This window comes from Bacillus glycinifermentans (assembly GCF_001042475.2).
In the GTDB taxonomy this organism is placed as follows: Bacteria; Bacillota; Bacilli; order Bacillales; family Bacillaceae; genus Bacillus; species Bacillus glycinifermentans.
Genome location: NZ_LECW02000021.1, coordinates 172437 through 220266, shown reverse-complemented (window position 1 = coordinate 220266; position 47830 = coordinate 172437). Strand labels below are relative to the sequence as shown.

The window sequence follows — 47830 nt, the reverse complement described above, 5'->3', positions numbered from 1 at the left end:
ATATCTCCGACATGGAACTCCGTAAATCTCATAAACGGAGCTAAACAAGATTCGCTGTATCCGTTGAAATTTTCCGTTAGCAACAACGTTCTATGGTTGCGCGGATCTTTTGGAACATTGCCGGCTATCGGAACATCTGTCGCGAAATTTACAAATAAGCCGACGCAGACAGTCGATTTTGTCGTACCGACGATCGGGTCTTACGGAACTGCTCGGTTTTCGCTTACGACTGACGGTGATTTAAGGTATGACGGTATGCTGGCGAACGATGGCGCAAGTGTGTCGCGAGTCTCATTTAACATCGGAATTCCATTATGGTAACGGAGGCGATGAATATGCACGTTCTTTTCTACGATGAGAACTTCAAATATGACGGCGAGGCCGATATCGAAATAAATACTGAGGAAGGCGAGGAGCTGCCGCCAAATTGTACAACAGCTTTAATTCCTGCGGGACTTTACGATCCAAAGTATGATCCGAAAAAAGGCGTTTGGGTAGAGTCGGCGACACAAGACTATATCGACAGTGTGAAGCCGCCTGCACCGAAACCAAGCGAAATCGAAGTCCTGTCTCAGCAGGTCGCGGATCTATACTATCTAATTGCGATGGGAGGAGCGTAATATGATAGATTGGTTCACGTATATCAAAGGGTTTTATGAAAAGGGTCGATGGACGAAAAAACAAGTTTATGATGTCGTTGCTGTCGGCCGCATCACGCCGGAACAATACGAAGAAATTACCGGGGAACCGTACGATCCCAATACGCCTCCCAGCGAAGACCCTTCTGGGGAAACTAGCGGATCTACTGGGACTAACGAAGAAGTGAGCGGACAGGAGGCGTAGTCATTGGGCGAACCATCGAACAACGAATTAAACGATAAAATAGCCGACATTCGCGAATGGCTCGTACGTATCGATACGAAGGTCGACTATTTCAACGAAGTAAAACATACGGCAGATCGAGCGCACGAAAAGGCTGATGAAGCGTTAGCGCTCGCGAAAGAAAGTCGGGCGGATATCTCCGACATGAAAGCAAATACGAAATGGTTATGGGGCGTAATTCTCACGGTCGTCGGGTTGGCGATCTCGGGGATTGCGCTATTTTTATGAGCCCGTTCGGTGAGAGTCCGGCGGGCTTTTTATATACGGAAAATAACGAAAGGGAGACGATTGCATGGCGATCACAGTAAAGAAAAATCTCGTTCCATCAAGTAAGTATTCGATTAAATGTCCGTATTCAATGGATGCGAAGTATATCACGTTCCACAATACGGCAAACGACGCATCAGCAGCGAATGAGATTGCGTACATGATTCGGAACAACAACGAAGTATCGTATCACTTCGCGGTAGACGATAAGGAAGTCGTTCAGGGACTTCCGACTAACCGTAACGCCTGGCATTGCGGAGACGGTAACGGTGTTAATTCCGGAAACCGTACGTCTATTGGCGTTGAAGTCTGCTATTCGAAATCAGGCGGCGCTAAGTATAAAGCGGCCGAGAAGTTAGCGATTAAATTCATTGCGCAGCTATTGAAAGAGCGCGGTTGGGGCGTTGATCGCGTTAAGAAACATCAGGATTGGTCCGGAAAATACTGCCCGCACCGTGTACTCGATGAGGGACGTTGGGACGAAGTAAAAGCGGCCATCGCTGCGGAACTTAAAGCGCTCGGAGGAAAGTCGTCTAGCCCTGCGAAACCAGCGTCTAAGCCATCCGGAAAGACTTATACGGTAAAGAAAGGCGACACGCTTTCGGAAATTGCGGTTAAAACAGGCGTCAGCGTGGCGAAACTCCAGTCCTATAACGGTATTAAAAATCCGAATAAAATCATGGTCGGTCAGGTTCTGAAGCTTACGGGAAGCGGCGGTTCCAAGTCGTCATCTAGCGGTAAGAAATACGTATATCTTCCGGCATCTGCCGATTCATGGCGCATCTATCCGACTAACAAAGCGCCGGTCAAAGGGAACGAGTGCGGATTCCTACGTCCAAAGAAATTCGGCGGTCTTAAATACGAAATCCTTGCGAATCCCCAAACGGACGTCTATACGATCAAAACGGATCAGTTCGGAAAAGTGAATATCTACGCGGCGAAATCAACCGGTGCAACTGTAAAGTAAACTAATCGAAAAGGGAGACGATATTATGAACGTAAAGACAATCGAAAAAATTAGCGCAGGCACAATCGCTCGATTCGTGCTTCTTGCGCTTGCACTCGTTAACCAGACGCTTACGATGACGGGTCACAGTCCGATTCCGGTCGATGAGGAAGGCGTGCAGCAATTTATTTCGCTCGCATTTACCGGAGTGGCTTCGCTGTGGGCGTACTGGAAAAATAACGACGTGACGAAGAAAGCGCGGACAAAAGGCGAATAAATAACGGAACTTTTGGCGAGCACCTGCGTATAGAGGCGTAGGTGCTCGTATACATAAATTGGTTTGCAGTTAGGTTTGGCGATAGAGTATAATTTTAGTAATGCTACTAACTAGAAGGACGTGATCTAGTTGTCAGATGTTCAAACGAATTTACCAACTATTGAAGTTATACAAAAAGAAAATCGCTTTAAATTTTTACGCATCTTAGGTTCTTTCGGGGTGGTAATGGGATTCATTTTGGGGCTTTCGTTGATTCTAGCCGGAATATTAATGTGCCTTACAATAATTTTAATTTTACCTGGATTAGGTTTCTGTTATTTAGGTGCCGGTGTTTTATACGTTACAATTGGAAATTCTAAAGTGGAGTGTCCTAACTGCGGGAAGAAAGCGACTGTATCGAATGGATCCGAAGATTTCAAGTGTAAACGTTGTAATCAGGCTGTAATTTTAAAATGGGTAACTAAGCCCCGAACTTGAGTGTTTGGGGCGTTTTAATTTTCCCTGCTATTTCTATTCACGAACCTCGAATAATTCATTCATATCAGTAATCCCCAAACCCCTCACAACCTTCGCAATATGCTCCCTGTTAAAAGTGCTTCGTTGATTTGCGCAGAGTTCTGATATTACATTATGCCTCACGCCAATTTCTTCGGCGAACTTCGTCTTCTTTATTCCTCGCTTGTCCAATATTTCCTCAAGTTTTATGTATAGGCGCATTTTATCCACCTCTAAACATTTGATGAGTATATTCTATCGCGTTATCGATAACTTGTAAATATATTATTGACATATCGATAATTAATCAATATTATTTAATTATCACCATATCGATAATACGATGGAAGGCGGAATCGTTATGCATTATTTAGCGGAACACCAAACGTTCGACTCGACGGCCGAACTCAACGCAGCTGTTTACGAACATATCAAACGCAATACATACGAATTGAACGACGCGGACCGGCTCACGCTGAAAACGATCGCTCGTTACGCGGTCAAGTTCGCCGGGGCTGCGCATCTCAAAGCGGAAACACTCGCGAACCTTATCGGAAAGTCCGTCAAGACTGCGCGTCGTGCCGTCAACAAACTCGCATCACTTTCGATCATCCAAAAGATCGCAACGACCCGGAAAATAAACGGAGGCAAAGGCGCAAATATCATCGTTATTTTGCCGGTCGGAAGAAGAGTCGAGGACACGCAATTGTCCGAAGATGACCAGTCGACAATGTCCAATCGCGGACAAGCCGAAAAGCCAACGGAGCCAACGGATGAATCGCCTAAAATTACGAATGAACCATCGCATTCTATTAATCTTTCAAAAAATCACGTAATAGATACGGTCCCGGCCTGCGGTCTTAAAAACGCGTTACCAAGCGAAATCTACTCCGCAATGGCGCGCTACTTCGAAGCAGACGAAATTTATAAATACTACGGCATCTTATTGCGGGCTAAAGCATGCGTAGATCCGACGCTAATACTCGAAGAACATCCGCAACCATTCGTTGAAGCGTGGCATGCAGCGATTCTCAAACGAAAACAGCAGAAAATTAGGCGCTTTGACGACTACCTATACGCTAGCTTCCGACAGGCCGCATGGACGGTAAAAGCCCGTGAAAATCGCGTTAAAAACGTTGGGCTACTGGCGGAGTTCGAAACGTTCCTCCAAGCGGAATAGATTTGATTATCACAAAATGTGATAAACGAAAAATCAATTGATAAGAACGTGTGTTCGTGTTATACTTTCGTCATGACAACCGAATAGTACCGAAGGAGGACGATCGTATGACATTACGCGATAGAGGAACGATGAAGTGGACGTCGATATTCTTGCCGGAGCATATCGCGAGTATCCGGAAACTTAAATCCGAAATCGATCACGCATATGAGCGGAAGCCGTCGATTGATCCGGAGCAGTGGTCGGACTTTGAATCGAAAATACAATACGCTTACAGGACCGGCCAGGATTGCGAGATCCGTTACTGGCGGAATTGGACGACGGAAATGGTGTGCGGAGTAATCGAAACCGTTGACATTCCGTTTAAGGAGATCGTTTGGGTTGCAGTGGAGGACGTGTGACTCCCTAAAAAGGGGTCATAGTGATATAATAGAGGACATCACAACTAGCATTAATCTTTCGCTCAATTGGAGTGAGGATAATGACAGTGATTAAGAAAGACGAGAAAACCGGAAAATATTATTTTGTATATTCTGGCGGGGTTCACCCGATAACTGGTGCTAGAATTCAAAAAAGAAGGCAAGGAATGTCGAGTCTACGAGAGGCGAAAGAGGTTTTAAAGCAGGTCATAATAGAGGTGGATAAGGAAAAAAATTCTCATAACCCTAATAAAAGCGTGTTTAGTACCTTCGCTGAAAAATGGTTTGAATCGAAAAAGGTTAGACTTCGATCAAGTACAATCGTCAATTACCGCGAGCAGCTTGATTACAACATACTTCCATATCTAGGAACGTTTAAAATTAAAGACATCACTGAGGAAGTCTTGCAGCATTATATTAATCGACTTCACAATGAACGGAAACTTGCTCCGGCAACCATCCGGACAGCTTTCGGTGTTGTCGCCGAAGTCTTAAAGAAAGCTTCCCGAAAAGGAGCGTTCGACCTCGCCATCCTTGACGATGTAAACCTTCCTCCCGAAAATCGCATTTCTAAAGTATGGAACGAGTCGAATGTACAAGCGTTTTTGGATGCTCGCAACCGTATCGTGTCACTAACTCGTTACTTTATCGGAATGGTATTATCCGTTATTACAGGCATGCGAATGGGGGAGGTTCTCGGATTGCGGTGGTCCGATATAGACTTCGAAAAGGGTTATTTAACAATTCGACAAACTCTCGCTAAGATAGACGACGAAGGTAATTACGGATTAGTTCCCGAGGTCAAAACTGCGGCGGGCTTCAGGACCGTCCATTTACCGAAATTCTTTATCGAATACTTAATCGAACACAAGAAAATGGTCCAGCGCGAAAAAGAAATTCTCGGCGAGGACTACATCGACTATGATCTCGTAGTGTGTACGAAGCACGGTAAGTGGGTACATCCGAATAACTATCGACGGGCATTTACTCGGTTAATTGCGCAGCTTGAGCTCCCGAAAATCCCTCCGAAGAATTTGCGACATACTCACGCGACGTATTTAATCAGTATCGGAATCAGTCCGAAGATTGTTCAGGAGCGTTTAGGCCACGCACATATCAAAACGACGCTCGGAACGTACAGTCATGTTTTGCCTTCGATGCAGGCGGAATTAGTCGGAAAATTGGACGATTTAGTCGCGAAAGTGTGACCGCAGTGTGACCGTTTTGTGTGACCGGATGTGAGAGCGTTGATATGACGAGATTTTAACAACGGATTCCATCACGAAGACTGCATGAATATCATCATGAATGACTTGATTGAATTAATGGACCCGCGCTACATCGAAGTATGGGGCAAATTCACGCCAAGAGGCGGAATTTCCATTGACCCGTACACCAACTACGGCCGTCCGGGGACAAAATACGAGAAAATGGCGGAATACCGCTTGATGAATCATGATTTGTATCCGGAGACGGTGGATAATCGGTAAGGGGCGGGAGCAGAAAGTTTGTTGTAGTTAACTATGAAAGATTATATTCGAAAAATATGACCAAAGTGAGAGCACAAGAATAAAATTATTATTTGCATAGGGAAGAGGTGTCTTAGCGGGGCACCTCTTTTAATTATGCTAATTTTGAGAGAGAGGAAAAATTTTAAAAACAACTGTTTATTAAGGTTATTTGATGTGTTATTAAGTTTAAATATTGTATGCTTTGTTTGTGATGGCGACTGGAAATTCTAAAGTTTACCACGAAAAGCTTGGCTACAAAAATGAAATAGTAACAATTTAACAAACGATAGCTATGTTTTGTCACATATTCGGCCTAAGTGATTGTCATATTTTTCTTCCGATTAAAATTTTTAATCATATCCGCTAGTTCACTAAAAAAAGCTTGCGGCTAGCTTTGCAACTGTTTTAAATGTAATTGATAACTATACAGGAGCTATAGAGGATGCTTGTTACCAAGGTTCTCTTGTAGTGACGGGGAATCCAACAGCCGGTTGGTGGATATCCAAAACATTGATGCTTTTCCTTTAATTAAGACTATGGTTGGTGCCTTACAAAAAAATCTATGTTATGTTTTGTTAATGTAAGGTATCTAAAGCATAATTAGGGGGTAGCTATGGAACCCAAAGGAAACAATGAACCAAGTCCTAGAGTAGTAAAATGGTTAACTTGGATAATACCAATAGTGATTATAGGGTTAATATTTCTCCTTAAAAATATTAATAATCCTGTAACTGATATTTTATTCTATATTGTATGTGCGAGTGTCATCATTTTAGTGGTTTTCAGCATCATTAAAGAGAAGAAAGCAAAAAGTAAATGAGGGCAAGAGGTAAGAAGCAGTAGCCGAGAATGTGGGTAGTGTCTTTTTTAGGTATATAATTTACTTCCGTAACCCCCTGCTTTTTAGTTGGATGAATGTTTAACTGTGCATTTATGGATAGGGGAGGGGAAAATGAGCAAAATCTCTGAGAAACTTTTAAAATGCTGGTTGGCTATTCCAAGACAGGTGAGGGCTTTTGGATTGGCTCTCTTTACCATCTGTTTTTTCGGTTTTATGATGATTCTCGGAATAAAAAAGCTATTTCAATTTAACACATTGAATGCAACAGACATTATTTTTTGTTTAATTGCTTCGGCATTTATCTTATGGATATTGAATAGTTCAAATAAAGGGGAAAATAAATAAATTTATCCGACAGCCGTACCGCCAGGCTTTGGGCATACATGATATAGACGTACAAACATGTGCGTCTTTTTTTAAAATGTTTGACAAGTTTATAATATGTAAAGATTGAAACACAAAGGGAAAATACAGGGAGGAGAAAAAATGAAAGTCATGTCAACAAACGATTTGCCGAAATCGGCGGTTGCACAATTTTTCAGTACACATTGGGGAAGCCCTGTCATGGTGAATTCCAACGGCTCATTTCAATGCGATGAATTAGAAGGTTATGCCGCATTGGATGAAAAAGGGGACATCATAGGTTTAATTACATTCGTCATGGATGAAAACGAATGCGAAATTATCTCATTGGACAGCATCGTTGAAAATAAAGGGATCGGGTCTGCGCTTTTAAAAGAAGCAGAGCTGGCATCAGAGCAAGAACGGTGCGAAATCGTTAAGTTAATCACAACCAATGATAATATAAGGGCGATCGGATTTTATCAAAAGAGGGGCTATGTGTTTGCGGAATTGCATGTGAACGCAGTTGAAAAAGCCAGGAAAATAAAACCTGAGATTCCTCTGAAAGCCGATAACGGGATTCCAATCCGGGATGAATTACTTTTCGTAAAAAAGCTGAGAGCAGGAAATCAATAAATAAAGACGCCGCCTTGGCGTCTTTATCTCATTGTAAACCCATTACAAAGCTTTCTCCGTTCCCGCATTCTGCAGCACATCCCGCAATGTCTTCGCGCCCATCAGCCATTTTTATAGCAGGAAAATCAGTATTTTTTCTGCAACAACATGTGCTGAAAACACTTTTATAAACACCAATATCTTGCGCAATTTCCTTCATCGATTCATTACCTTGGTTATACCTTAAAACGATCTTCGCGAAATGTTTACCGACATGTTTGAAAGTGCATTCGGCGATCCGTTGTTTATCGGAATCTCACAAGCTGGCAATATCCTGAAATATTTGATCGACGGTTTAATTGCATTGTTGGATACCGCTGAAGAAAAGTGCCGTTCTTTAAATGTGTTATTGAACTCGCCTCCGTCTGAACTGCTTGAATATGTTTTTCAAACAAATATTAGTGTGGAAAGCATCACAGGTGAGATAAGGGGATATTTGAACGGGCTTAAACATGATATTGACATTCTGACAGGCGCGCTGACAAATATGATCCGACAGGAGATTTCCGATGTTTTCGTCAACCCTGCCATGGGATTTGCCGATGCTGTTGCAGACGAAATATACAGTCATTTTGTCATCGTCGGAAAAAATGAAAAGGGTCTGAAAAAACAGGTCAAGACTTTTATACGTCAGGTTCAATCCGCGGGGGAAGGCATTCAAACGAGCGACAGCGGCGCCGCGCAAGACATTAAAAACCGTAAAGCGCCCACACAGCAAAAAACGTCGGTTCCGGCATCTGTTCAATCTCAATTTGAGGAGTCCGATTATTTAAAAGATCGTCTGAAATTGAAAGACCGTCATGTGAATAGTTCAGTGGCGACAATGGCGGGTTCTATTAACGCAGGTCTTGTTCCTGTCGCAAATATTCTATTTGATACATTGCTGGCGCTGGAATTGGCATTGGAGACTTCGGCGGCTTCCATAAAGGAGGCGGGGAATCTATTTTTGGGCTTAGCCGTCCCGGCGAAATTGTTCGGGATGTTTTCTGATTGGGACGAGAAAATAAAAAGTGCGATTAACCATGTGGTGAAGCCGCTCGACGAAATTGCGGAAACAATAGAAGGAGTCCGCAAAGCGGTTGGCAATTTAATTTCTTTCCTGCCTTGTTTTGTGTATAAATTCAAACCTTACATCGATAATGCGGTTTTTGAACAGGTTCATTTCAACAACATCAACCTATACAATACGGCTGCTGTGTCTATTCTGGAAGAAGCGGAATTGCTTTTTCAAGACATTGTGTTTCAGCTGTCAAATCAAAAAGCGAAAGCAATTACTGCATTGTGCAATGCATCAAAAGACATCTTGAAAAATATCAAACTTCTCCGTGCCGATGTTAAACGGGGAACCTTATAGGAAGCAGGGAAAATCCGCCGTACCCAGCCAGACACGGCGGTTTTTCCTTCTTTAGAAGATTGTGCGGAAATTGTTACAGATTGCGAGGAAAAACATAATGAATCGGAGATTTGATTAATGAAAGGAGTCTTTAATAATTTTATAGTTTTTATGGTTGACGACGGTTAAGGAGTCCAATTCCAAGTCTCTGTAGTTGTCCATAATCGTGACATCAACGATGACCGAGTTTTCGTTTACTTTTTCAACGACTCCGGTGAGTCCGTTTTTAAATTCGATGACGTTCCCGACTTTTGCAATTTTCACGTGGCTTCCTCTCCTTATAAAATGTTTTTACCTATTGAAAGTATTTTGCAATATTTTCATGGAGAAGTAAAGCAAAATGGCGGAGAACGGGACAATCGTTGTACGTGTTTTTACTTAGTGGTATAGTTAATTAGTTAAAGATGATATTTAAATAGAAGGAGAGGGACAAGTTGACAGAGGAAAATGCTATGGAGCACATCGAGAATTTAAGATCGGGAAGCATCCATGAAGTTCGCGTGAAAAAAGAGGATTTTCTTTCTTTTAGAGCTATCTTGACGAAACAGGAGGATTTCAAACATTTTCGGGGGATTGCCCAGCGCGGGGGAGACGTCATTTTTCAATATATGAAAGAGCCAAGAAGCTAAAAGGCTTTCTCAAGCGATGAGAAAGCCTTTTTATATGGTGAAATGCCAGGCGTTCAGCACAAGTATTGCTGGATGCTTTGTTTTTTTCTGTAAAATCGGTGCGCCGTCTATGCAATTATGTGCCAGTTGGGCGCTTTGATGGAAAGCTTGCCAAAATTTTATTAGTGAAATTAAGGGTTTGTCTTGTTACCGTAATACATATGTTTTTTCGATTTGACTAGGAGGAATGGAATGAAATCGAAAATTGCTGCGATAGCTGCTTTTATCATTTGCATGCTCCCTGCGGCAAGAATCGAACATGCTCAGGCCGTCAAGATATTCTCGAAAAAAGACAGACAGGAAATGGACCGGCTGCTTTCAAGCGTTGACCCGGAACCAAATCCGGCTTTTTCACATATGATCGATGAAAAAACAATCATTGAGCTTGTGCCCCGGCCGCGTCATGAAAAGAAAGGCGAAAAGGAAGAAGAGCCAAAATTGACGGGCAGGGAGAAAGATTTATTGTCAAGGCTTGTGCACGCTGAGGCCAAAGGCGAGCCTTTCGCGGGGAAGGTCGCCGTGGCAGACGTCGTACTGAACCGTGTGGAACACCACGGATTTCCTGACAGCGTAAAAAGCGTGATTTACCAAAAAAACGCTTTTGAGCCTGTTCTGAACGGGAGCATCAACCATAAGGCGGACCGCGAATCGAAGAAAGCTGTCGAAGAAGCGGTCGATCAACATAAAAAAGAAACAAACGCTTTATACTTTTATAATCCGGACACTGCATCAGACAACTGGATTAAAACGAGAAAAATCGTCAAACGCATCGGCAATCATGTGTTTGCGATTTGACCGCAAAAGCCTTGGCTTTTTTATATTTGATAGCATGAAAAATAAAATAATTTTTGAACTTGTCTCATATGATGGGGTATAACCAGTGAGACAAGGAGAGACCTCATGAACCGTTTTGTGAAAGGAATTATTCTTCTATCGGTAGCTGCTTTTTTTGCAGAATGCCTTGAGTTCGTCATTAACATGATTCTCGCGCGGGAGCTTGGGGAGCATGGCATGGGGCTCTATATGAGTGTTTTACCTTCAATATTTTTGGTTGTGGTGATCGCGAGTCTCGAACTTCCCGTTTCCATATCAAAGTTTATCGCTGAATCCAATCCGAAGCTGCATGAAAGCATGCTGAAGCATGCCTTTCGAATGACGGCGCTTTGCACGGCGTTTTCTACGGCGGCAGCCGCCGTCATCCTTCCCTTTATCCCGATTTTTGATTCTTACCATCCCTTTATCAGAGGCCTTGTGATCGGCATGATTCCAACCGTCGCATTTACCTCGATTGCAAGAGGGTATTTTATGGGCGTCCAGCAAATGGGGAAAATCGCGACGGCAAATGCATTGAAAAAAATCTTTCAGCTGATCGGCTTGTTTTTATTTTTTCAATGGTATTCTTTTGAAATCGATACGTCTGTGTTGATCTCAGTGTTTGTGCTCGTTGCAAGCGAAGTCGTCGTGTTCGTTTATTTGTATTCCCAGTTTATTTTGGTCAGGCGGGCCGCCGCAAAGGGGCAGCATGTCCATTTGCGGAGAAGCGATGTGCTGAAACGGCTGCTCACCGTTTCCATACCGACTACCGGCATGCGTGTTTTCCATGCCGTCACAAATGCGGTCGAACCTTTTTTGGTGAAAGGGACGCTGATTGCCGCGGGCGTTTCTAAAACGGGGGCCGTCGATCAGTTCGGCATGCTTTCGGGAGTTGCGATGTCGATCGGTTTTTTTCCGGCTTTTATCGCCCATTCGCTTATGGTCGTCATGATTCCGAGCATTTCCGAAAGCTATGCGTACAGGCAATACGACAGGGTCATCAAACGGATCAAACAGGCGATTTTCATCACGCTGCTTTACGGTATACCGTCTGTGATGGTGATGTATCATTTTGCAGAACCGCTGACCCATTTGTTTTTTGATTCAGTAAAAGCGGCGTTTTACCTGAAGCTGCTTTGGCCGTATTTTTTATTCCACTTTTTTGTGATGCCGTTTCAAGCATGCCTGATCGGGATGGGCCTTGTCAAAGACGCCTTTTACCACAATGTCTGGGCAAGCGCCGTATCGTTTTTGATGATGTATATCCTCGGTTCGATGGAGGAGCTGCAGATGACGGGGGTTATTCTCGCGATGAACACAGGAATGCTTCTTTTGACGGCTCTCCATTATGTCACGATTTGCAAGGAGCTGGGCGTGACCTTGATGTTAACAAATAAAACGGGATCTCCGCGAATCGAGAGCCGCTGATCTTCATAGTTTTTTCGTCTCCCGGGGAAGCTAATAAAAAAAGAAAGGGAGATACGATGAAAAGATATGGCATGATGCGTTATTCACTTATTTTTTTGCTTTTGGCAGGGATGTTCGCTTTTCAGCCTTCTGCGGCCGCCAAACATGTGTCGCCGGCGGTGATGCACATGAAAACGATAGAAGGAGAGCGGGTCGTCATTCCCGCCGAAGGGCAAAAAACGATCATCCATTTTTGGACGACCTGGTGCCCGCCGTGCCGAGAAGAGCTTCCCCGCTTTCAATCCTATTACGATAAGAAGCATGAAGACGTAAGACTTATTACCGTCAACCTCTTGAATGCGGAGAAAAACGAACAGGCGGTGAATCGTTTTATTAAAGCGAACAACCTGTCATTTCCGATCGTTTTTGACCGCGATGGAGACATAATGAAGGCGTACAACGTCATGACGATCCCTTCGACGTTTTTCATTAACGAAAAAGGGGAGCTGGAGAAATCGGTCGTCGGGCCGATCACCGTTGAACAAATGAAGGAATGGGCGGAGAAAAAAAGCTGAAAATTTCTTTCGGCTTTTTTTATGATTTGATGCAAATGATAATTAATATCAAAAAGAAATTATAATAATTATTAGTTGAAACGTGAAGATACCATGCTATAATAAAAATGAACGTTCCCGTTTTTGCATCGCATAAAGCGGGAATAGCTATCAAATGACTGAAATCTTTACTTTTTATGCTGCCGTAGAAGGCGGCAATTTGTTTTTTATAAGGAAATTGACGATGAATTACATTCTCAATTAGGAGGAACCAACAATGCAATTAGAGATTCGAAATAAGACTGAGCATCGGCATCCGATTTTCAATTTTGACTATGTAAGGCAGCATGGCGAATTGGCTGCGGCTCTTTTATCAGGCATACTGATTGCCGCAGGCTGGCTGTTCTCCGCCCGTGAAGCGCTGTCTGCCGCCCTTTTTCTCGCCGCTTTTTGCATTGGGGGCTTTGCCAAAGCAAAAGAGGGGATACTTGAAACGTTATCGGAAAAGACGCTGAACGTTGAGCTTTTGATGATATTTGCGGCGATTGGCTCCGCCCTGATCGGCTATTGGGCGGAAGGCGCAATTTTGATTTTTATTTTCTCCCTCAGCGGAGCCCTTGAGACATATACGCTAAATAAAAGCAAACGCGACTTGACATCCCTGATGAAATTGGAACCGGAAGAAGCCGTCCGATTGGAAGACGGGAGACAGAGAAAGGTTGCGGCAGCGGAGCTTGAGGCGGGAGACGTCATCATGGTCAAACCCGGTGAACGAATCGCAGCTGACGGTGAAATCGAATCAGGACAGACAAGTGTCGATGAGTCCGCGCTTACGGGCGAATCGATTCCTGTTGAAAAAAAGGGCGGAGATGCCGTTTTTGCGGGCACCGTCAATTTAAACGGCTCTTTGACTGTCCGCGTCAAAAAGGCGAACAAGGACTCGCTTTTCAAAAAAATCATTAAGCTGGTCGAATCTGCGCAAAACAGCGTATCTCCGTCGCAAGCGTTTATTGAACGATTTGAAAATGTATATGTGAAAGGCGTTCTGATCGCAGTCGGACTGCTGCTTTTTCTGCCGCATTATATGCTCGGCTGGACTTGGAGCGAGACATTCTACAGAGCGATGGTGTTTATGGTCGTCGCCTCGCCTTGTGCGCTTGTTGCGTCGATCATGCCTGCCGCACTGTCGCTGATATCAAACGGGGCAAGAAACGGCCTGCTTGTTAAAGGAAGCGTCTTTCTTGAGAAGCTCGGAAACAGCAAAATCGTCGCATTGGATAAAACGGGAACGATCACGTACGGAGCACCGGCCGTTGAAGATATGCTTCTTGCCGAAGGCATCGCCGAAAACGAATGCCTGACCGCCGCGGCTGTGATCGAACAGCAGTCAAATCACCCCCTTGCAAAAGCGATTGTCGAGTACGCCGATGCAAAAGGAATTCACCCTGATGCAAACGTATCGATTGAAGAGACTTCGGGATTCGGGGTGAAAGCGCAATTCGAAGGAGAAACATGGCTTATCGGCAAAGCCGGCTATGTCGGCGAAGGTGAGGTCATCCGCGCCTTTGGAGATTCGGTTAAGCGTCTGTCCGAGGAAGGAAAAACGGTCGTGTACGTAAAAAAAGGCGACCGGCTCGCAGGCTGCTTTGCGCTCAAGGATCAAATCAGGCCAGAGGCGAAAGAGGTCATCGGCGAGCTGAACCGCCTCGGGATTCAGACTGCGATGCTGACAGGCGATCAGCCTGAAACAGCAGCGGCCATCGCGCGGGAAGCGGGACTGAACATCGTCGTATCCGAATGTCTGCCTGACAGCAAAGTAACGGAAGCGGAAAAGCTAAAGGAAACGTACGGAACGATCGTCATGGTCGGAGACGGGATCAATGATGCACCAGCTCTCGCGTCCGCCGACGTGGGAGTCGCCATGGGAGGCGGGACTGATGTAGCGCTCGAAACGGCGGATATCGTGCTTATGAAAAATGATTTGAAGGGATTGACGAAACTGATCCGGCTGTCACAGAAAATGAACACGATCATTAAACAAAACGTCATCTTTTCGCTCAGCATCATCTGCCTGTTGATCTGCAGCAACTTCCTCCAGATCCTCGACCTGCCGCTCGGCGTCATCGGCCACGAAGGGAGCACGCTGCTTGTCATTTTAAACGGACTCAGGCTTTTAAAATCTTAATGTAGCAAAAGGCTGCCGTGTCAACCGGCAGCCTTTTCCTTTCCCGGCCTTCATCAGGCACGCGCCTTAAAAAACTGCTACAATATATAGATGAAGCAACATGTTTTTAGGAGGGAACCGGACGTGAAAAGAATTGAGCAACTTTCATCCTGGCTGAAGGAACAAGATATTTCGTCAGCTTTTATCCATTCAAAAGAAAATGTATTTTATTTGACTCACTTTTATACAGACCCGCATGAACGGCTGATGGGCGTTTTCGTGTTTCAGCATGAGGAGCCGTTTTTTGTTTGTCCGCTGATGGAGAAAAATCAGGCGAAAGAGGCCGGCTGGGCGTATGAAATCATCGGATATGAGGATCATGAAAATCCGTGGGATCTCATTTCAGCCGCGCTCCAAAAACGCGGCTTGCGCCTTGCGAAGGTCGCAGTCGAAAAAGAAGCGATCTCCCTGTCGCGCGCCGATATGCTGAAGCACGTTACAAATGGGGCGGAACTCGTTTCCGCGGAAGAAAAGCTGAACGAACTTCGCGTCGTTAAGGATGAAAAGGAAATCGGCATTCTCCGCGAAGCGGCAAAGCTTGCCGACTACGGGGTTGAAGCGGGGGCAGCCGCTCTAACAGAGGGCATCGCGGAAATCGATGTCGTCGCCAAAATCGAATATGAGTTGAAGAAAAAGGGAATTCAGGGGATGTCGTTTTCCACGATGGTCTTATTCGGGGAAAAATCTGGCCAGCCGCACGGCAATCCCGGCAGCCGGACATTAAGAACGGGCGATTTTGTCCTTTTTGATCTGGGCGTCATCATCGACGGGTATTGCTCTGACATTACGAGGACGCTCGTCTTCAAAAACGCGAGCGACCGCCAAAAAGACATTTACGAAACCGTCCTCCAAGCCGAAACCGCTGCCCTTGAAATGAGCAGGCCCGGCGTCAGAATCGGCGATCTCGATTTAAAAGCGCGGGGAATTATCGAAAAAGCCGGTTACGGAGACTATTTTCCGCACCGCCTCGGCCATGGGCTCGGAATCTCACCCCACGAATATCCGTCCATGAGCCATAACAATGATGAGCTGTTAAAAGAAGGAATGGTATATACGATTGAGCCCGGCATCTATGTACCGGAAATCGGCGGGGTCCGAATCGAAGATGATGTGCTCGTTACATCAGACGGCGCAGAAGCGCTTACCTGGTTCCCGAAAGAGCTGACTGTGATTTCCTGAATGTTGGAACCCGCTTGCTGCGGGTTCTTTTTTGTAGATGATAAACCGTGAATTCTCTTCCTCTTTATTTTGACATCTTTTACACTTAAAGAGAGAAATCAATCCTTTGAAATGAAAAAGTCGTCAAAAGAGCGGAACGGCTCGACTTTATGTTTTTCGTTGAGCGGCCTCATCGCTGCTTTTGAAGACAGTACGATGATGATGCATAAGAAGATCAGAATAAAAATACCCATATTTCTTCTCCTTTCTGAAATGAAAACGTGATCAGCACCGATGCTGTTTTCATTTTAGAGTATGAAACGCATTTCAGAGCAAGAATGAAATGAAAGAAGGGAAACGAATGGCGAATATCAGGGAAATAGCCGAAGCTGCCGGTGTTTCAATTACGACCGTTTCAAGGGTTCTTAACGGCCATCCTTACGTGAAGGAAGAAAAGCGGAAAAAGGTTCTTGAAACGATCGAACGGCTCGAATATACGAGAAACGTGCATGCAGTTCATCTGTCGAAAGGCTTTTCAAACATGATCGGCGTTGTGCTGCCGACGGTCAGCATGCCGTATTTCAGCGAACTGATCGAAGGCATCGCCGAGGAAGCGGCCAAGTCCGGGGTCCATTTTGCGCTTTATCAGACGGATTATCAGCTTGGTAGAACAGCTGAAACAGCGGCAGGTGGACGGCTTGATTTTTTGTTCGAAAGCGATGTCAGATGAAGAGCTTTTGAATTGGCGGGATACGGGTCCGTTCATTCTGTGCCAGGATTCAAAGGATCCCCGTTTTTCAACGGTCAGCATCCCGCATCATGAAGCGTTTCGCCGCGGGCTCGATTTTTTGATCGGAAAAGGCCATCGAAAAATAGCGATCGGCTTGGTGCGCAAACACGGTGTGAACAGCCATTTCCGGCTGGCGGCGTATCAGGAAGCGCTTGAAGCCATCGGTGAACCTTACCGGGATGAGTGGGTTTTTGAACGATCGCTGACGATTACCGACGGGCAAAAGCTGTTTTCCAAATGGAGCAGAATGGACGAAAAACCGACCGCGGTTTTTGTAGCCAATGATCAAGTATCGGCCGGGTTTTATCTTGAGGCGAAAAAGCATCATGTCGATGTTCCCGGAACGCTCGCCATTTTGAGCTGCGATAACCAGCCGATCAGCGAAGTGCTCGGCATTTCAACGATCGAAATCAAGACGAAGGAAATGGGGAGGCACGCCTTTCGTCTTCTCCAAAACAGAATCAAAGGGGAGGAGCCGGAAAAGCAGGTCGTCTCCTACAGATTGATTGAAAGATCGACAGTATAAGTGAAATATCAGTGATAAAAATTCGACATTTTTCATCAAAAACGGCAAAATAAATTGACGCGCTTTCATGAGTTTTGTACGATATGAGAGATTGAATGACAAAAAGGAGCTGAGGATCGTGAACAGATCCTTCACCGTTGAAAAGGTACTCAACAACAACGTTTTAATCGCCCTTCATGAAGACTATAAGGAAGCCGTTTTGATTGGAAAAGGGATCGGGTTTGGCAAAAAGCGCGGAGATCTTATCGAACACGAGAACTATGAAAAAATGTTTATTCTGGAAAATGATAAAGAACAATCGCAGTATAAGAAGCTCCTCACATATGTCGATGAAAAAATGGTCGATATCGCCAATGACGTCATTTACCATATCGCGCAAAAAATCGGCCAGCCGCTCAATGAACATATCCATGTCGCGCTGACAGATCATATCGCATTTGCTGTCAAGCGATTGGAACAAGGCTTTGATATGAAAAATCCGTTTTTGCTTGAGACGGAATCCCTTTATCCGAAAGAATACGAAGTCGCCAAAGAAGCTGTTGACATGATTAATGAACAATCGGGCATTCAGCTTCCGGAAGGGGAGATCGGTTTTATTGCCCTTCATATTCACAGCGCTTTGACAAACAGGCCGCTTTCGGAAGTCAATCAGCATTCGCAGCTCATTTCGAAGCTTGTCCAGGTGATTGAAGACGCCTTTCAAATGAAGGTGAACAGGGAAAGCGTCAACTATTTGCGCCTGATACGGCACCTGCGTTTTACGATCGACAGGATTACGCGGGAAGAGCCGACTCAGGAACCGGAAAAATTAATGTTGTTGTTGAAAACGGAATATCCGCTATGTTACAATACTGCTTGGAAGATGATCAAAATCTTGCAGCAATCGCTCAAGAAACCTGTTCATGAGGCAGAAGCCGTTTACTTAACATTACATTTGTACCGTTTGACTAATAAAATTTCATAAACACCTTTATAACGTGTTACTGATTCGATCAGGCATGAGTGAAAAAAGGGAGGAAATGAAGACGCTGTCTTTCGTTTCTTTGTGTACCCGCTTTCACCATGCCTTTTTGTCGTTTAAAAAAGGAAATGTAAACGGTTAAATTGAAAAAGAATGTCTTTTGAATGTGTTTGTCATGTTTTTTTGCTGTAAGGTCAAACTATCCTTAGAGGGGGTATACACCATGTTTAAATCGCTATTCGGCGTTCTGCAAAAAATCGGACGGGCGCTCATGCTTCCTGTTGCGATTTTACCGGCCGCAGGTATCCTGCTTGCCCTCGGTAACGCCATGCAAAATCCGCAAATGACAAAGGTCGCGCCGTTCCTGACCAATGGCACGGTCCAGCTCATTGCAAAGGTTATGGAAAATTCGGGAGACATCGTCTTCTCCAACCTTCCGCTCCTGTTTGCGGTCGGGGTCGCCATCGGGCTTGCAAATGGAGACGGAGTCGCAGGAATTGCCGCCATTATCGGATACCTTGTCATGAATGTAACGATGAGCGCGGTGCTTTTGCAAAACGGTACCATTCCGAGCGATGCAGTTGAAAGAGCGAAATTTTTCACGGAAAACCATCCGGCTTACACGACAATGCTGGGAATTCCGACATTGGCAACCGGGGTATTCGGCGGGATTATCGTCGGTGTTCTGGCTGCCGCCATGTACAACAAATTTTACAAAATCGAACTTCCGCAATATTTGGGATTCTTTGCCGGAAAGCGTTTTGTTCCGATTGTAACGTCTGTCTGTGCATTAATTCTCGGTCTGATCATGCTGATTGTCTGGCCGCCGATCCAAGGCGCCCTTAACAGCTTCTCAAACGGGCTCCTTGCTGCAAACGAGGCACTGGCCGCGTTTGTCTTCGGTATCATCGAGCGCGCGTTGATTCCGTTCGGTTTGCACCACATTTTCTATTCTCCGTTCTGGTATGAGTTCTTCAGCTATACCGATAAAGCCGGAGAAATCGTCCGCGGTGACCAGCGGATCTTCATGGCGCAGATTAAAGACGGCGTCCAATTGACCGCAGGAACATTTATGACAGGTAAATATCCGTTCATGATGTTCGGTCTGCCTGCTGCTGCGCTTGCAATTTATCATGAAGCAAAACCGGAAAACAAAAAGCTTGTTGCCGGCATCATGGGTTCAGCCGCGTTGACATCTTTCCTGACGGGGATTACTGAACCGCTTGAATTTTCATTCCTGTTCGTCGCACCGATTCTGTTTGCGATTCACTGCGTGTTCGCAGGACTGTCTTTCATGATAATGGACATCTTGCACGTCAAAATCGGTATGACATTCTCCGGCGGGCTGATCGATTTCTTCCTGTTCGGAATTCTGCCTAACCGTACGGCATGGTGGCTTGTCATTCCTGTCGGTTTGGTGCTTGCCGTTATTTACTACTTCGGGTTCCGATTTGCGATCCGCAAGTTCAACCTGAAAACGCCGGGCCGCGAGGATGCCGCAGCCGAAACCGCTTCTGAAGGCGGCGGGGAAACGACGGGAGATCTGCCTTATGAAATTCTTGCCGCAATGGGAGATAAAGAAAACATCAAGCACCTTGATGCTTGTATCACAAGGCTGCGCGTAACGGTCAACGACCAGAAAAAAGTTGACAAAGAACGCTTGAAAAAGCTTGGTGCATCTGGAGTTCTTGAGGTCGGAAACAACATTCAGGCCATCTTTGGACCTAAGTCTGACAATTTGAAATCGCAAATGCAGGATATCATGTCAGGTCGGACGCCAAGACCTGCAAAAGCCCCGGATGCCGGCGGCGAAGTTGAACAGCAGGTTGAAGAAGTCATGGTAGAGCCTCTTCAAAATGAAGCGGGAGAAGAAGTGTTTGTTTCACCGCTTTCCGGAGAGATTCACCCGATCACGGACGTTCCTGACCAAGTATTCTCAGGCAAAATGATGGGCGACGGATTTGCGATTCTCCCTTCAGAAGGTACGGTCGTTTCTCCTGTGAAAGGGAAAGTGCTTAACGTCTTCCCGACAAAGCATGCGATCGGCCTGCAATCCGACGGCGGCAGAGAAATTCTGATTCACTTTGGAATCGATACCGTCAGCTTGAAAGGGGAAGGCTTCACGGCGTTTGTTTCTGAAGGAGACCGCGTTGAACCGGGACAGAAAATGCTTGAAGTCGACATTGAAAAAGTGAAGGATAAAGTACCGTCTCTCATGACGCCAATCGTTTTCACAAACCTGAAAGAAGGCGAAAGCGTAAGCCTTAATGTGGAAGGCTCTGTCAGCATGACACAAGACGAAATCGTCCGCATCGAAAAATAAGTTCATAAAATGGCCGTACTTGTCAGATGACATGTGCGGCTGTATGATATAATATTGTGAATGTATTAAAGCTAAAAGGAGATTGATTAAAATGGCACAAAAAACGTTTAAAGTAACTGCAGACTCTGGTATCCACGCACGTCCTGCGACTGTTCTCGTACAAACTGCAAGCAAATACGATGCAGATATCAATTTGGAATATAACGGTAAAACCGTAAATCTAAAATCAATTATGGGCGTTATGTCTCTTGGCATTGCGAAAGGTGCCGAAATTACGATTTCTGCTTCAGGTGCTGACGAGAATGATGCACTTGCTGCATTGGAAGATACAATGAAAAGCGAAGGACTTGGCGAGTAATGCTTGAATTAAAAGGAATAGGAGCTTCAGCCGGTATTGCAATTGCAAAAGCATATCGGCTTGAGGAGCCTGATCTAACGGTTGAAAAGAAAAACATCTCTGATTTTGAAGCGGAAGTTAATCGTTTTGACCAAGCAATCGAGGATTCAAAAAAAGAGCTTGAAACGATTAAAAGCCATGCTTTGAAAGAGCTTGGCGAAGATAAAGCAGAAATTTTTTCCGCGCATCTTTTAGTATTGAGCGATCCTGAGCTGTTAAACCCTGTAAAAGATAAAATCAAATCAGATTCCGTGAATGCGGAATTTGCTTTGAAAGAGACGGCTGACATGTTCGTATCCATGTTCGAGTCAATGGATAACGAATATATGAAGGAACGCGCAGCAGACATCCGTGATGTCACGAAGCGCGTCACAGGACATCTTCTCGGCGTCGATATTCCGAATCCGAGCTTGATTTCCGAAGAAGTGGTCATCGTTGCCGGTGACTTGACTCCGTCTGATACAGCGCAGCTGAACCGCCGTTTTGTTAAAGGGTTTACAACGGATATCGGCGGACGTACGTCCCACTCAGCCATCATGGCCCGCTCTTTGGAAATTCCTGCGGTTGTCGGTACGAAAGCGGCGACGAAGGAAATTCAAAACGGCGTGACTGTTATCGTCGACGGCATCAATGGCGATGTGATCGTTGATCCTTCACAAGAGATCATCGCTCAATACGAACAAAAACACCAAAAGTTCCTGGAGCAAAAAGCTGAATGGGCCAAGCTCGTCAACGAGCCGACCGTCACAAAAGACGGCCATCATGTCGAACTTGCCGCCAACATCGGTACGCCTGACGATGTAAAAGGCGTTCTCGAAAATGGAGGCGAAGCCGTCGGACTTTACCGCACAGAGTTCCTTTACATGGGAAGAGACCAGCTTCCAACAGAAGAAGAGCAATTCGATGCCTATAAAACCGTTCTCGAGCGTATGGAAGGCAAATCCGTTGTCGTTCGTACCCTTGATATCGGCGGAGACAAAGAGCTTCCATACTTGGAACTGCCAAAAGAAATGAATCCTTTCTTAGGATACAGAGCCATCCGTCTTTGCCTGGATGAGCAGGAGATTTTCAGAACGCAGCTTCGTGCGCTGCTACGGGCAAGTACATATGGAAACTTGAAAATTATGTTCCCTATGATCGCGACCGTTAATGAATTCAAAGAAGCGAAAGCGATTCTCCTTGAAGAAAAAGAAAAGCTTCAATCAGAAGGCCACAAGGTGTCCGATGACATCGAAGTCGGCATGATGGTTGAAATTCCGTCGACTGCGGTTATAGCCGACCAGTTTGCGAAAGAAGTTGATTTCTTCAGCATCGGAACAAATGACCTGATTCAATACACAATGGCTGCCGACCGGATGAACGAACGCGTTTCATACCTTTATCAGCCGTACAACCCTGCGATTCTCCGCTTAATTACGCTTGTCATTGAAGCGGCTCATAAAGAAGGAAAATGGGTCGGCATGTGCGGCGAAATGGCTGGGGACGAAATTGCGATTCCGATTCTTCTCGGCCTTGGCCTTGACGAATTCTCAATGAGCGCAACATCGATTCTTCCGGCAAGAACGCAAATCAGCAAGCTTTCTAAACAAGAGGCGGGATCTTTTAAAGAACAGATTCTTTCTATGAGTACAACAGAAGAAGTTGTTCAATTCGTAAAAGATACATTCAAATAGTCTTAATTGACGAAGGAAACCCAGACATCCGTGTCTGGGTTTTTTGTTGTTTGTTCTGAATGCAGCCTGCGTCGGACGGGGATAATACGAGTTGACCCGAATAGAGAAGGGAGTTTTTCTCATGTCAAAACAACATGTCAAAGCGGGGGATCACGTGTATGTCATATACCGGAACCCGCATGCTGCAAACGTAGCGCATATCAAAGAAGCCGAGGTTGTCGAGCATCCCCTTCACGAAGGCGAGCTGGCACTGTTTATTTATGATACGTATCATGCGTTTGCCGAGGATGATGCCGTTTTTTCTTCCTACGAGGAGGCGGAACAGCTCTATCGTGATTTGTTTGAGTAAAGTTAGTTCGTATATAAACGGGGAAGATGGCAAAAAGTATTGGAAATAAGTAAAGGATGTGTGCTTTTTTCCAATGATAAAACCGTTTGTTCCCCAGCTTGTCTACATTGAGCCGCGCGCTTTGGAATATCCGCTCGGAAGGGAGCTGAAAAATAAATTTTCGCGAATGGGCCTTGAGATCAGAGAGACGACTTCCCACAACCAGGTACGGAATATACCGGGAGAAGGCCATTTGCAAAAATACCGAAACGCAAAATCGACTTTAGTGATCGGCGTCAGAAAAACGTTAACTTTTGATTCGTCAAAGCCTTCCGCTGAATATGCGATACCGTTTGCGACCGGCTGCATGGGCCATTGCCACTATTGCTATCTGCAGACGACCATGGGAAGCAAGCCGTATATCAGAACATATGTCAATGTTGAGGAAATTCTTGATCAGGCGGACCAATATATGAAAGAGAGGGCTCCGGAGCAGACGAGGTTTGAAGCGTCCTGCACGTCTGATATCGTCGGAATCGACCATTTAACCCACACGTTAAAGCGGGCGATCGAGCATTTTGGACAAACCGATCTCGGCAGGCTGCGCTTCGTCACGAAATTTCACCATGTCGACCATTTGCTCGATGCAAAGCACAACGGCAAAACAAGATTCAGATTCAGCGTAAACGCAGACTTCGTGATTAAAAACTTTGAGCCGGGCACATCCCCGCTGGACAAGCGGATTGAAGCGGCCGTTAAAGTCGCGGAAGCCGGCTATCCGCTCGGCTTCATCATCGCGCCTATTTACATTCACGACGGCTGGCAGGATGGCTACAGAATCCTTCTCGAAAAGCTGGATCAGGCGCTGCCGCGCCATGTCAGAAATGACATTACATTTGAAATGATTCAGCATCGATTTACAAAACCGGCCAAACGGGTTATCGAAAAAAACTATCCGAAATCAAAGCTCGAACTTGATGAAGAAAAGCGCCGCTACAAATGGGGCAGATACGGGATCGGAAAATACATTTATCAAAAAGACGAAGAAGCGGAGCTGCGAAGCGCATTGGAATCGTATGTCGACAAGTATTTTCCCGAATCCAAGATCGAGTATTTTACATAGGAGAGCCCTTTTTCCCCTTGATTGTGCTGGTCCGGAACCTTCTTTGCAATCAGGGGGTTCCTTTTATCATCATGTCAAAAAAGGATTTTTCCATTCCATCAATACAGCATTATTCAGCGATTCCTCATCTTCAAGATACTCCGGAATGACGCAAAGAGGCGACCGTCCGCAGTGCAGAAGGAACGACAGAACAGGATCCCGCTTTTTGCCGTCTAAAACGGCCTGCACATATTGTTCAGGGGACATGCTATGAGCCGACTTGTGGTAGCAGGGGATGCGCCCGCCTCCCAAAAGCCGTTCGAGACCTTTAAACACCGTCAATTCATACATCGTCTGCATCAGCCGCTTCCCGATTCCGAGTTTCCGGTACAGAGGGGAAACGGAAATATCAACGACATAAAGAGCATTGCCGTCTTCCTGATGATTCCGGATGTACCCACGATCTGTCGCGTCTTCCCATTTGTGGCGGGGGCGATCCGGATCAAAATTGATGATCAAACCTGTCATTGAGCCGATGATGCGCCCTCCTAACGCTGCGCAAAGCGCACCGTCCCGAAAAACGTCAATATGTGAACGTAGCTGTTTTTCATTCCATAAAAGCTCTTCCGGAAAAGGCGGAGGAAAGCATTCTTTTTGCAGAGAAACCAAAGCCGGAATATCTTCATACGAATAATTGCGGATCTCCACCTGCTGGTACATTGCACCGTAATCGACAAAAAACTGTTTGAGGATCACCCATCACCCCTTTTTCATTTCCCTTCATTATAAATTGATTTTTGTCTTAAACAATAGGAATAAAAGCCGATAAAAAATATGAAAGTGTATGTAAAAAGGAGGGGTCGCGTGTTTAAAAAACTGCACATTAAAATTGCGGGTTTCGTAGCTGTCGTCCTGATCTTGACAGTGATCGTTCTCCAATTTTCAACAACGTTCATCCTAAAATCGATGCTTGAGGAAGAAGCAAAAGATTCTACTTCAAGCCTGCTCAGTTCGCTTAAAGGAAATATCGAGCTCCAGCTGAAAAACTATGAAACGGCGCTTGAGCAAATAAGCGACGGGCAATTGGCCCAAACGTTCCTCAAAGACAGGAACGGCGACATCACGAAGCTACTCAACGATGATTTAAAACAGATAAAAGAGAAAAATGAGTTTGTCAATTTAGTTTATATCGGTACAGATCAAAAGGAAATGTTCACATTCCCTAAGAAAACGTTTGAAAAAAACTATAATCCGGCTGAAAGACCTTGGTATAAAGGAGCTGAACAAACGCCTGACAAAGTCGTCTGGACGGAGCCATACAAAGACGCCGTTTCCGGAGAGCTGACCATCACGGCTGCAAAAGCGATCGTAATCGATCAAAAAGTAAAAGGAGTCGTCAGCTTTGACCTGTCCTTAGATTCAATCAACAAAATTATTGAAAACCAAAAAATGCCTTATGATGGATATGCGTTTTTAATCGACAAACAGGGGATGATGCTGGCGCATCCGTCAAAACAAGGCGAAGATATGTCGCAGGATCAGACATATAAAAACGTCCTTTCCGGACAGGACGGCATCAAGATAGGCAAAGACAGCGTCATCGCATATCAGACCGTCGGCAGCACCGGTTGGAAAATCGGCACGCAATTTGAAAGCGGAAAGCTGCTATGGGTCGCGGGTGAAATGAACAAAATGGTCATCATCATTTCTGCAATCGCTTTAGCGGCCGCCATTATTTTGAGCTATTTCCTGGCGAAATCGATTACAGGGCCGATTAAGCAGCTCATTACCAAGACAAAAGCTGTCGCTGAAGGTGATTTAACCGTTCAGTCTGTTGTTAAATCAAAAGACGAAATCGGCACGCTGACAAATGACTTTAACAAAATGGTCGATCATATGAAAGAGATGATCCTTAAAGTAAGGGCGTCCTCCGGAAAAGTATCTGAATCGACCGACCGGCTGAGTGCGGTATCAGAGGAAACGGTATCGACGAGCGATGAAATCGCCAAGGCGATTGAAGAAGTGGCAGCCGGTGCGACAGAACAGGCTGCCGAGGTCGAAACCGTAAATGAAAAATCCGAACGGCTGTCTGTCAAAATTAAAGAAATCGAAAACCACGCCGACAGCATCCAGAAGCTTTCGAGAACGTCGGAAGATGCAAGCTACGAGGGAATCGATGCGCTCGGCCAGCTGTTGGCAAAATCGAATGAAGCCAATGCCGAAACGAAAAAAGTGGAGCAAATGCTTCAAAAACTCGAAGAAAAAACGAAAAACATCGAAGAAGTCGTCACAGCGATTTCAGCCATCTCGGACCAAACCAACCTGCTCGCCCTTAATGCGAGCATTGAAGCGGCCCGGGCCGGAGAAAGCGGGCGCGGTTTCGCCGTAGTGGCGGAGGAAGTCAGAAAGCTGGCCGAACAATCGGCTGCCTCATCCCAGAACATCAGCGAAACCGTCAAACAGATTCAGCTTGAAACAAAAGAAGCCGTCTCAGCCATGACGGAAGCGAGCAAGATGAATGAACAGCAAAATGACATGATTCACGAGACGGGAGAAGCGCTCAGCAAAATTACCGCAGAAATGCAGGAACTCGTCAAATCGATTGATCACATTTATTCAGAGATCTCGGTGATGAGCGCCGAGCAGCAGCAGATGACGGATTCGATCCAAAGCATTTCAGCCATTTCCCAGCAATCGGCAGCAGCCGCTGAGGAAGTCAATGCTTCCACAAACGAACAGCTTGCGGCGCTAGAAACGATTGCGACATCGACCGAAACGCTCAGCACTGCAAACAAAGAGCTGCTGGACGCGATTAACAAATTTAACGTATAACGAACAAACGCCGCCCCCTCTTTTAAGGAGGGGTTCTCCTTTATTCCAATTTTCAGGCGACGCATGGTACACTATAAAAAAGAAGGGAGCTGATGTCTGTGGATTTAAAGATCAAAGGAAAAACCGCGCTTGTCGCCGCAAGCAGCAAAGGACTGGGGAAAGCGATCGCCTCCGCGCTTGCTGAAGAAGGCGCCAATATCATGCTGTCTGGAAGACATGAAGCATCCTTAAAAGGTGCCGCACAAGAACTCAACGCGCTCGGCAGCGGCTCTGTATCTTACCAAGTGTGCGACCTTGCAAACGCAGAGGACATTCAAGCGCTTGTTCGAAAGACGGCCGAAACCTACGGGGCAATCGACATGCTTGTCAACAATGTCGGGGGTCCAAAAGGCGGGGGTCTGCTGGAGCTGACGGACGAAGATTGGACATCATCGTTTGAGCTTCATTTGCTCAGCTATATCCGCTTAATCCGGGAGTCTCTTCCTTATTTAAAAAAAGGCGGCGGACGGATTATCAATATTGCTTCATCATCAGTCAAACAGCCGATTCCGGGGCTTTTATTGTCAAATACGTTCCGGATGGGCATCGTCGGCCTCACGAAAACACTGGCGGAAGAGCTGGCGGACGATCGGATTTTGATCAACACGCTGGCACCGGGAAGAATTGCGACAGACCGCGTTGCAGAGCTTGATCGGCAAAAAGCCGAAAAAACGGGCCTTTCCCAAGATGAGGTTAAAGAAGACTATGAAAAGCAAATCCCGCTCGGTTTCTATGGACGGCCTGAAGATTTTGCCCAATATGCAAGCTTTCTTTTATCTGGACGCAATACATATATGACTGGGCAAACATTGTTAGTAGACGGCGGTATGGTAAAAGCAATTTAAGGAGGAGACAACATGAAACAAACGATCGGATTCGTCGGTCTGGGGGTCATGGGAAACAGCATGGCGTCTCATATTTTAACAGAAGGGTATCCGGTAGTCGTCTATACGAGAACAAAGCGGAAGGCCGATAACCTTCTTGAAAAAGGAGCAGAGTGGAAATCCTCCGTTAAAGAACTGGCGGAAGCGGCAGATGTGATCATCACAATGGTCGGTTATCCGCAGGATGTCGAGGAAGTGTACTTTGGAAGCGGGGGTATTATTGAAAATGCCAAAAAGGGTTCGTATCTTATTGACATGACAACCTCAAAGCCGTCGCTCGCCAAAAAAATCGAAGCGGCTGCCAGGGAGAAGTCACTCTACGCATTGGACGCCCCGGTATCAGGGGGAGACATCGGCGCGCGGAACGGCACGCTCGCCATTATGGTCGGCGGAGAACGGAAGGCTTTTGAAGATTGCCTGCCGATTTTTTCGATCATGGGCGAAAACATTCAATATCAAGGACCAGCAGGCAGCGGCCAGCATACGAAAATGTGCAATCAGATCGCGATTGCCGCAGGGATGATCGGCGTCGCCGAAGCGATGGCCTACGCCAAAAAATCGGGTCTTGACCCGGAAAACGTACTAAAAAGCATCACCACCGGAGCCGCAGGAAGCTGGTCTCTTTCCAACCTCGCGCCAAGGATGCTGAAAGGCGACTTTGAACCGGGTTTTTATGTCAAGCATTTTATTAAAGATATGGGAATCGCGCTTGAAGAAGCCGAGCTGATGGGAGAAAAAATGCCGGGCCTTGAGCTCGCGAAATCCCTTTATGACCGTCTCGCTGAAAAAGGCGAGGAAAACAGCGGCACACAAAGCATCTACAAGCTATGGACAGAGTATCAATAAACGAAAAACCACTTGCATATCGCAAGTGGTTTTTTGGTCAGGCTTATTTTCCGATAAACTGCTGAGTCCAGATGTTTCCGTCTCTCACATAGCCGACACCGATATTTGTAAAGTCAGGGTTCAGAATGTTTTTTCTGTGTCCCTCACTGTTCATCCAGGCTTTTACGACTTCTTTTGGCGTTCTTTGGCCTTTTGCGATGTTTTCACCCGCTGTACGGTATGTGATGCCGAATTTCTTCATCATGTCAAAAGGAGAGCCGTAAGTCGGGCTGTTGTGATCAAAGTAGTTTTTATCTCTCATATCTTCAGATTTTTTGCGGGCGACGCTGCTTAGTTTCTCATCCAGTTTCAGAGGTTTTAAGCCGCGTTTTGTTCTTTCGGCGTTTGTCAGGTCAACGACTTCTTTTTCATATGCACTTACTGAAGAAGCTGTCGTGTTTTGCTTTGTTTCAGAAGACTGCTCTTTAGAAGCCGCAGGTTTTGAAGCTTCCTGTTTCTGAGCAGGCTTGGACGCTTTTGGAGCCGGAGCAGATGCTTTCGGCTGATTTCCTTGATTCATATAAGAACGAAGCAGAGACTGAATTTTTTCCTGGTCAGCTTTAGACAGCTGGTTCGGATTTTGAATATTCAGCTTGCCGGCCAAATCAGAAATATTTATAGAATGAATGGTTTTCACTTGAACTTGAGGCTGCTCTTTAGCATCCGCATGCTGACCGCTGAACGTGAAGATCGATGCAGCAGCAGCCGCTGATAGAAGAAAAGCTTTTTTCATAAACTATGATCCTCCTAAATGTTGTAGTTTTGTTTTGTACACTAGCATCATAACATGCGTTTTTTGAAATGATTGATCCATTAATTTCCTTTAACGTGCAGTTGTTGTTAACTTTGTCATAAAAAAAGAGAAAATCCTTTTCTGACAATGTGCAACCAATTTGTATTTTTACACGTCTTGTCATAAACGTACCAAATTTTAAATATGTTAGATAAATTTTAATAGAAAAAGTGATTGACAGCCTTTTTCAAAACTACAGATTGTAACAACCATTACAAAAGTGTTACAATAAGACTCAGTTATTTAATGCAAAAGTGGAATATCGTGAGAGGAGAGAGTTGTGGGTGACTGAAACTGGACATGATCCGGCTCAAATAAAAAAAAGCAGGCGTTCACGCATGTGGCGGATTAATCTGTATTTCTTTGCAGTGTTCACTTTGTTCGCCGCACTGATCGTGAAGCTCGGCCTCGTACAAATCGTCAACGGAGAGGAATATGAGCGTCAGGCTTCAAAAACCGAAGCCAAAATCGCGTCTTATCCAGCTCCACGGGGCAAAATGTACGACAGAAACGGCAGGGTTGTCGTTGACAACCAAAGCGTCCCGGCGATTACGTACACGGTGACATCGAATACAAAAACGAAAGAAAAAATCAGCACGGCCAAAAAGCTTGCAAAGCTGATCGATATCGATACGTCATTTCTGAAAGAGAGAGACTTGAAGGACTACTGGCTTGCCGCACATCCGAAAAAAGCCGAGGCGCTTTTGAGCAAGGATGAGAAAAAACTGGAGTCCAGCAAAACATACGCCCTTCAGGTTGACCGGGTTCCAGCCGAAGAAATCGCAGCCCTTAAGAAAGATAAACAGGAGCTCGAAACGGCGGCGTTTTTCAGAAGGTTTTCCGGCGGCTACGCCTATGAACCGCAAATCGTAAAATCGATGAATCCGAAAACCGCGGCAAAGGGGGACGCCCAGCTGCTTGACGAAAAAACGTCAAAACAGCAGCCTGCCCGCGATTTAACGTATGAAGAGGTATCGCGCGTCTCCGAGCATCTTGAAGAGCTGCCCGGGGTCGACGTCATTATGGACTGGACGCGGAAATATCCTTACGAGAAGACGCTGCACTCGATTTTCGGAGGCGTTACGACACCTGAGCAGGGGCTGCTCAAGGAAAGGCAGGACTTTTATCTGACGAGAGGCTACGCCCGGAATGACAGGGTCGGAAAAAGCTATCTCGAGTATCAGTATGAAGAATATTTAAACCCGAAAAAAGCGAAGGTGCAATATACGGAAAACCGTTCAGGCGAGGTCGTCAGCCAGAAAACGGTCGATGAAGGAAGACGCGGCTACGATCTGCAGCTGACGTTCGATATAGAGCTCCAAAAGAAAGTCGAAGAGGCTATCGAAGAGGAGCTTAATAAATTCCGCGGCTCAAACTACATGCTGGACAGGGCGTTCGTCGTCATGATGGATCCGAACAACGGAGACATTCTGTCAATGGCCGGAAAGCGGATCATCGACGGCAAAATAACCGATTATGCGATCGGCACTTTTACGACACAGTATGAAATGGGGTCGGCGGTCAAAGGCGCGACAGTGCTTGCCGGTTATCAAGACGGTATGCCGCACGGGCAGAGTTATTATGACAGTGGAAAGCTGAAATTTGCAGGTCCTGTTAAAAAAGGCTCCTACACCACATCTATCGGCTGGGCTGATGAAGTCAGAGCGCTGGAAAAAAGTTCGAACGTTTATATGTTTTATGTCGCAATGAGGATGGCAGGAATTACGTATACACCAGGCGGCCCCCTTCCGGCAGACCTGGAGGACTTAAAGAAAATGAGGTATTATTACAATCAATTTGGGCTCGGCGTGAAAACGGGCATTGACTTGCCGCAGGAGTCGGCCGGGATGCAGACGAATCCGAAAATAGTCGGCGGTCTCCTTCTTGATGAAGCGATCGGACAGTTTGACACATACACGCCTCTGCAGCTCGCCCAATACGTTTCAACGATTGCCAACGGCGGATACAGGGTGCAGCCGAGAGTCGTGAAAAGCATCCTCCAGCCTGAAAGCGAAAAACTCGGTCCTGTCATTGAAGAGCGCTCTCCCAATGTTCTTAATCGCATCAACAATTCCCAAAGCGACATCGCCATCGTCAAGCAAGGATTTAAAAGAGTAACCCAGACGGGAACTGCCGCCGGCGCATTCGGCTCGCTTGACGTATCAGGCAAAACCGGAACGGCAGAGACGAACTACTACGGTACAAACCGAAACTGGTGGGGTACACCAACTTACAATATCACCTTTGCGGGCTATTACCCATCGGAAAATCCGCAGGTTGCCTTCAGTGTAGTCGTTCCGTCTGTTGACGACAAAACGAAGATGAACAAAAACATCGCCGCCAAAATCGTCAAAGCTTATGTCGATCTGCAAAAAAAATACAGCAAAGATTAGACAAAAAAGAACACGGGTCAATTCCGTGTTCTTTTTTTGTTATCAAAATTTGACGAATGCTAGAAGTTTTGAAGGAGATTTCTCGCATTTTAGCGAATCCTTTTAAACAAAATCGTTTTAATGAATGCTGGTCATGAATAGGGTATAAAGGAGGGATATGATGGAACAAAAAACAAAACGTTTTGAACAATATAAACCTCATATGAATTTACAGGCAGTCCTTTCAGCAAACGGCCGTTTTATATACATATCCGCAAACTGCGAAGAGCTGTTAAGCTACAAGCAGAGTGAATTGATCGGTACGTATTTGAAGGACTATTTACACGAAGACGATCTTTTTCTGGTAGAAAGTTATTTTTACAATGAACACCATTTGCTGCCGTGCACCTTCAGATTTGTGAAAAAAGATTATACGATGATCTGGATTGAAGCATCGATCGATTTTGTGACGACCCATGTCGGAGAAAAAGAACGGGAAATTGTTCTCAAAATGAAAGTGTTTGAAGACCGTCCCTCTAAGAAGAACAGCTCTTTACATGAGGAAGCCGAGCTTGGGGAAACCGCCGGAGCTCCGGAGAAAGAGGAATTTGAAGCGATGGTGGAAGGCTTGCCCAGTCCTTTGTGCATCAGCGTTCAAGGAAAAATCGTCTATGTCAATGACGCCATGGTCAGCCTGCTCGGGGCAGAGCACAAACGGCAAATTATCGGAAAGTATTCCTACGATTTTATCGAAAAAGAGTACCACGAAATCGTCAAAAACCGAATTAAAAGAATGCAAAAAGGGCTTGATGTCGGCATGATCGAGCAAACGTGGAAAAGGCTCGACGGCACGCAAGTTCACCTTGAAGTGAAAGCGGCTCCGACCGTTTTTCAAAATCAAAAAGCGGAGCTTCTTCTGCTCATTGATATTTCGTCAAGAAAAAAATTTCAACCGATTTTGCAAAAAAGCAGGGAACGCTACCAGCTCCTGATCCAAAACTCGATTGACACGATTGCCGTGATCCACAAAGGAAAATGGGTATTTATGAACGAATCCGGGATCAGGCTGTTTGAAGCGAAAACGTATGAAGATTTAATCGGCAGGGATATATATGAACAGCTTCATCCTTGTGATCATGAAAACGTGAAAACGAGGCTCAATCGGATCACGGACCGCAAATCTGAATCGGAAATCATCAAACAGACCTGGTATACGTTTGAAAAACGGCTCATTTACACCGAAATGGTCTGCATTCCGACGACGTTTTTCGGCGAAACGGCCGTTCAGATCATTTTAAGGGACATTTCTGAACGAAAACAGACCGAAGAGCTGATGCTGCGCTCGGAAAAATTGTCGATTGCCGGTCAGCTTGCAGCCGGAATCGCCCACGAGATCCGCAATCCGCTTACCGCCATTAAAGGATTTTTACAGCTGATGAAGCCGACGATGGAAGAAAACGAGCACTATTTTGATATTATATTTTCCGAATTGAGCAGAATCGAACTGATATTAAGCGAGCTTCTCATGCTGGCCAAGCCGCAGCAAAACGCCCTGAAAGAAAAGCTTGACCTCGTCAGGCTGATCCGCGAAGTGACGGCTCTTCTGGAAACGCAGGCAAACTTAAACGGCATTTTGATCAATACGAATCTCTCGGTTGAAAAAGTGTTTATAAAAGGCGATCAAAATCAGCTGAAGCAAGTCTTTATCAACTTGATTAAAAACGCTGTCGAATCGATGCCAGACGGCGGAACCGTCCATTTGGGCGTCAACGAAACCGATGAGTCCGTTACCGTAACGGTTCAAGATGAAGGCGAAGGGATACCGGAGCATGTCCTCAAACGAATCGGAGAGCCGTTTCTGACGACAAAAGAAAAAGGAACCGGCCTCGGACTTATGGTAACCTTTAATATTATCGAAAACCATAACGGAACGATCGAAGTCAAAAGCAAGGTTGAAAAAGGCACGACTTTCGTCATTTCTTTTCCAAAATAAAAAAACAACGGCGTAAAAGCCGTTGTTTATGTAGTCTGAAGCGATTGGCGCTTCTTGAAAATAAATGTCTCCAGACGGTCCAACCCCTCCCGCAGCGTATCCGGTGCATATGCGTAAGAGATCCTCACATAGCCTTCCCCATATTCCGAGAATGAGCTGCCCGGCACAATCGCAAGCCCCTCTTCCTCAAGAAGCGACGTACAGAAGTCAAAGGAAGACATTCCAAACGATTTGATCGACGGGAAAATGTAAAATGCGCCAGACGGCTTCACGACATCGAGCCCCATCGTCACCAGCCTGTCGTACACGTAATCAAGCCGTTTTTTATATTGTTCCCTCATGATCAGCGAATCGTCGAATCCGTTTGTGACGGCTTCCAAAGCCGCTTTTTGCGAAATCGAAGAAGCGCATGACACGTTGTACTGGTGAACTTTTAAAATATGTTTGGCGATTTCTTTAGGCGCGAACAGAAATCCGATTCTCCAGCCGGTCATGCTGTGGGATTTGGAAAGTCCGCCGATGACGATCGTCTGATCCCGGAGCATGGATGCAATCGAATGGTGCGGCCTGTCAAATGTAAGCTCGCTGTAAATTTCGTCTGAAAGGACAAATACATTCCGCCCTTTCAGGAGTGAAGCGATTTCCTTCAGCTCCTCCTCGGAAAGCGTCATTCCCGTCGGGTTTGACGGATAAGGGAGAACGACGCATTTTGTTTTCGGGGTCAGCGCTTCCTCGATGAGCTTCGCTGTCAGCTTAAACCCGTAAGACGTCGTATCGACGATCACAGGGACGGCGCCGCACAGCCTGATAATCGGCTCATATCCGGGATAAACCGGTCCCGGCAGGATCACTTCGTCACCCGGAGACAGCATCGTGCGAAACGCAGCGTCAATGGCCTGGCTGGCCCCCGTTGTGACGATGATTTCGGTTTCGGCTTCATAGTTAACATCAGACTTTTTTTTCATATACAATTGGACAGCTTGTCTCAGCTCCGGATAGCCCGCATTGTGCGTGTAAGATGTATGGTTTTCATCTATCGCTTTTTTTGCGGCCTGTTTGACATGGTGGGGCGTGAAAAAGTCGGGCTGGCCGATTGTTAAAGAAATGACGTTTTCATGCCGGGATACAAGGTTTGAGAATTTGCGGATTCCCGAAATTTCAATGTCTTTTACATTTGGATTAAGCAAATGTTCCATTTTTCATCACCTTAAAAAATGTTGTGGTTGATCTTATTTTACCATCATCAGTTAAATTGTCATCTTTTAATCAATCAATTTTATGTAGACGAAAGCGGATATATGCAGGCCGGCATCGCATTAAAGAAAAATAAGACAATCAGGGAGATTGTCTTACAGATCAATAACCATAGTCTGGATCAAGATCTTCTTTCCAGGAAATATAGATTTCATCTTCGCGTTCTGCAGCATCCTTTTTCATTTCCGAATACATGGCTTTGCTTGCGTCCTCTAAAACGGTTAGTTCGTGATCTTTGATTATCACAATTGTTCCCATCATTAACACCTTTCCTGTAAAAATCCTTGACCATTGTAACACGTTGCGCCTGAAAGTCAATGATGAAATACATTAATTTCAGCTTAAAAAACCGCTCGATATATTGATCAAAATCGGCAAATGTTAGTAGTATATAGAAGTCAGATGTTAGGAGGAAATGTATTGGAATTAAGCAAACATGAAGCCGCTCCTTCTGCTGGGGGCGAATATGCCGGGATCGGTTCTCGCTTTTTGGCTTCTCTCATTGACGGAATCATTCTTGGTGTCCCAATGTATCTGATTTCTACTGTTTTTGCATCGCTGATGCTGATGGGAGATGCCGATTTTATGACCATGTTGGAAAAAGATAATAATTATGTAACAGAACCTGAAATTTTCGCCGTTTTCTTCTCGCTTCTTAAAATAACGGCGATCATCGGCGCTTTTGCGTTGCTCGTTTATTTTCTTTATTACACGCTGATGGAATCTTCGAAATGGCAGGCTACGCTCGGCAAGAAAATTATGGGGATTCTCGTAGCCGACGCAGAAGGGGGGAGAATCTCGTTTGGCCAAGCTGCCGGACGTTTTATGGCAAGAAGCTTTTTATCCCCGATTTTGATGGTCGGTTATATTTTAGCGTTTTTCACGGAGAGGAAACAAGCGCTTCACGATTGCTGGCCGGAACAATCGTCTTAAAAAAATAACGGATAAAAGACAGCACGCTTTCGGACTGAATGCGTGCTGTTATGCCGTAAAGATTAAAAATAGGGGGAATCTATATTATGATTCAGCCGGAACAAGAACAAGCAGTCAAACGGACGCCAGGTAAAGGGTTAAAGCTGTTTTTTACGCTTCCGATTATTTCCTGGGCTTTATACGACTTTGCGAACACGATTTTTTCATCAAATATCGTCACGATCTTTTTCCCTTTTTGGCTGCAGGAGGCGGTCGGCGAAAACGCGAGCATGAATCAGGTCGCCAGCACGTTTATTTCATACTCAAACGCCGCCGCAAGCTTTTTGCTGGTCATTTTTACGCCGCTGTTCGGGGTGCTCATCGACCGCACGGGCAGGAAGAAGCGGTATATTGCGCTGTTCACGGCGATTTCTGTCGCCTGCACCGTCTTCATGGGGGTGTTTGCAGGCAGTTCTTTCGGGCAATCGTTTTACGGTTTGCCGTTATCTTTGATGCTCGTTGTCGTCATGTTTGTAACGGCGAAGTTCTTTTATCATTCCAGCCTGGTGTTCTATGACACGATTTTGGCTGATTTGGGAACTAAGGAAGAAATCCCGCTTATCTCCGGGTTTGGAACTGCCGTAGGCTATATTGGCACATTGGCCGGTTTAACGGTCTATCTCATGGTCGGCAACCACGATTTTTATCGAGCGTTTATTCCGTCCGCTTTGTTGTTTTTGATCTTTTCTTTTCCGTATCTTTTATTTACAAAGGAGCGCAGAAGGCCGGAACCGATGGAGAAAAAGCCGTTTTTCAGCGGCTACAGGGAAATCGTGCAGACGTTTAAGGACATTCGATTGTACCGTCCGGTTTTTCTGTTTATGATCGCTTACTTTTTTCTCAATGACACCCTTTCTACGGTGGTCGCGATGATGGGGGTATACTCAAAGTCGGTCATCGGTTTTTCGACAGGGCAGTTTATCCTGCTCTATCTCGTATCAACCGTGGCAAGCATTGTCGGTTCATTCCTGTGGGGCTATGTGACGAAGTGGATGGGGGCGAAAAGAGCGGTCAGCCTCATCACCGTCATTTTGATCATCTCTTTAAGCATCGGTGTGTTTACGGCATCTCAAGCACTGTTTTGGGTCGCGGGCAGCCTGTTTGGCATCGCGCTCGGAGGGACTTGGGTCGCTTCGAGAACATTGATTATTGAACTGACGCCGGAGCACAAACGGGGCGAGTTTTTCGGGCTGTTTGCTTTCTCGGGGAAAATTTCCTCCATTTTTGGACCGCTTCTGTACGGTTCGATTACCCTGCTGTTTAAAGACCTTGGAAACATTGCGAGCAGAATGGCTTTCGGCTCCTTGATTTTGCTTGCTTTAACCGGTCTTGTCATCCATCAAACCGTAAAACCAAAAGCATGACACAGAGCATCAACTTTTAACAAAAGACGCCGATATAAAAGGTACAACACCAAGTAGGATAGAGAGGGATATCAGTGTCTTTAAACAAACAGGAAATTTTATTAAGTTCCGGAACGAATGAATTAGAAATTGTGAAGTTTGAAGTGGGTCACAATATTTTCGGCATAAATGTAATGAAAGTCAGAGAAATCATCCAGCCTGTCGAGATCACGAAAGTGCCGCATTCCCACAGGCATGTAGAGGGGATGATCACCCTGCGCGGCGAAATCCTCCCTGTCATTGATTTATTCTCATTTTTCAATGTTGAGCACGGTGAAGAAGAAAAGCAGGAAAAGTATATTGTCACCGAATTCAACAAGCGGAAAATCGTGTTTCACACAGGCGCCGTTTCGCAAATCCACCGTGTGTCATGGGAAGAGATCGAAAAGCCGACAGCCTTGAATCAAGGGTTGGAAAGGCATATGACAGGGATTATCAAGCTTGACGGAACGATGATCTTCCTCCCTGATTATGAGAAAATCATTTTTGATCTTGAGTCTGAATCCGGCCTTGATCCTTATCATGTGAAGGATGAGAAATTTGACCAAAGAAGAACGGACAAAAAGCTGATCATTGTCGAGGATTCTCCGCTGCTGCTGCGCCTTTTAGTTGAAAAGCTGAACGAAGCGGGCTACAACAACATCGTTTCGTTTGAAAACGGCAAAGATGCCTATGAGCATGCCTTAGAGCTGATCGAGGACGGCACGCCGCTTCAGGAAAAAGTCGATTTAATGATCACCGATATCGAAATGCCGCAGATGGACGGCCACCGTTTAACAAAGCTTTTGAAAGACAACCCGTTAAGCGCCGGAATGCCGATATTGATTTTCTCTTCGCTTATTACAGATGACCTGCGCCATAAAGGTGAGCAGGTCGGTGCAGATGAGCAGATCAGCAAGCCGGAGCTGAACGAACTGATCGAAAAGCTCGACAAATATATTTTTCAAAATCAATAATTGAAAAAAGCCTCCTTTGGAGGCTTTTTTTATGATCAAAAATAGCTTTCGCCAAGCTTCTTGAATACAGGCTTTGCCGAAGGGCGCTTCCTGTTCGTGATAAGCGGCTTTTCCTTCAATCCCGTGTATTTCTGCAGAAGCTGCTTTGCGATGTTCAATGACATATGAGCTTTAGGGTTCCGATAAGAATGATTTAGTGTACCTAAGTGCGGAAGGTTATCGAAGTCTTCTTTAGTTGGAGGCATGTGAAAAAAGTAGTCTCCGAGAGAAATAAGCACATCTGACTGCTGCTGGCTGAACTTTGGGTTTTTTGAAAAGTGAAGTCCTACCTTTTTTCCTTTTCCTTCATTGATGAGCTTTTGCAGAGCTTTCTTTTTCAGGAGATACAGGTATTTTGGATCGGTCGCGGTTTTTGCGTGGCGATTGACCGTGTAAATCGCTTTTGAAAGGTTTTCAACTGTTGGTTTTAATACTTTAGTATGATTATGGTCGTCCATCTTTTCTCTCCTATCCATTCTTTCCTCATCACCTCCTAAAGGTGTAAGGCTTATGTCTAAATTATACGAAATACAAGAGAAAATGCAAATATTCCATTAAAAAACGCGCGTTTTTTTAACGAAACGCGCGGTTTTCTCTTTATAAAACTGATTTTATTTTCGCTTTTGCATTTTTTTGTCTTTTCAATGCGGCTTGCACATCGATCTCTGCCGTCTGGGCGCTGAATCTGGGCAGCGCGATAAAATAGTACAATGCGGCTATTATAATAACGCCCGCCAATCCGTAATATATATAATCAACCTTGCCGATAATGCCGGGGAATAAGAGGGCGATCAATCCGAGCGCCGAAGATTGGGCGATCATCATAAGCGGATCCGTCCAACCGCTGACCCTTCCCATCAGCCGCGGATGAACGATTTTCGGTATCCATCCGCCAAGTGCGGTATTGACGGGCCCGATGCATGTCCCGGCGATAAAAGCGGCCGCATAGTAAATCGGCAATTGATCGGTAAACCCGAGGAGGATGACAAACGCTCCCGCAATAAAGATCGGAATCGACATCAAGTATTCGGGCTTCACTTTTTTTGAAAGCAGGGCGCCGCCGACGGCCCCCGCCAAAAGTCCGATACCGAGAACGACCGTAAAGAGGGACGTGTGCCACTCATAGCTGTCAGGGGACAGCTCGTATTTCATTTTAAACATCGGCAGAACGGATAAACTGCCGCTTACAAGCCCGAAAATAAAATATCCGAACACAAGCGAGGCAAGCAGTTTGTTTTTTAAAATATAAACGAAGCCTTCTTTAAAGTCGTGCATTGAATCTTTAATGGTAATGTGTTTCCAGCCTTTTTGTCCGTTCGGCTGACGCGCTTCAAGCGGAATGTTGCAGGAACGGATCAAAAACCCCGAAACAATAAAGCTTATAAAGTCGAGGGCGATCGCTCCGTGCAGGCCGATCGTTTTATACATAAAGGCTCCGAGGCCTACGCCGAACAGCATAAATAAACTGAAAAGCATTTGGTTAAGCCCTGCTGCCTGGGCATATTGGTCCTTTCGCAGGATGGCCTGAACCAGACTCGCTTCTGCCGGATAGAAAAATTTTGTCACGGCGCTTCTGATAAACAGAACGCAAAATACAAGCGGAATGGATTGTAAATACAATACAAAAAAGAGAACGACAGTCAAACCCGCTCTGATCCAATCACAGTTTTCAGCTACTTTCTTGCGGTCAAAACGGTCAGCAACCACACCGACGATAAAGAAAACGAACACTGTCGGAAGAGAATACATCAGCTCGGCGATCGTCGTGTATGCCGGCTGGCTGCTGAACCTGTCGAGCAAGAAGAAAGCGAAAGCCATATTTCCAACTGTCGTTCCCATTTGAGAAGAGAAAGCTGCGAAAAAAAGACGGACGAAATTACGATTTTTAAAAATATCCATATATACGCTCCTTACCCTAAAGGTCCCATTATATCTTAATATAGAACGAATGATTGTTCAAATTTAAGGCGTGATCGTAACTCGGGTACCGTTAGGCACAATGGAAGCCAGTTCCAGAACGTCCCGGTTGTGCATTCGGATGCATCCCTTTGAAACAGCTTTTCCAATTGAAGCGGGGTTATTCGTGCCATGGATGCCGTAGTGCCTTTTCGACAAGCCGAGCCAGTAAGCGCCGTACGGCCCGCCTGGGTTCGCTTGACGGTTCACAATGACGTATTCGCCTTTCGGCGTTTGCGTCAAAATTTTCCCTACGCCAATCGGAAATGTTTTTATCAGTCTGCCCCGGTTATACAATTTCAGTGTTCTGGCGCTGATAGATACGGTGATCCGGTAAGGAATGGGGGCCGGGTCCCTGATGAAGGCCTGAAGCGGAACAGGCGGCATGATGAAAGCCCCGGCCACTTGAAGCGTTTCTCCCGGAGGTACTTGGTACATCAACAACTTTTTAGAACATCTCCTTTTCCAAAACGAAAAAAAGGAGCCTTTTCCTTATACTTATTATAGACGGAAAGAGGCTTGGGAAGTTTCGTTTTTTACTAAGATTGAAGGAGCGGGAATTTTTTCTATTTGTTTTAATGTATGCAGATGTACCCGTTTTTGAGCCAAAACGATTTATTCCGCCTCCAATTTGAAAACGGTGACCTCAGGTTTTGACAGAAATCGGAGAGGCAGCCTCGTCGTCCCGATTCCGCGGTTGACATAGACCGTCATCCCTCCTACATCGTACATTCCTTCCGTATAAATTTCCCCGTAAGGAGGCGTGATGAGAGGACCGAACAAAGGAAGCTGCACCTGCCCGCCATGGGTGTGTCCCGATATTTGCAGATTGACGGGATAATCCTTTGCCGCCAAGGCCGCATCAGGTTCGTGAACGAGCAAAATCGAAAAGGCGTCTTTGCTCAGCCTGGAAAGGACGCCTTCATAGTTCGGCCTGCCGAGCATTAAATCGTCGAGTGAAGCCAGCTCGATCACGCTGCCGTCGATTAACTCCAGATTGACGAGATCGTTTCGCAGCACGCGAAAGCCGGCGGATGCCATGAGAGACTGGTAGACCTTTGTCCCGTAGCCCCCGTGATCGTGGTTTCCGTAAACGGCAAACTTCCCGTAAGGGGCGCTGAGCTTCGCCAATGCTTGAACAACGTCTTCATGATCACGGTATTGGTGCGGTTTATCGATTAAATCCCCGCTGAAGACGATCAAGTCCGGCTGAAGCTCGTTTACTTTGCGGATGACATCCAAAAGCTCGCGAACCGTAAAGTACTCGCTTAAATGGGTGTCGCTGAATTGGACGATCCGGAACTGGTCAAACCCTTTCGGAATCAACGGATGCTTAATGGGAATGAGCGTCGTTTCAAGCATGCGGGGTTCAAGATAGCGCGCGTAGCCAAAGCCGCCGGCAGAAGCGAATATACCGGCTGCGGAAAGGCTAAAGAGCCCTTTTAAAAATCGTCTCCTTGATGGATTCTTCATCACTAAAACCAACCTTTAATAGAATCAATACATTATATCATCAGAGAAAGGAAATCAGGACACTCTATTCATTTTGTTAATTTTTTTTAAAGGATGTGGTAAACTGTGGTATGAATGACCATTCATTCATAATAAGGGGGATGAACATGAATAAAAAAGTTGTGATCGTGACCGGGGGATCGAGCGGAATGGGAAAAGCGATTGCCCAAAAGCAGGCCGAGCAAGGCTGGAATGTAATGATTACGGGAAGAACGGAAGACGCACTGAAGGCCGCCAAAGATGAAATCGAAACATTCCCGGGACAGGTTGAAATATGCCGGATGGATGTCAGGTCGATCGAAGATGTGGAGCGTATGATAAAAGAAACGGCCTCCCGCTTTGGCACGATAGACGCTCTTGTTAACAATGCCGCCGGCAATTTTATCTGCCCTGCGGAAAAACTGTCTGTTAACGGCTGGAAAGCTGTCATCGATATCGTCTTAAACGGGACATTTTACTGCAGCCAGGCGGCAGGCCGCTATTGGATCAAGCATAATAAGGAAGGGCTGATTGTAAATATGGCAGCGACGTACGCATGGGGCGCGGGAGCCGGAGTCGTCCATTCCGCGGCTGCAAAAGCCGGTGTACTGTCGTTGACGAGAACGCTCGCCGTCGAGTGGGGGAGAACGTACGGGATCAGGGTCAATGCGATTGCGCCCGGACCGATCGAAAGGACGGGCGGAGCGGAAAAGCTCTTTGAATCAGAGGAGGCTGCGCTTGCCACGATTAAAAGCGTACCTTTAGGGAGGCTCGGAACTCCTGAAGAAATCGCGGGTCTTGCCTCGTTTCTGCTTTCGGAAAAAGCGGAATATATAAACGGGGAGTGCGTGACGATGGACGGGGGCCAGTGGCTGAATCCCCGTCCGTTTTAAGATTGTAAATTCAAACGTGCGGGCCGTTATGGTATAATCAGACAAAGATTTAGAAGCAGGTGATGTGCCGTGTTGGATCCACTCGATATATTAACGAACATTGAAGATGTCATTCCATTCTATCAGCCTATTTTCAGCGCCGAAGAACAGAAAGTGATCGGCTATGAAGTGCTGGGGCGCATTCAGCTCGAATCTGAAGTTCAAAGCCTCGGTCCGTTTTTCTCAGACCCGTCGATTCCCGAAGAATATAAGACAGAGGTCGACCTTAAAGTGATTCGTCAGGCGCTTGACCATTTTTTAGAAAGCGACCGGGATCTCCTGATTTTTATCAATCAGGATGCAAATGTGTTGATGATGGATCACGGAGAGGGCTTTCTGGAGCTCTTGATGGAATATAGCGAAAAGGGGATCGAACTGAACCGTTTCGTCATTGAAATCACGGAACAGCATTTTGAAGGGGATATCGAGCAGCTGCACCATTTGCTGACGTATTACCGTACATACGGCATTAAAGTGGCTGTCGATAATATCGGCAAAGGCAGCAGCAATCTCGACAGAATCGCGCTGCTTTCTCCTGATTTGCTGAAAATCGACCTTCAGCCTCTCAAACTGTCCTCCCCTTCGCCTTCCTATGAGTACGTGCTCTACAGCATATCCCTGCTCGCCCGAAAAATCGGCGCAGCGCTGCTGTACGAAGACATTGAAGCGAAATTTCAGCTTCAATACGCCTGGAGAAACGGCGGCAGATATTTTCAAGGGCGGTATCTGCAAAAGCCCCGCGGACAATTTGTCGAGCGGGATTTGCTGAAGGAGCGGTTAAAGGCGGAGTTTCACCAGTTTATCGCGCATGAGAAAAAGAAGCTTGAAATCTTATATGATCATTCTGAACAGTTTTACAAACGGGTTCATCAGCTTGTTGCATCGCTTAAAAAGGCAAGCCAAACAGATGACGCCTTTCTCCTGAACCTGGGGAAAGAGCTCTCCGACTGCAGCTTCAGAATCTATATGTGCAATGAAGACGGCTTCCAGGTGACCAAGAACGTGTTTAAGCATGACGGAACATGGACGTTTCAGCCTGAGTACATCGGCAAGAACTGGAGCTGGCGCCCGTATTTTTTAGAAAACATCATGAGAATGAGAACGATGAGAAAGGGGTTTTTCAGCGATTTGTACAGCGACATCGAAACTGGGGAAATGATCAGAACGTTTTCCTATCCGATGGATGAAGAACTCTATCTGTTCATAGACCTATCGTATTCCTATTTATACGAACAGGACGGTTTGATTTAAAAGCGGCGCTATGCCGCTTTTTTTCTTTTCGTTGCGGAGATTTTTCGATAAAAAAAGAAATTGCCGAGAAAATAGTTGACAATGATAGTGATAATCATTATCATTTAATTATAGAGAGATGATCCTCTCTGTTCCCCAACCCCTCTATCAGATCAAGATTTTTTGGAAAAAACTTGGCGCTGCCCCCGCCAAGTTTTTTGTTTTGATGAACCCGCGTGGCCGGCAGGAATAAGACAATCCGCATCATCCATACCATCTAACGTATATGTTCCCTGAATAATGCATGTGAAAAATATTTTGTATGTATGACATTTGTAAGAAAAACCAAACTAGGAAAAGCAGTTTTTCTTTTTCCCGATCAGAAAAGGAAAAATGTCATCGGCTGATACTTTGTGGTATGATGCGTGTAGAACTTGTATTATAATTAATACTTGTTGATCCTGAAGTTGTTTTTTGAAAGGAGTCTTTTTTAGAATGTCACAATTAATGGGTATCATCACGAGACTGCAGAGCCTGCAAGAAACTGCTGAGGCAGCCGGCGAACCGACGCAGCGCTATTTCGAAGTAAACGGGGAAAAAGTATGCAGTGTGAAATATTTCGAGAAAAATGAAACATTTGAGCTGACGGTATATCAAAAAGGAGATAAGCCGACAACATTTCCGTTTGACAACATCGATATGATTTCGATCGAAATCTTTGAACTGCTTCAGCAATAGGAGGATATGGAATGAAAGCATTTCCACGCGTTGTTTGCCCGCATTGCGGCCATACGGAGCCAATGGATCAAGTCCTGACAGCCCAATCTAATCAAAACGTCATTTTTACGTGCGACAGCTGCGGATTCATGTTGAAAAACATACCGACAAAAAAAGGGTAGCAAAAAAGCTAACAGCGTTAATCTTCGGTGCAGATCATAAATGAAAAGGGGCATTCCAATGGCTGATTCTTTTCTTTTTTACAATCTTTCTGAAGATCAAATGACATTTTCCGACGTGGTCGAGAGGCTGAAGGCGTTCATTCTCAAAGATCCGCGCTCAAGCTATTTGCTGTCGGTCGGAACGGACTCTCAGATCCATCAGAACTGGACGAAGTTTATTACTGCCATTCATTTGCATCGCAAAGGCAAAGGTGCGTGGGGCTGTTTGAAAAACACCATCATCAAAAGACCGATACATAGCCTCAGGGAAAAAATATCGCTGGAAACTGCTTACAGCCAAGAGGTTGCCGCATACCTCCTGAATGATTATTTTACTGAAATCACAGATCTGCTTCTTCCGTTTACTGACGAAGGAGCAGATTTAACAATGGAAGTTCATTTGGATATCGGAAAAAAAGGGATGACGAAAGATTTGATTCAGGAAATGACGGGTCGGATCACCTCGATGGGAATCAATGCTAAAATCAAACCCGACTCCTATACAGCTTCAAGCTATGCTAACCGGTATACAAAATAAATGTTTGAAAGGATATCGAACAGATGTCGAAATGTGCGGTTGACGTTTGATTTTTAATTTCTTATTCTAGCCCTATAGAAACTAGTGAGAGGTTATAGTTTCTCACTCTAGCAAAATCATTTAGGGGGCTGGTTAAGAATGGAACGCTTTTCAGAAGAAGAGAGAAAGCTGTTGCTGAATGTGCTGCTGAACCATGAATATGCCGTAGAACTATTGAGCAGTGAGATCAATGATATAGAAACGGGTACAAAAAACGTGGATAGCCTGACATATAAAAAGCTGGTTACCTTATACGACCGTGTCCGGTCTGAAAATTAGGTCAGATTATATCAATTGATACTCATCCTGAGTATCTTTTTTATTTCAAAACCTGCAGAAACGGCAAAGCCGGCCCTTTGAAAACAGGAAAGTTTTTCGACAAATATTGATAACGTTTATATTATTGTAGTATAGGGAATATATGCGTTGATGATAAACGCTTACAAAGGAGTCGAATAATCATGATTAGTTTGCAATCGGATGAACTTCTTGAAACGACGGTTGGACATTACATGATCGATGCTGATAAAGTCGCTCACGTCCAAATCGGAAACAATCTGGAACATGCTCTTCTCGTCCTGACCAAAACCGGTTATACAGCAATCCCTGTACTTGACCCTTCCTTCCGTCTGCACGGATTGATCGGTACCAATATGATTATGGATAAGATTTTCGGACTTGAACGAATCGAATTTGAAAAGCTTGATCAGCTTCATGTTGAAGATGTCATGCTGGCGGATATTCCACGGTTAAAGATAAATGACCCGATATTAAAAGGCTTCGGCATGGTGATTAACCATCCGTTTGTCTGCGTGGAAAATGAAGATCAGGTGTTTGAAGGCATTTTTACGCGCCGGGTCGTATTAAAACAATTAAACAAACACCTCAGGACATTGAATAAATAGGCGCGGCAGCTGCCTATTTTTTATTTGCAGCGGTTTCATACGTCCCCTAAAACCTTCCCTCACCGTCACGCCATCCGTCAAAACTTGATAAACAAATGACATAGTGATTAAAATAGTTGATAAGGAAAACTTATTGGAATGAGGAATGCCTATGCAGCTTCAAGAGCTTCACATGCTCGTCGTTTTAGCCGAGGAATTAAATATGCGGAAAGCGGCAGAGCGCTTGTTTGTTTCACAGCCGGCGCTGTCCCAGCGGCTGCAGACCATTGAGAAATCGTGGGGCACCAAAATATTTTTAAGATCGCAAAAGGGGCTTACCGTCACATCGGCAGGTGAGAAAATCATTCAGTTTGCGAGAGATGTGACGGTCGAGCAGGAAAGGGTCAAGGAAGACATCGATGAACTTGAAGGTGAAATTCACGGCACGCTTAAGCTGGCGGCGGCCTCAATCATCGGGCAGCATTGGCTGCCGAGCGTCCTGAAGACGTACGTGAAACAATATCCGAACGTAAAAATTTCACTTGTCACCGGCTGGAGCAGCGAGATGCTGAAAAGCCTTTATGAGGATCACGTACATATCGGAATTATCAGGGGAAACCCCGAATGGAAAGGGCCAAAACATTATTTGATGAGAGATGAATTGTACCTCGTCGATACGGAAATCAGGAATATCGAGGATATTACAAAGACTGAACGTCCGTTTATCCAATTTAAAAGCGACAGCACTTACTATCAGGAAATCCAGCATTGGTGGCATCAAAAATTCAAAACGTCTCCGAAACAGACGATCATCGTCGATCAGATTGAAACGTGCAAACAGATGGCGTTTCACGGAATCGGCTATGCGATTCTCCCGTCTGTGACGCTTCACGGGAGCGGCAGCCATGTTCATAAGATTCCTCTGCTTGATGCGAAAGGAAAATCGATCGGCAGAGATACATGGCTGCTGGGATACGAACCCGCGCTTCAGCTAAAACAGGTGCAGGCCTTTTTAGAGGTCGTAAAAGCATGTACAAGGGAGGAGTAATCTGGTCAAAAAGGCAGTTTTCCAAAAGGAAGCTGTCTTTTTTATATGTTTTGTTGACATTGATAATCATTATCATTTAAAGTTATCTGTATAATAATGAAAATCATTATCAATTACGCGAGGTGATTCAGTTGGCGAAAGCGCTGATTGCGTTTGCCAGCATGTCTGGCAATACCGAAGATATCGCATCGATCATAAGA

At 45.5% G+C, this 47830-nt stretch carries 53 protein-coding genes and 5 pseudogenes (1 of these 58 running past the window's edge); 46 read left to right on the top strand and 12 right to left on the bottom strand.

Annotated elements, in window-relative coordinates; all coding sequences use genetic code 11:
* The 7 genes and pseudogenes from AB447_RS26290 to AB447_RS13775 all read left to right on the top strand — a co-directional run.
* Positions 1 to 321 (top strand): annotated as a pseudogene (locus tag AB447_RS26290) (phage baseplate upper protein); the annotation flags it as partial.
* A gap of 14 nt (positions 322 to 335) precedes the next feature.
* Positions 336 to 620 carry a hypothetical protein gene (locus AB447_RS13800; protein WP_048355856.1) on the top strand — a complete coding sequence of 95 codons (285 nt, stop codon included), beginning with the start codon at positions 336 to 338 and terminating at the stop codon, positions 618 to 620.
* 1 nt (position 621) lies between these two features.
* Entirely contained in the window at positions 622 to 843 is a 222-nt protein-coding gene (locus AB447_RS13795; protein ID WP_057957610.1) for an XkdX family protein, read from the top strand.
* A gap of 3 nt (positions 844 to 846) precedes the next feature.
* Positions 847 to 1110, top strand: a complete 264-nt coding sequence (locus AB447_RS13790; RefSeq protein WP_048406081.1) for a hemolysin XhlA family protein — start codon at positions 847 to 849, stop codon at positions 1108 to 1110.
* A gap of 64 nt (positions 1111 to 1174) precedes the next feature.
* Positions 1175 to 2116 (top strand): N-acetylmuramoyl-L-alanine amidase, encoded by a 942-nt coding sequence (locus tag AB447_RS13785; RefSeq protein ID WP_048356426.1) that lies wholly within the window; start codon positions 1175 to 1177, stop codon positions 2114 to 2116.
* 25 nt (positions 2117 to 2141) lie between these two features.
* A complete protein-coding gene (locus AB447_RS13780) occupies positions 2142 to 2372 on the top strand; it encodes a phage holin (RefSeq protein WP_048356427.1) in 231 nt (76 codons plus the stop codon).
* A 129-nt stretch (positions 2373 to 2501) separates the two neighbouring features.
* Entirely contained in the window at positions 2502 to 2849 is a 348-nt protein-coding gene (locus AB447_RS13775) for a DNA gyrase inhibitor YacG (protein ID WP_053071214.1), read from the top strand.
* A 33-nt stretch (positions 2850 to 2882) separates the two neighbouring features.
* Here the strand turns inward: AB447_RS13775 and AB447_RS13770 are convergent, their stop codons facing one another.
* Positions 2883 to 3089 (bottom strand): helix-turn-helix domain-containing protein, encoded by a 207-nt coding sequence (locus AB447_RS13770; protein ID WP_048356428.1) that lies wholly within the window; start codon positions 3087 to 3089, stop codon positions 2883 to 2885.
* A gap of 139 nt (positions 3090 to 3228) precedes the next feature.
* Here AB447_RS13770 and AB447_RS13765 point away from each other — a divergent pair, with 139 nt between their 5' ends.
* The 7 genes and pseudogenes from AB447_RS13765 (at position 3229) to AB447_RS13735 (ending at position 7796) form a co-directional block, all read left to right on the top strand.
* Positions 3229 to 4047, top strand: coding sequence for a helix-turn-helix domain-containing protein (locus AB447_RS13765; RefSeq protein ID WP_048356429.1), 819 nt, complete (start codon positions 3229 to 3231; stop codon positions 4045 to 4047).
* A gap of 107 nt (positions 4048 to 4154) precedes the next feature.
* Positions 4155 to 4448 carry a YolD-like family protein gene (locus AB447_RS13760; protein ID WP_048356430.1) on the top strand — a complete coding sequence of 98 codons (294 nt, stop codon included), beginning with the start codon at positions 4155 to 4157 and terminating at the stop codon, positions 4446 to 4448.
* Positions 4449 to 4528: 80 nt separating this feature from the next.
* Positions 4529 to 5674, top strand: coding sequence for a site-specific integrase (locus AB447_RS13755; protein ID WP_048350807.1), 1146 nt, complete (start codon positions 4529 to 4531; stop codon positions 5672 to 5674).
* A gap of 57 nt (positions 5675 to 5731) precedes the next feature.
* Positions 5732 to 5956 (top strand): annotated as a pseudogene (locus AB447_RS13750) (7-cyano-7-deazaguanine reductase); the annotation flags it as partial.
* Positions 5957 to 6590: 634 nt separating this feature from the next.
* On the top strand, positions 6591 to 6797 hold the full coding sequence (locus AB447_RS13745; protein WP_048353025.1) for a hypothetical protein: 207 nt from the start codon (positions 6591 to 6593) through the stop codon (positions 6795 to 6797).
* Between the two features lie 132 nt (positions 6798 to 6929).
* Positions 6930 to 7163 carry a hypothetical protein gene (locus tag AB447_RS13740; protein ID WP_048353026.1) on the top strand — a complete coding sequence of 78 codons (234 nt, stop codon included), beginning with the start codon at positions 6930 to 6932 and terminating at the stop codon, positions 7161 to 7163.
* A gap of 141 nt (positions 7164 to 7304) precedes the next feature.
* Positions 7305 to 7796 carry a GNAT family N-acetyltransferase gene (locus AB447_RS13735; RefSeq protein WP_048353027.1) on the top strand — a complete coding sequence of 164 codons (492 nt, stop codon included), beginning with the start codon at positions 7305 to 7307 and terminating at the stop codon, positions 7794 to 7796.
* A gap of 28 nt (positions 7797 to 7824) precedes the next feature.
* On the opposite strand, the gene AB447_RS25850 is transcribed toward AB447_RS13735, so the two are convergent.
* Positions 7825 to 7995 carry a hypothetical protein gene (locus tag AB447_RS25850; RefSeq protein ID WP_156183632.1) on the bottom strand — a complete coding sequence of 57 codons (171 nt, stop codon included), beginning with the start codon at positions 7993 to 7995 and terminating at the stop codon, positions 7825 to 7827.
* Between the two features lie 42 nt (positions 7996 to 8037).
* Between AB447_RS25850 and AB447_RS13730 the strand changes: the two genes are divergently transcribed.
* A complete protein-coding gene (locus AB447_RS13730; RefSeq protein WP_048353028.1) occupies positions 8038 to 9189 on the top strand; it encodes an SA1320 family protein in 1152 nt (383 codons plus the stop codon).
* 114 nt (positions 9190 to 9303) lie between these two features.
* Here the strand turns inward: AB447_RS13730 and AB447_RS13725 are convergent, their stop codons facing one another.
* Positions 9304 to 9492, bottom strand: coding sequence for a YkvS family protein (locus tag AB447_RS13725; protein WP_006638423.1), 189 nt, complete (start codon positions 9490 to 9492; stop codon positions 9304 to 9306).
* 188 nt (positions 9493 to 9680) lie between these two features.
* On the opposite strand from AB447_RS13725, the gene AB447_RS13720 reads away from it, so the two are divergent.
* The 6 genes from AB447_RS13720 to AB447_RS13695 all read left to right on the top strand — a co-directional run bounded on the left by AB447_RS13720 (position 9681) and on the right by AB447_RS13695 (position 16073).
* Positions 9681 to 9857 (top strand): hypothetical protein, encoded by a 177-nt coding sequence (locus AB447_RS13720; protein WP_231592700.1) that lies wholly within the window; start codon positions 9681 to 9683, stop codon positions 9855 to 9857.
* Between the two features lie 231 nt (positions 9858 to 10088).
* Positions 10089 to 10691 carry a cell wall hydrolase gene (locus tag AB447_RS13715; protein ID WP_046132316.1) on the top strand — a complete coding sequence of 201 codons (603 nt, stop codon included), beginning with the start codon at positions 10089 to 10091 and terminating at the stop codon, positions 10689 to 10691.
* 105 nt (positions 10692 to 10796) lie between these two features.
* Complete coding sequence (locus tag AB447_RS13710; RefSeq protein ID WP_048406684.1) at positions 10797 to 12137, top strand: polysaccharide biosynthesis protein; 1341 nt, start codon at positions 10797 to 10799, stop codon at positions 12135 to 12137.
* 56 nt (positions 12138 to 12193) lie between these two features.
* Positions 12194 to 12691 carry an endospore biogenesis thiol-disulfide oxidoreductase StoA gene (stoA, locus tag AB447_RS13705; protein ID WP_082142490.1) on the top strand — a complete coding sequence of 166 codons (498 nt, stop codon included), beginning with the start codon at positions 12194 to 12196 and terminating at the stop codon, positions 12689 to 12691.
* Positions 12692 to 12947: 256 nt separating this feature from the next.
* Positions 12948 to 14855 (top strand): heavy metal translocating P-type ATPase, encoded by a 1908-nt coding sequence (locus AB447_RS13700; protein ID WP_048353030.1) that lies wholly within the window; start codon positions 12948 to 12950, stop codon positions 14853 to 14855.
* A 123-nt stretch (positions 14856 to 14978) separates the two neighbouring features.
* A complete protein-coding gene (locus tag AB447_RS13695) occupies positions 14979 to 16073 on the top strand; it encodes a M24 family metallopeptidase (protein WP_048353031.1) in 1095 nt (364 codons plus the stop codon).
* Between the two features lie 98 nt (positions 16074 to 16171).
* Here AB447_RS13695 and AB447_RS27265 read toward each other — a convergent pair whose 3' ends face one another.
* Positions 16172 to 16306, bottom strand: coding sequence for a hypothetical protein (locus tag AB447_RS27265; protein WP_269082057.1), 135 nt, complete (start codon positions 16304 to 16306; stop codon positions 16172 to 16174).
* Between the two features lie 107 nt (positions 16307 to 16413).
* Here AB447_RS27265 and AB447_RS13690 point away from each other — a divergent pair.
* The 7 genes and pseudogenes from AB447_RS13690 (at position 16414) to splB (ending at position 24173) form a co-directional block, all read left to right on the top strand.
* Positions 16414 to 17368, top strand: a pseudogene (locus tag AB447_RS13690) (LacI family DNA-binding transcriptional regulator).
* A 67-nt stretch (positions 17369 to 17435) separates the two neighbouring features.
* Positions 17436 to 18332 (top strand): glucose PTS transporter transcription antiterminator GlcT, encoded by an 897-nt coding sequence (gene glcT / locus AB447_RS13685; RefSeq protein ID WP_096891708.1) that lies wholly within the window; start codon positions 17436 to 17438, stop codon positions 18330 to 18332.
* A gap of 220 nt (positions 18333 to 18552) precedes the next feature.
* Positions 18553 to 20652 (top strand): glucose-specific PTS transporter subunit IIBC, encoded by a 2100-nt coding sequence (gene ptsG, locus AB447_RS13680; RefSeq protein ID WP_046132445.1) that lies wholly within the window; start codon positions 18553 to 18555, stop codon positions 20650 to 20652.
* 91 nt (positions 20653 to 20743) lie between these two features.
* On the top strand, positions 20744 to 21010 hold the full coding sequence (locus tag AB447_RS13675) for a phosphocarrier protein HPr (protein ID WP_006638411.1): 267 nt from the start codon (positions 20744 to 20746) through the stop codon (positions 21008 to 21010).
* Positions 21010 to 22722 carry a phosphoenolpyruvate--protein phosphotransferase gene (ptsP, locus tag AB447_RS13670; RefSeq protein ID WP_048353032.1) on the top strand — a complete coding sequence of 571 codons (1713 nt, stop codon included), beginning with the start codon at positions 21010 to 21012 and terminating at the stop codon, positions 22720 to 22722. The genes AB447_RS13675 and ptsP overlap by 1 nt, the downstream gene beginning before the upstream one ends.
* 121 nt (positions 22723 to 22843) lie before the next feature.
* Positions 22844 to 23071: a splAB operon transcriptional regulator SplA gene (gene splA / locus AB447_RS13665; RefSeq protein ID WP_048353033.1), complete on the top strand. Its 228-nt coding sequence runs from the start codon at positions 22844 to 22846 to the stop codon at positions 23069 to 23071.
* Between the two features lie 73 nt (positions 23072 to 23144).
* A complete protein-coding gene (gene splB / locus AB447_RS13660; protein WP_048353034.1) occupies positions 23145 to 24173 on the top strand; it encodes a spore photoproduct lyase in 1029 nt (342 codons plus the stop codon).
* A gap of 69 nt (positions 24174 to 24242) precedes the next feature.
* On the opposite strand, the gene AB447_RS13655 is transcribed toward splB, so the two are convergent.
* On the bottom strand, positions 24243 to 24872 hold the full coding sequence (locus tag AB447_RS13655; protein ID WP_048353132.1) for a GNAT family N-acetyltransferase: 630 nt from the start codon (positions 24870 to 24872) through the stop codon (positions 24243 to 24245).
* A gap of 114 nt (positions 24873 to 24986) precedes the next feature.
* Here AB447_RS13655 and AB447_RS27525 point away from each other — a divergent pair.
* The 4 genes and pseudogenes from AB447_RS27525 to AB447_RS25840 form a co-directional block, all read left to right on the top strand.
* A pseudogene (locus AB447_RS27525) lies at positions 24987 to 26042 on the top strand (HAMP domain-containing protein); the annotation flags it as partial.
* A complete protein-coding gene (locus AB447_RS27520) occupies positions 26037 to 26984 on the top strand; it encodes a methyl-accepting chemotaxis protein (protein WP_373688036.1) in 948 nt (315 codons plus the stop codon). The pseudogene AB447_RS27525 and the gene AB447_RS27520, both read left to right, overlap by 6 nt.
* Positions 26985 to 27082: 98 nt before the next feature.
* Positions 27083 to 27868, top strand: coding sequence for an SDR family oxidoreductase (locus tag AB447_RS25845; RefSeq protein WP_048353133.1), 786 nt, complete (start codon positions 27083 to 27085; stop codon positions 27866 to 27868).
* 12 nt (positions 27869 to 27880) lie between these two features.
* Positions 27881 to 28753 (top strand): NAD(P)-dependent oxidoreductase, encoded by an 873-nt coding sequence (locus AB447_RS25840; protein WP_048353035.1) that lies wholly within the window; start codon positions 27881 to 27883, stop codon positions 28751 to 28753.
* Positions 28754 to 28796: 43 nt separating this feature from the next.
* Here the strand turns inward: AB447_RS25840 and AB447_RS13635 are convergent, their stop codons facing one another.
* Entirely contained in the window at positions 28797 to 29525 is a 729-nt protein-coding gene (locus AB447_RS13635; protein WP_048353036.1) for a CAP domain-containing protein, read from the bottom strand.
* Positions 29526 to 29869: 344 nt separating this feature from the next.
* Here AB447_RS13635 and AB447_RS13630 point away from each other — a divergent pair, with 344 nt between their 5' ends.
* Positions 29870 to 31978, top strand: coding sequence for a peptidoglycan D,D-transpeptidase FtsI family protein (locus AB447_RS13630; RefSeq protein WP_048353037.1), 2109 nt, complete (start codon positions 29870 to 29872; stop codon positions 31976 to 31978).
* Positions 31979 to 32138: 160 nt separating this feature from the next.
* On the top strand, positions 32139 to 33950 hold the full coding sequence (locus tag AB447_RS13625) for a PAS domain-containing protein (RefSeq protein ID WP_048353038.1): 1812 nt from the start codon (positions 32139 to 32141) through the stop codon (positions 33948 to 33950).
* A 15-nt stretch (positions 33951 to 33965) separates the two neighbouring features.
* On the opposite strand, the pseudogene AB447_RS13620 reads toward AB447_RS13625, so the two are convergent.
* A pseudogene (locus tag AB447_RS13620) lies at positions 33966 to 35146 on the bottom strand (aminotransferase A); the annotation flags it as partial.
* A 160-nt stretch (positions 35147 to 35306) separates the two neighbouring features.
* Positions 35307 to 35462 carry a hypothetical protein gene (locus AB447_RS26285; RefSeq protein WP_172796347.1) on the bottom strand — a complete coding sequence of 52 codons (156 nt, stop codon included), beginning with the start codon at positions 35460 to 35462 and terminating at the stop codon, positions 35307 to 35309.
* Between the two features lie 162 nt (positions 35463 to 35624).
* Here AB447_RS26285 and AB447_RS13615 point away from each other — a divergent pair, with 162 nt between their 5' ends.
* From AB447_RS13615 to AB447_RS13605, 3 genes are all read left to right on the top strand, one after another.
* The gene (locus AB447_RS13615; protein ID WP_232517662.1) at positions 35625 to 36137 is read left to right on the top strand and encodes an RDD family protein; all 513 of its coding nucleotides are present in this window, start codon (positions 35625 to 35627) and stop codon (positions 36135 to 36137) included.
* An 86-nt stretch (positions 36138 to 36223) separates the two neighbouring features.
* Positions 36224 to 37540, top strand: a complete 1317-nt coding sequence (locus AB447_RS13610) for an MFS transporter (RefSeq protein WP_048353039.1) — start codon at positions 36224 to 36226, stop codon at positions 37538 to 37540.
* Between the two features lie 74 nt (positions 37541 to 37614).
* Positions 37615 to 38535, top strand: coding sequence for a chemotaxis protein (locus AB447_RS13605; RefSeq protein WP_046132420.1), 921 nt, complete (start codon positions 37615 to 37617; stop codon positions 38533 to 38535).
* 35 nt (positions 38536 to 38570) lie between these two features.
* Here the strand turns inward: AB447_RS13605 and AB447_RS13600 are convergent, their stop codons facing one another.
* The 4 genes from AB447_RS13600 to AB447_RS13585 form a co-directional block, all read right to left on the bottom strand.
* On the bottom strand, positions 38571 to 39032 hold the full coding sequence (locus AB447_RS13600; protein WP_057957609.1) for a YkyB family protein: 462 nt from the start codon (positions 39030 to 39032) through the stop codon (positions 38571 to 38573).
* A 139-nt stretch (positions 39033 to 39171) separates the two neighbouring features.
* On the bottom strand, positions 39172 to 40473 hold the full coding sequence (locus AB447_RS13595; protein ID WP_057957608.1) for an MFS transporter: 1302 nt from the start codon (positions 40471 to 40473) through the stop codon (positions 39172 to 39174).
* A gap of 63 nt (positions 40474 to 40536) precedes the next feature.
* On the bottom strand, positions 40537 to 40917 hold the full coding sequence (locus tag AB447_RS13590; RefSeq protein ID WP_231947486.1) for a L,D-transpeptidase: 381 nt from the start codon (positions 40915 to 40917) through the stop codon (positions 40537 to 40539).
* A 228-nt stretch (positions 40918 to 41145) separates the two neighbouring features.
* A complete protein-coding gene (locus AB447_RS13585) occupies positions 41146 to 42003 on the bottom strand; it encodes a metallophosphoesterase (RefSeq protein WP_048353040.1) in 858 nt (285 codons plus the stop codon).
* Between the two features lie 146 nt (positions 42004 to 42149).
* On the opposite strand from AB447_RS13585, the gene fadH reads away from it, so the two are divergent.
* From fadH to AB447_RS13545, 9 genes are all read left to right on the top strand, one after another.
* Positions 42150 to 42914, top strand: coding sequence for a 2,4-dienoyl-CoA reductase (gene fadH, locus AB447_RS13580; protein WP_048353041.1), 765 nt, complete (start codon positions 42150 to 42152; stop codon positions 42912 to 42914).
* 69 nt (positions 42915 to 42983) lie between these two features.
* Positions 42984 to 44204 carry an EAL domain-containing protein gene (locus AB447_RS13575; protein WP_048353042.1) on the top strand — a complete coding sequence of 407 codons (1221 nt, stop codon included), beginning with the start codon at positions 42984 to 42986 and terminating at the stop codon, positions 44202 to 44204.
* Positions 44205 to 44678: 474 nt separating this feature from the next.
* Complete coding sequence (locus tag AB447_RS13570) at positions 44679 to 44921, top strand: YkuJ family protein (protein ID WP_046132276.1); 243 nt, start codon at positions 44679 to 44681, stop codon at positions 44919 to 44921.
* A gap of 11 nt (positions 44922 to 44932) precedes the next feature.
* A complete protein-coding gene (locus tag AB447_RS26280) occupies positions 44933 to 45082 on the top strand; it encodes a hypothetical protein (protein WP_096891713.1) in 150 nt (49 codons plus the stop codon).
* Positions 45083 to 45140: 58 nt separating this feature from the next.
* Positions 45141 to 45659: a ribonuclease H-like YkuK family protein gene (locus AB447_RS13565; protein WP_046132275.1), complete on the top strand. Its 519-nt coding sequence runs from the start codon at positions 45141 to 45143 to the stop codon at positions 45657 to 45659.
* 138 nt (positions 45660 to 45797) lie between these two features.
* Entirely contained in the window at positions 45798 to 45977 is a 180-nt protein-coding gene (gene abbA, locus AB447_RS13560) for an antirepressor AbbA (protein ID WP_006638386.1), read from the top strand.
* Positions 45978 to 46159: 182 nt separating this feature from the next.
* On the top strand, positions 46160 to 46603 hold the full coding sequence (gene cbpB / locus AB447_RS13555) for a cyclic-di-AMP-binding protein CbpB (RefSeq protein ID WP_046132274.1): 444 nt from the start codon (positions 46160 to 46162) through the stop codon (positions 46601 to 46603).
* A 151-nt stretch (positions 46604 to 46754) separates the two neighbouring features.
* A complete protein-coding gene (locus tag AB447_RS13550) occupies positions 46755 to 47630 on the top strand; it encodes a LysR family transcriptional regulator (protein WP_046132273.1) in 876 nt (291 codons plus the stop codon).
* Between the two features lie 131 nt (positions 47631 to 47761).
* Positions 47762 to 47830, top strand: the 5' end (the start) of a protein-coding gene (locus AB447_RS13545; RefSeq protein WP_048353043.1) for a flavodoxin. 408 nt of this gene lie beyond the right edge of the window; 69 of the gene's 477 nt are visible here — the first part of the coding sequence; it begins with the start codon at positions 47762 to 47764; the stop codon falls past the right edge of the window.

Coding starts and splice junctions, on each gene's coding strand:
- AB447_RS13800 (WP_048355856.1), top strand. CDS start 336: ATGCACGTTCTTTTCTACGATGAGAACTTCAAATATGACGGCGAGGCC.
- AB447_RS13795 (WP_057957610.1), top strand. CDS start 622: ATGATAGATTGGTTCACGTATATCAAAGGGTTTTATGAAAAGGGTCGA.
- AB447_RS13785 (WP_048356426.1), top strand. CDS start 1,175: ATGGCGATCACAGTAAAGAAAAATCTCGTTCCATCAAGTAAGTATTCG.
- AB447_RS13780 (WP_048356427.1), top strand. CDS start 2,142: ATGAACGTAAAGACAATCGAAAAAATTAGCGCAGGCACAATCGCTCGA.
- AB447_RS13770 (WP_048356428.1), bottom strand. CDS start 3,089: ATGCGCCTATACATAAAACTTGAGGAAATATTGGACAAGCGAGGAATA.
- AB447_RS13765 (WP_048356429.1), top strand. CDS start 3,229: ATGCATTATTTAGCGGAACACCAAACGTTCGACTCGACGGCCGAACTC.
- AB447_RS13760 (WP_048356430.1), top strand. CDS start 4,155: ATGACATTACGCGATAGAGGAACGATGAAGTGGACGTCGATATTCTTG.
- AB447_RS13755 (WP_048350807.1), top strand. CDS start 4,529: ATGACAGTGATTAAGAAAGACGAGAAAACCGGAAAATATTATTTTGTA.
- AB447_RS13745 (WP_048353025.1), top strand. CDS start 6,591: ATGGAACCCAAAGGAAACAATGAACCAAGTCCTAGAGTAGTAAAATGG.
- AB447_RS13740 (WP_048353026.1), top strand. CDS start 6,930: ATGAGCAAAATCTCTGAGAAACTTTTAAAATGCTGGTTGGCTATTCCA.
- AB447_RS13735 (WP_048353027.1), top strand. CDS start 7,305: ATGAAAGTCATGTCAACAAACGATTTGCCGAAATCGGCGGTTGCACAA.
- AB447_RS25850 (WP_156183632.1), bottom strand. CDS start 7,995: ATGAAGGAAATTGCGCAAGATATTGGTGTTTATAAAAGTGTTTTCAGC.
- AB447_RS13730 (WP_048353028.1), top strand. CDS start 8,038: ATGTTTACCGACATGTTTGAAAGTGCATTCGGCGATCCGTTGTTTATC.
- AB447_RS13720 (WP_231592700.1), top strand. CDS start 9,681: ATGGAGCACATCGAGAATTTAAGATCGGGAAGCATCCATGAAGTTCGC.
- AB447_RS13715 (WP_046132316.1), top strand. CDS start 10,089: ATGAAATCGAAAATTGCTGCGATAGCTGCTTTTATCATTTGCATGCTC.
- AB447_RS13710 (WP_048406684.1), top strand. CDS start 10,797: ATGAACCGTTTTGTGAAAGGAATTATTCTTCTATCGGTAGCTGCTTTT.
- stoA (WP_082142490.1), top strand. CDS start 12,194: ATGAAAAGATATGGCATGATGCGTTATTCACTTATTTTTTTGCTTTTG.
- AB447_RS13700 (WP_048353030.1), top strand. CDS start 12,948: ATGCAATTAGAGATTCGAAATAAGACTGAGCATCGGCATCCGATTTTC.
- AB447_RS27265 (WP_269082057.1), bottom strand. CDS start 16,306: ATGGGTATTTTTATTCTGATCTTCTTATGCATCATCATCGTACTGTCT.
- glcT (WP_096891708.1), top strand. CDS start 17,436: ATGAGTTTTGTACGATATGAGAGATTGAATGACAAAAAGGAGCTGAGG.
- ptsG (WP_046132445.1), top strand. CDS start 18,553: ATGTTTAAATCGCTATTCGGCGTTCTGCAAAAAATCGGACGGGCGCTC.
- AB447_RS13675 (WP_006638411.1), top strand. CDS start 20,744: ATGGCACAAAAAACGTTTAAAGTAACTGCAGACTCTGGTATCCACGCA.
- ptsP (WP_048353032.1), top strand. CDS start 21,010: ATGCTTGAATTAAAAGGAATAGGAGCTTCAGCCGGTATTGCAATTGCA.
- splA (WP_048353033.1), top strand. CDS start 22,844: ATGTCAAAACAACATGTCAAAGCGGGGGATCACGTGTATGTCATATAC.
- splB (WP_048353034.1), top strand. CDS start 23,145: ATGATAAAACCGTTTGTTCCCCAGCTTGTCTACATTGAGCCGCGCGCT.
- AB447_RS13655 (WP_048353132.1), bottom strand. CDS start 24,872: ATGTACCAGCAGGTGGAGATCCGCAATTATTCGTATGAAGATATTCCG.
- AB447_RS27520 (WP_373688036.1), top strand. CDS start 26,037: ATGGTCGATCATATGAAAGAGATGATCCTTAAAGTAAGGGCGTCCTCC.
- AB447_RS25840 (WP_048353035.1), top strand. CDS start 27,881: ATGAAACAAACGATCGGATTCGTCGGTCTGGGGGTCATGGGAAACAGC.
- AB447_RS13635 (WP_048353036.1), bottom strand. CDS start 29,525: ATGAAAAAAGCTTTTCTTCTATCAGCGGCTGCTGCTGCATCGATCTTC.
- AB447_RS13625 (WP_048353038.1), top strand. CDS start 32,139: ATGGAACAAAAAACAAAACGTTTTGAACAATATAAACCTCATATGAAT.
- AB447_RS26285 (WP_172796347.1), bottom strand. CDS start 35,462: ATGGGAACAATTGTGATAATCAAAGATCACGAACTAACCGTTTTAGAG.
- AB447_RS13610 (WP_048353039.1), top strand. CDS start 36,224: ATGATTCAGCCGGAACAAGAACAAGCAGTCAAACGGACGCCAGGTAAA.
- AB447_RS13600 (WP_057957609.1), bottom strand. CDS start 39,032: ATGGACGACCATAATCATACTAAAGTATTAAAACCAACAGTTGAAAAC.
- AB447_RS13595 (WP_057957608.1), bottom strand. CDS start 40,473: ATGGATATTTTTAAAAATCGTAATTTCGTCCGTCTTTTTTTCGCAGCT.
- AB447_RS13590 (WP_231947486.1), bottom strand. CDS start 40,917: ATGCCGCCTGTTCCGCTTCAGGCCTTCATCAGGGACCCGGCCCCCATT.
- AB447_RS13585 (WP_048353040.1), bottom strand. CDS start 42,003: ATGAAGAATCCATCAAGGAGACGATTTTTAAAAGGGCTCTTTAGCCTT.
- fadH (WP_048353041.1), top strand. CDS start 42,150: ATGAATAAAAAAGTTGTGATCGTGACCGGGGGATCGAGCGGAATGGGA.
- AB447_RS13570 (WP_046132276.1), top strand. CDS start 44,679: ATGTCACAATTAATGGGTATCATCACGAGACTGCAGAGCCTGCAAGAA.
- AB447_RS26280 (WP_096891713.1), top strand. CDS start 44,933: ATGAAAGCATTTCCACGCGTTGTTTGCCCGCATTGCGGCCATACGGAG.
- AB447_RS13565 (WP_046132275.1), top strand. CDS start 45,141: ATGGCTGATTCTTTTCTTTTTTACAATCTTTCTGAAGATCAAATGACA.
- abbA (WP_006638386.1), top strand. CDS start 45,798: ATGGAACGCTTTTCAGAAGAAGAGAGAAAGCTGTTGCTGAATGTGCTG.
- cbpB (WP_046132274.1), top strand. CDS start 46,160: ATGATTAGTTTGCAATCGGATGAACTTCTTGAAACGACGGTTGGACAT.
- AB447_RS13550 (WP_046132273.1), top strand. CDS start 46,755: ATGCAGCTTCAAGAGCTTCACATGCTCGTCGTTTTAGCCGAGGAATTA.